General features: G+C 47.7%; 62 protein-coding genes and 1 pseudogene (2 of these 63 cut by a window edge). 23 read left to right on the forward strand and 40 right to left on the reverse strand.

Features of this window, described 5'->3' with window-relative positions; translation table 11 throughout:
• Window positions 1–543: the start of a hydrogenase formation protein HypD gene (gene hypD, locus P8O70_12330; protein ID MDG2197645.1), read on the reverse strand. Its footprint begins 600 nt before the window's first position; the window shows 543 of its 1,143 coding nt (coding positions 1–543); its start codon is at window positions 541–543; its stop codon lies off the left edge, out of view.
• A gap of 9 nt (window positions 544–552) precedes the next feature.
• A complete protein-coding gene (locus P8O70_12335; GenBank protein ID MDG2197646.1) occupies window positions 553–840 on the reverse strand; it encodes a HypC/HybG/HupF family hydrogenase formation chaperone in 288 nt (95 codons plus the stop codon).
• A gap of 318 nt (window positions 841–1,158) precedes the next feature.
• Between P8O70_12335 and P8O70_12340 the strand changes: the two genes are divergently transcribed.
• Window positions 1,159–1,764: a hypothetical protein gene (locus tag P8O70_12340; GenBank protein ID MDG2197647.1), complete on the forward strand. Its 606-nt coding sequence runs from the start codon at window positions 1,159–1,161 to the stop codon at window positions 1,762–1,764.
• Between the two features lie 134 nt (window positions 1,765–1,898).
• On the opposite strand, the gene P8O70_12345 is transcribed toward P8O70_12340, so the two are convergent.
• The 20 genes from P8O70_12345 to P8O70_12440 all read right to left on the reverse strand — a co-directional run bounded on the left by P8O70_12345 (window position 1,899) and on the right by P8O70_12440 (window position 17,059).
• Entirely contained in the window at window positions 1,899–2,645 is a 747-nt protein-coding gene (locus tag P8O70_12345; GenBank protein MDG2197648.1) for an ABC transporter ATP-binding protein, read from the reverse strand.
• A gap of 3 nt (window positions 2,646–2,648) precedes the next feature.
• Window positions 2,649–3,638, reverse strand: a complete 990-nt coding sequence (locus P8O70_12350; GenBank protein ID MDG2197649.1) for an iron ABC transporter permease — start codon at window positions 3,636–3,638, stop codon at window positions 2,649–2,651.
• Window positions 3,639–3,644: 6 nt separating this feature from the next.
• Window positions 3,645–4,670, reverse strand: a complete 1,026-nt coding sequence (locus P8O70_12355; protein ID MDG2197650.1) for an ABC transporter substrate-binding protein — start codon at window positions 4,668–4,670, stop codon at window positions 3,645–3,647.
• A gap of 23 nt (window positions 4,671–4,693) precedes the next feature.
• Window positions 4,694–5,248: a hypothetical protein gene (locus P8O70_12360; GenBank protein MDG2197651.1), complete on the reverse strand. Its 555-nt coding sequence runs from the start codon at window positions 5,246–5,248 to the stop codon at window positions 4,694–4,696.
• Window positions 5,249–5,250: 2 nt separating this feature from the next.
• Entirely contained in the window at window positions 5,251–5,685 is a 435-nt protein-coding gene (locus P8O70_12365) for a hypothetical protein (GenBank protein ID MDG2197652.1), read from the reverse strand.
• Window positions 5,686–6,027: an AAA family ATPase gene (locus P8O70_12370; GenBank protein ID MDG2197653.1), complete on the reverse strand. Its 342-nt coding sequence runs from the start codon at window positions 6,025–6,027 to the stop codon at window positions 5,686–5,688.
• Complete coding sequence (locus P8O70_12375) at window positions 6,024–6,509, reverse strand: hydrogenase maturation protease (protein MDG2197654.1); 486 nt, start codon at window positions 6,507–6,509, stop codon at window positions 6,024–6,026. Before P8O70_12375 ends, P8O70_12370 begins: the two co-directional genes overlap by 4 nt.
• A 43-nt stretch (window positions 6,510–6,552) precedes the next feature.
• A complete protein-coding gene (locus P8O70_12380; protein ID MDG2197655.1) occupies window positions 6,553–7,266 on the reverse strand; it encodes a hypothetical protein in 714 nt (237 codons plus the stop codon).
• Window positions 7,232–7,570 carry a hypothetical protein gene (locus P8O70_12385; GenBank protein MDG2197656.1) on the reverse strand — a complete coding sequence of 113 codons (339 nt, stop codon included), beginning with the start codon at window positions 7,568–7,570 and terminating at the stop codon, window positions 7,232–7,234. The genes P8O70_12380 and P8O70_12385 overlap by 35 nt, the downstream gene beginning before the upstream one ends.
• A complete protein-coding gene (locus P8O70_12390; GenBank protein MDG2197657.1) occupies window positions 7,571–8,209 on the reverse strand; it encodes a hypothetical protein in 639 nt (212 codons plus the stop codon).
• Window positions 8,210–8,213: 4 nt separating this feature from the next.
• The gene (locus P8O70_12395; protein ID MDG2197658.1) at window positions 8,214–10,094 is read right to left on the reverse strand and encodes a nickel-dependent hydrogenase large subunit; all 1,881 of its coding nucleotides are present in this window, start codon (window positions 10,092–10,094) and stop codon (window positions 8,214–8,216) included.
• 92 nt (window positions 10,095–10,186) lie between these two features.
• The gene (locus tag P8O70_12400; protein ID MDG2197659.1) at window positions 10,187–10,552 is read right to left on the reverse strand and encodes a hypothetical protein; all 366 of its coding nucleotides are present in this window, start codon (window positions 10,550–10,552) and stop codon (window positions 10,187–10,189) included.
• 2 nt (window positions 10,553–10,554) lie between these two features.
• Entirely contained in the window at window positions 10,555–10,830 is a 276-nt protein-coding gene (locus tag P8O70_12405; protein ID MDG2197660.1) for a hypothetical protein, read from the reverse strand.
• Window positions 10,823–11,107 carry a hypothetical protein gene (locus P8O70_12410; protein ID MDG2197661.1) on the reverse strand — a complete coding sequence of 95 codons (285 nt, stop codon included), beginning with the start codon at window positions 11,105–11,107 and terminating at the stop codon, window positions 10,823–10,825. The genes P8O70_12405 and P8O70_12410 overlap by 8 nt, the downstream gene beginning before the upstream one ends.
• A complete protein-coding gene (locus P8O70_12415; GenBank protein ID MDG2197662.1) occupies window positions 11,104–11,379 on the reverse strand; it encodes a hypothetical protein in 276 nt (91 codons plus the stop codon). Before P8O70_12415 ends, P8O70_12410 begins: the two co-directional genes overlap by 4 nt.
• Window positions 11,376–11,651 carry a hypothetical protein gene (locus P8O70_12420; protein ID MDG2197663.1) on the reverse strand — a complete coding sequence of 92 codons (276 nt, stop codon included), beginning with the start codon at window positions 11,649–11,651 and terminating at the stop codon, window positions 11,376–11,378. Before P8O70_12420 ends, P8O70_12415 begins: the two co-directional genes overlap by 4 nt.
• Window positions 11,648–12,895 carry a hydrogenase expression protein HypE gene (locus tag P8O70_12425; protein ID MDG2197664.1) on the reverse strand — a complete coding sequence of 416 codons (1,248 nt, stop codon included), beginning with the start codon at window positions 12,893–12,895 and terminating at the stop codon, window positions 11,648–11,650. The genes P8O70_12420 and P8O70_12425 overlap by 4 nt, the downstream gene beginning before the upstream one ends.
• 388 nt (window positions 12,896–13,283) lie before the next feature.
• The gene (gene hypF / locus P8O70_12430; GenBank protein ID MDG2197665.1) at window positions 13,284–15,716 is read right to left on the reverse strand and encodes a carbamoyltransferase HypF; all 2,433 of its coding nucleotides are present in this window, start codon (window positions 15,714–15,716) and stop codon (window positions 13,284–13,286) included.
• Window positions 15,703–16,044 (reverse strand): Rieske (2Fe-2S) protein, encoded by a 342-nt coding sequence (locus P8O70_12435; GenBank protein ID MDG2197666.1) that lies wholly within the window; start codon window positions 16,042–16,044, stop codon window positions 15,703–15,705. The genes hypF and P8O70_12435 overlap by 14 nt, the downstream gene beginning before the upstream one ends.
• Window positions 16,045–16,093: 49 nt before the next feature.
• Complete coding sequence (locus P8O70_12440) at window positions 16,094–17,059, reverse strand: phosphotransferase (protein ID MDG2197667.1); 966 nt, start codon at window positions 17,057–17,059, stop codon at window positions 16,094–16,096.
• A 203-nt stretch (window positions 17,060–17,262) separates the two neighbouring features.
• On the opposite strand from P8O70_12440, the gene P8O70_12445 reads away from it, so the two are divergent.
• Entirely contained in the window at window positions 17,263–17,832 is a 570-nt protein-coding gene (locus P8O70_12445) for an HD domain-containing protein (protein ID MDG2197668.1), read from the forward strand.
• Window positions 17,833–17,881: 49 nt separating this feature from the next.
• Here P8O70_12445 and P8O70_12450 read toward each other — a convergent pair whose 3' ends face one another.
• Together P8O70_12450 and P8O70_12455 are read right to left on the reverse strand one after the other, a co-directional pair.
• The gene (locus P8O70_12450) at window positions 17,882–19,324 is read right to left on the reverse strand and encodes an amidase family protein (GenBank protein ID MDG2197669.1); all 1,443 of its coding nucleotides are present in this window, start codon (window positions 19,322–19,324) and stop codon (window positions 17,882–17,884) included.
• 111 nt (window positions 19,325–19,435) lie between these two features.
• On the reverse strand, window positions 19,436–20,164 hold the full coding sequence (locus tag P8O70_12455) for a FadR/GntR family transcriptional regulator (GenBank protein ID MDG2197670.1): 729 nt from the start codon (window positions 20,162–20,164) through the stop codon (window positions 19,436–19,438).
• A gap of 371 nt (window positions 20,165–20,535) precedes the next feature.
• Between P8O70_12455 and P8O70_12460 the strand changes: the two genes are divergently transcribed.
• The 14 genes from P8O70_12460 (at window position 20,536) to P8O70_12525 (ending at window position 36,406) form a co-directional block, all read left to right on the forward strand.
• Window positions 20,536–21,705 carry a mandelate racemase/muconate lactonizing enzyme family protein gene (locus P8O70_12460; GenBank protein MDG2197671.1) on the forward strand — a complete coding sequence of 390 codons (1,170 nt, stop codon included), beginning with the start codon at window positions 20,536–20,538 and terminating at the stop codon, window positions 21,703–21,705.
• A 39-nt stretch (window positions 21,706–21,744) separates the two neighbouring features.
• A complete protein-coding gene (locus P8O70_12465) occupies window positions 21,745–22,803 on the forward strand; it encodes a substrate-binding domain-containing protein (GenBank protein MDG2197672.1) in 1,059 nt (352 codons plus the stop codon).
• Between the two features lie 42 nt (window positions 22,804–22,845).
• Window positions 22,846–23,628 carry an ATP-binding cassette domain-containing protein gene (locus tag P8O70_12470; protein ID MDG2197673.1) on the forward strand — a complete coding sequence of 261 codons (783 nt, stop codon included), beginning with the start codon at window positions 22,846–22,848 and terminating at the stop codon, window positions 23,626–23,628.
• On the forward strand, window positions 23,612–24,796 hold the full coding sequence (locus P8O70_12475; protein ID MDG2197674.1) for an ABC transporter permease: 1,185 nt from the start codon (window positions 23,612–23,614) through the stop codon (window positions 24,794–24,796). The genes P8O70_12470 and P8O70_12475 overlap by 17 nt, the downstream gene beginning before the upstream one ends.
• Window positions 24,797–24,839: 43 nt before the next feature.
• Window positions 24,840–25,328 (forward strand): gluconate 2-dehydrogenase subunit 3 family protein, encoded by a 489-nt coding sequence (locus tag P8O70_12480; protein ID MDG2197675.1) that lies wholly within the window; start codon window positions 24,840–24,842, stop codon window positions 25,326–25,328.
• Window positions 25,329–25,350: 22 nt separating this feature from the next.
• The gene (locus P8O70_12485) at window positions 25,351–26,964 is read left to right on the forward strand and encodes a GMC family oxidoreductase (GenBank protein MDG2197676.1); all 1,614 of its coding nucleotides are present in this window, start codon (window positions 25,351–25,353) and stop codon (window positions 26,962–26,964) included.
• 378 nt (window positions 26,965–27,342) lie between these two features.
• A complete protein-coding gene (locus P8O70_12490; protein ID MDG2197677.1) occupies window positions 27,343–29,100 on the forward strand; it encodes an ABC transporter substrate-binding protein in 1,758 nt (585 codons plus the stop codon).
• A 46-nt stretch (window positions 29,101–29,146) separates the two neighbouring features.
• Window positions 29,147–30,142, forward strand: a complete 996-nt coding sequence (locus P8O70_12495; protein ID MDG2197678.1) for an ABC transporter permease — start codon at window positions 29,147–29,149, stop codon at window positions 30,140–30,142.
• On the forward strand, window positions 30,139–30,981 hold the full coding sequence (locus P8O70_12500; protein ID MDG2197679.1) for an ABC transporter permease: 843 nt from the start codon (window positions 30,139–30,141) through the stop codon (window positions 30,979–30,981). Before P8O70_12495 ends, P8O70_12500 begins: the two co-directional genes overlap by 4 nt.
• Window positions 30,982–30,983: 2 nt before the next feature.
• On the forward strand, window positions 30,984–31,946 hold the full coding sequence (locus tag P8O70_12505; protein ID MDG2197680.1) for an ABC transporter ATP-binding protein: 963 nt from the start codon (window positions 30,984–30,986) through the stop codon (window positions 31,944–31,946).
• The gene (locus P8O70_12510) at window positions 31,943–32,935 is read left to right on the forward strand and encodes an ABC transporter ATP-binding protein (protein ID MDG2197681.1); all 993 of its coding nucleotides are present in this window, start codon (window positions 31,943–31,945) and stop codon (window positions 32,933–32,935) included. Before P8O70_12505 ends, P8O70_12510 begins: the two co-directional genes overlap by 4 nt.
• 16 nt (window positions 32,936–32,951) lie before the next feature.
• On the forward strand, window positions 32,952–33,767 hold the full coding sequence (locus P8O70_12515) for an NAD(P)-dependent oxidoreductase (GenBank protein ID MDG2197682.1): 816 nt from the start codon (window positions 32,952–32,954) through the stop codon (window positions 33,765–33,767).
• Window positions 33,768–33,954: 187 nt separating this feature from the next.
• Complete coding sequence (gene dgoD, locus P8O70_12520) at window positions 33,955–35,088, forward strand: galactonate dehydratase (GenBank protein MDG2197683.1); 1,134 nt, start codon at window positions 33,955–33,957, stop codon at window positions 35,086–35,088.
• Window positions 35,027–36,406, forward strand: a complete 1,380-nt coding sequence (locus P8O70_12525) for an enolase C-terminal domain-like protein (protein ID MDG2197684.1) — start codon at window positions 35,027–35,029, stop codon at window positions 36,404–36,406. Before dgoD ends, P8O70_12525 begins: the two co-directional genes overlap by 62 nt.
• Before the next feature lie 165 nt (window positions 36,407–36,571).
• Here the strand turns inward: P8O70_12525 and P8O70_12530 are convergent, their stop codons facing one another.
• From P8O70_12530 to P8O70_12540, 3 genes are read right to left on the reverse strand one after another with little or no spacing between them, the layout of a single operon-like run.
• Window positions 36,572–37,189 (reverse strand): LysE family translocator, encoded by a 618-nt coding sequence (locus P8O70_12530; GenBank protein MDG2197685.1) that lies wholly within the window; start codon window positions 37,187–37,189, stop codon window positions 36,572–36,574.
• A 9-nt stretch (window positions 37,190–37,198) separates the two neighbouring features.
• Window positions 37,199–37,858 (reverse strand): ThuA domain-containing protein, encoded by a 660-nt coding sequence (locus P8O70_12535; GenBank protein ID MDG2197686.1) that lies wholly within the window; start codon window positions 37,856–37,858, stop codon window positions 37,199–37,201.
• Window positions 37,859–37,904: 46 nt separating this feature from the next.
• Window positions 37,905–38,897, reverse strand: coding sequence for a hydroxyacid dehydrogenase (locus P8O70_12540; GenBank protein MDG2197687.1), 993 nt, complete (start codon window positions 38,895–38,897; stop codon window positions 37,905–37,907).
• 277 nt (window positions 38,898–39,174) lie between these two features.
• Here P8O70_12540 and P8O70_12545 point away from each other — a divergent pair.
• A pseudogene (locus P8O70_12545) lies at window positions 39,175–39,417 on the forward strand (DUF559 domain-containing protein).
• A 28-nt stretch (window positions 39,418–39,445) separates the two neighbouring features.
• On the opposite strand, the gene P8O70_12550 reads toward P8O70_12545, so the two are convergent.
• From P8O70_12550 to P8O70_12585, 8 genes are all read right to left on the reverse strand, one after another.
• A complete protein-coding gene (locus P8O70_12550) occupies window positions 39,446–39,658 on the reverse strand; it encodes an SDR family NAD(P)-dependent oxidoreductase (GenBank protein ID MDG2197688.1) in 213 nt (70 codons plus the stop codon).
• A gap of 100 nt (window positions 39,659–39,758) precedes the next feature.
• On the reverse strand, window positions 39,759–40,127 hold the full coding sequence (locus P8O70_12555; protein MDG2197689.1) for a hypothetical protein: 369 nt from the start codon (window positions 40,125–40,127) through the stop codon (window positions 39,759–39,761).
• A gap of 259 nt (window positions 40,128–40,386) precedes the next feature.
• Window positions 40,387–40,509: a hypothetical protein gene (locus P8O70_12560; GenBank protein MDG2197690.1), complete on the reverse strand. Its 123-nt coding sequence runs from the start codon at window positions 40,507–40,509 to the stop codon at window positions 40,387–40,389.
• An 88-nt stretch (window positions 40,510–40,597) separates the two neighbouring features.
• Window positions 40,598–41,572 (reverse strand): mannonate dehydratase, encoded by a 975-nt coding sequence (locus tag P8O70_12565; GenBank protein MDG2197691.1) that lies wholly within the window; start codon window positions 41,570–41,572, stop codon window positions 40,598–40,600.
• A gap of 1 nt (window position 41,573) precedes the next feature.
• Window positions 41,574–42,332, reverse strand: a complete 759-nt coding sequence (locus tag P8O70_12570; GenBank protein MDG2197692.1) for a ribonuclease activity regulator RraA — start codon at window positions 42,330–42,332, stop codon at window positions 41,574–41,576.
• 5 nt (window positions 42,333–42,337) lie between these two features.
• Complete coding sequence (locus P8O70_12575; GenBank protein ID MDG2197693.1) at window positions 42,338–43,594, reverse strand: mandelate racemase/muconate lactonizing enzyme family protein; 1,257 nt, start codon at window positions 43,592–43,594, stop codon at window positions 42,338–42,340.
• Between the two features lie 35 nt (window positions 43,595–43,629).
• Window positions 43,630–44,691: a D-TA family PLP-dependent enzyme gene (locus P8O70_12580; protein ID MDG2197694.1), complete on the reverse strand. Its 1,062-nt coding sequence runs from the start codon at window positions 44,689–44,691 to the stop codon at window positions 43,630–43,632.
• Between the two features lie 231 nt (window positions 44,692–44,922).
• Window positions 44,923–46,116: a mandelate racemase/muconate lactonizing enzyme family protein gene (locus P8O70_12585; GenBank protein ID MDG2197695.1), complete on the reverse strand. Its 1,194-nt coding sequence runs from the start codon at window positions 46,114–46,116 to the stop codon at window positions 44,923–44,925.
• A 400-nt stretch (window positions 46,117–46,516) separates the two neighbouring features.
• On the opposite strand from P8O70_12585, the gene P8O70_12590 reads away from it, so the two are divergent.
• From P8O70_12590 to P8O70_12610, 5 genes are all read left to right on the forward strand, one after another.
• Window positions 46,517–47,536, forward strand: a complete 1,020-nt coding sequence (locus tag P8O70_12590; protein MDG2197696.1) for a succinylglutamate desuccinylase/aspartoacylase family protein — start codon at window positions 46,517–46,519, stop codon at window positions 47,534–47,536.
• An 18-nt stretch (window positions 47,537–47,554) separates the two neighbouring features.
• Window positions 47,555–48,700 carry an amidohydrolase/deacetylase family metallohydrolase gene (locus P8O70_12595; protein MDG2197697.1) on the forward strand — a complete coding sequence of 382 codons (1,146 nt, stop codon included), beginning with the start codon at window positions 47,555–47,557 and terminating at the stop codon, window positions 48,698–48,700.
• A 14-nt stretch (window positions 48,701–48,714) separates the two neighbouring features.
• Entirely contained in the window at window positions 48,715–49,890 is a 1,176-nt protein-coding gene (locus tag P8O70_12600) for a hypothetical protein (protein MDG2197698.1), read from the forward strand.
• A 48-nt stretch (window positions 49,891–49,938) separates the two neighbouring features.
• The gene (locus P8O70_12605; GenBank protein ID MDG2197699.1) at window positions 49,939–50,724 is read left to right on the forward strand and encodes a glucose 1-dehydrogenase; all 786 of its coding nucleotides are present in this window, start codon (window positions 49,939–49,941) and stop codon (window positions 50,722–50,724) included.
• A 65-nt stretch (window positions 50,725–50,789) separates the two neighbouring features.
• A complete protein-coding gene (locus P8O70_12610; GenBank protein MDG2197700.1) occupies window positions 50,790–51,848 on the forward strand; it encodes a DUF2961 domain-containing protein in 1,059 nt (352 codons plus the stop codon).
• A gap of 172 nt (window positions 51,849–52,020) precedes the next feature.
• Here the strand turns inward: P8O70_12610 and P8O70_12615 are convergent, their stop codons facing one another.
• The 5 genes from P8O70_12615 to P8O70_12635 all read right to left on the reverse strand — a co-directional run bounded on the left by P8O70_12615 (window position 52,021) and on the right by P8O70_12635 (window position 55,955).
• Window positions 52,021–53,016: a Gfo/Idh/MocA family oxidoreductase gene (locus P8O70_12615; protein MDG2197701.1), complete on the reverse strand. Its 996-nt coding sequence runs from the start codon at window positions 53,014–53,016 to the stop codon at window positions 52,021–52,023.
• A 220-nt stretch (window positions 53,017–53,236) separates the two neighbouring features.
• Window positions 53,237–54,568, reverse strand: coding sequence for an MATE family efflux transporter (locus P8O70_12620; GenBank protein MDG2197702.1), 1,332 nt, complete (start codon window positions 54,566–54,568; stop codon window positions 53,237–53,239).
• Window positions 54,569–54,687: 119 nt separating this feature from the next.
• Window positions 54,688–55,035, reverse strand: a complete 348-nt coding sequence (locus P8O70_12625; protein ID MDG2197703.1) for a hypothetical protein — start codon at window positions 55,033–55,035, stop codon at window positions 54,688–54,690.
• Window positions 55,036–55,142: 107 nt separating this feature from the next.
• Window positions 55,143–55,439: an NAD-dependent epimerase/dehydratase family protein gene (locus P8O70_12630; protein ID MDG2197704.1), complete on the reverse strand. Its 297-nt coding sequence runs from the start codon at window positions 55,437–55,439 to the stop codon at window positions 55,143–55,145.
• Between the two features lie 54 nt (window positions 55,440–55,493).
• Window positions 55,494–55,955: a hypothetical protein gene (locus tag P8O70_12635; protein MDG2197705.1), complete on the reverse strand. Its 462-nt coding sequence runs from the start codon at window positions 55,953–55,955 to the stop codon at window positions 55,494–55,496.
• Here P8O70_12635 and P8O70_12640 point away from each other — a divergent pair.
• Window positions 55,874–56,277: the 5' portion of a TetR/AcrR family transcriptional regulator gene (locus P8O70_12640; protein MDG2197706.1), read on the forward strand. The gene runs 139 nt beyond the window's last position; 404 of the gene's 543 nt are visible here — the first part of the coding sequence; the start codon lies at window positions 55,874–55,876; its stop codon lies off the right edge, out of view. The genes P8O70_12635 and P8O70_12640 overlap by 82 nt on opposite strands.

The raw sequence follows: 56,277 nt of genomic DNA on the forward strand, positions 1-56,277 counted from the left end.
GGTTGGGATGATCGTGATGTGATTACAGAACAGGAAAAAGTTTGGGATCTGCTCTGCTTTAGCCTGTAGCACAGTAAAAGCGGTGCTAGGCATCGTTGTCTCGAAGCCGAGTCCAAAGAACACCACATTGTGCTCTGGATTGTTCCGTGCCAACTGAAGAGCATCCATTGGTGAATAGACCATCCGGATGTCCTGACCAGCAGCCTTGGCCTGCAGCAGGCTCTTGTGAGAACCAGGAACCCGCATTGCGTCACCGAAGGTCGTCAGAATCACATCTTCGCGTTCTGCAATCGACACACAGTCGTCAACGCGGTTCATTGGTAGCACACAGACGGGACAGCCTGGGCCATGAATCAGATCGATTCCCCTAGGCAGCAATTCTTCCAAGCCAAACTTGAAGATCGTGTGCGTATGACCGCCACACACCTCCATCAGGCGGATTGGTTTTTCAGCTGTGGCGTTGAGTTGTTGTGTCAGGTGTTCAATGCCTTGAAGGAGAAACTTTGCCTTTTCAGGATCACGAAATTCCTGAATGTATTTCATCGGACTCTCCTAGTTGACGGCTTGTAAAGAGGTCTGTGCTTCGTGCCATTCATCCTGCATTTCACCGAGTTTGGTGAGAAGTTCTAGGGTTCGCTGTGCTTCCTGTGGGTCAATGCGACTCATCGCAAAGCCCACGTGAATCAGGACCCAGTCGCCGATCAGTTCTTCCAAGTCATTCACGTCGTTTTGCAGGCAGGCGAGATTGACGGGTCGTCGGAGTCCACCCACACTGACTTCTCCAAGAAACTTGGACTTGTCGATAATTTTTTCAATTTGACCAGGGATTCCTAAACACATGAGTTTTCCTTAATATGCGTCTGGTTAGATTTTTTGAGCATTACTTTTGCTGATTGTCAGTAAGTGCTTTCAACCAATATTGTTAGTTCGTTGTGCGGTGGTTTGAACTTGCACACCCTGCTGCGCTTCGGGTAGTTGTTTCAGAGACTGAATTTCTAGTCAACAACAATAATTAAATCTATTGAAGATCTACAGGGGTCTCATTTTTTGGTAACTAACTATGAATGTTTGTATTGTTGCCAGAATGCGACGGACTCTGAAGTCAGTGTATTGCTGAAAACAACAAATATTCATCAAGTTCAGAGCGTGGAGAAACAAGTGTCAGAAAACAAGACAGGATTTTGGGTAGTTGATCAGCGTCCGATGCGAGTTGAGCAAATGATGTTCACAGATGAAATGAATTGGGAACTGGAAACTCTGAAAGATGATCAGGTGAAGAGAGTGGCGATTATTGGTTCTAGAGGAGTTGGAAAGACATTATTTGCTCAAGCCTTGGCTGGCTTCCAAAGCATAGTGTTCAAAGTCTCAGAACTCGGGAATGTACAGATTCCTAGTTCTGAAACAATTATTCTAAAAGGAGTAGATCAGCAATCTAAGGCAGAAGTTTTGAAAATATCAGAAAGAGAGCAGCAAACCATCTTGGTTGCTCAGGAAAACATCACGGAACACACCGGAGAATCAAATTCTTTTCGTCCAGTGAAATTAGAAGAGTTGATGCCGAAGAATCAGAAGTCTTTCGAGAAGATTAGGAATTACTTACTCAATGTTCTTGAGCAGAATCAGATTCAGCTTCAAGTCAGTGATCTACAGTTTCAGTTAAATATTGAAGAAATTTTCGATAAGCTGTGGCCGAACATGAGACAAATCATTCGGCAAACACAAATGAGATCCAAAACTGGAGAATGGGTATCGATACCTGTTTGACCAACCAGTTGAAATCAGGTCTGGTTTCAAGAGCATATGATTGAATTAATAAGCTTGGATTTGTTTACTTAAGCAAGTAATTGAACTATTTTTAGCGATAAATAAACTGATTCAAATTAGTATTTTGTTGAGGGTTATGTCTTAGGCACATGAACAAAGTATTTCAAATCACACTTGCTCCAGTAAAACTCCTCAAAGTTAACATTATAAATTTCTTGTAGAGAAATCACATTCATAATTTCTTTACATTGTCCATGCTGCTTTTGGCCAAAACCTAACATCATGAGTTGCTCACAGTGATGATAAGCTTGGTTTGGATCATGTGTAGAAAATACAAATGTTAGTGCGTTTGTTTCCTGTAGTTTCGTCAAAATTGCAAATAGTTTTTCTTGGTTCTGCAAATCCAAAGCAGAGCTAGGTTCATCCAAGATGAGCAAATTGCATTCGGAAGTGAGAGCTTGTGCAATCAACACGAACTGTTTTTGGCCTCCACTTAGTGTCATGAAAGAGGTTGTTGCCAGATGCCCGAGCGACATCATCTCTAACCATCTTTCTGCCTCTGCACGATCGATAGAATTTGGCTGCTGGTACCATTTGAGATATCGGGTCCGCCCCAGTAAAACCATCTCAAGAACATCTAGGTCGCTCTTAAGGTTTATATCTTGAGGCAAAAACGCAACTGTGCCCTCAACTGTTACACTTCCCGATGCAGGACGATCGAGTCCAGCCAGTATCCGAAGCAACGAGCTTTTGCCCACACCGTTGGGTCCAACAACTCCTAAACTAGAGCCTTTAGGAAGTTTGAAATCCAGGCTCTCGATCAGCTGCTTTTTCCCTCTTTGTACTGCTAAATCTGAAGCAGCTAGGATCGTCTGATTCATACCTTAGGATTCCAGCCTCCGCCGAAGTAGATACGCAAAAAAAGGAGCACCAATAAGTGCCGTGATTACTCCGAGAGGAATCTCCATTGAACTTAGCCCTCTGCAAAGATAATCAATGATCATCATGTAATAAGCTCCGATGAATGCAGAAACGATCAAGAGAGAGAAATGATTGGATTTTGAGAAGTTTCTTGCAATGTGAGGTACGACAAGCCCAACCCAGCCGACGACTCCAGCGACAGAAACTACGCCAGCACAAATGACTGTAACCAGGCCTAAAACTGACCAACGATTACGCTCTACATTCAAACCGAGTGATTTGGCATGATCATCACCGAGGTTTAGTACATCAATGCGATATCCCAGGATAATTAACGCGAGCAGTGCGATCAGTATGAGAGGGCCAACGAGTTGAATCTTGGCATAACTTGCTGTCGCAAAAGACCCCATTAACCAGTAAGTGATTGCGGGAAGCTTATCATCAGGATCTGCAATGAACTTTACCATGGAGACTAAGGCCAGGAAAAAGCTACTTGAGACAATTCCTGCTAGCACAAGTGTTAGTCGGCTTGTGTACCCTTGCACTCTTGCCACGACAAAGACCAAAATCATTGCGATCAACCCGAACAGAAAAGCAAGCGATAGTGTGAGGAAACTGTTCTCAGAGATGAGAATTCCAAGAGCTCCCCCAAACGCCGCACCAGAATATACCCCGATAATCTGAGGGCCAATCAGAGGATTAGCAAAGACTCCTTGCAGTGCACAACCACAAGCTGCTAACCCAGCTCCACAGATCATGGCTGTGAGTGCGCGTGGAATTCTAATGAGCAGTATTACCCGCTCAACAATCACGTCTAATTCGAACGTGGGATGGAAGAGGTTGACAAGAATTTTGCCAAGATCAGCAACGGAGGAATTGAGTTGACCTGATGTAATATATAGGACCGGGATAGTCACTGCGAGAAGAACTAATCCCAGTTTTTTCAGAACCAATTTCGATCACTTGAATAAGTTTGTATATCCTTTTGATCCAGCATTCATTTTCATTTTTAGAATCTCATTTAGATCCGAATCAGTAGCATCAGTCTCATAGAGCATCTTGTAAGAACGTTTTATCTCACCACGGAGTGGATAGCTGTGGTGCTCTGGATAGGTTAGCATCCCTAGCCACATCCATGTCAAAGGTGACTCCTGATTAGGAGGATCCCAACGATATCCTCCAAGTGGCATGGCGTAAACGGTCTTATTGATCGCTGCATCAGTTACTGAAAAGACAGGGTGTTCGATGTAATCTTTGGGAGAAAGTTTTGGTTCGAATCCATTCATCAGGACTATGTCTGGATTCCAAGCCACGACCTGCTCTGGGGTTGCATTGTAGAACCCTTTGTTTCCTGCAGCAGGATTGATCCCACCTATGAGATTGATATAGAAATCGTTATAGGTTCCTTTGCCAGCAACCTGTAAGTTGTTTTTGAATAGCCGAAAATAGAGAACATTTTTCTTCTCCTGGATCTTGGCTGAATTGGTTTTGACTTCTTTCAGGGTCTGTTCACGCCAATTCACCATTTTCAGCGCCTTGTCTTCCTTACCAAGTACGGTTGACATGATCCGAATCCACTCTCGTGCGTCTTGTTCATTCCGAATCTTAATAGCTGCCACATTTAAACCAGCGTTGGTCAAGGGATCGAAGATTTCATCTCCATAGTTTCCCCATTGAAAGACCAAATCTGGCTTCAATGCTAAAACTCCCTCAATGTTGGGCATAAAGTTGAATCCACCACCAACAAAATCACTGGGTAATTGAAGCACTTCTGGGAAAAGCCTACCGAGAAACCGACCTTTCATAGCAGTTTTGGTAAGCTGATGCACTCCCACTAATTTGTCAGCTGAACCGTCGATGGACATGAACATGGAGGGGGCTGGAATAGGGATGCTGACCACTCTCTCGACTGGATTTTCAAATCGGATTGTCCGGCCCTTTTGGTCGACTACTTCTAGAGCACTGGCTAAAGTGGCCCAAAACATACAAATTGTGATTAAGAAACTTCTCATAGCCCTATGTTGCAAATTTCGTTAGAAGGCGCTGGAAGGACACGTTGACACATCTCCCATTGTAAAACTCGGACCTCTGCAGGAGGAAGTTTACCAGCATTCCTGAGATGAACTGCTTCTAAAAATTCATCTCGTACAACACCTGGTTTGATACCTAGGTGGAAACGGGCTCCCGGACATGTAACCTCAAAGGCATAAATGCCAGAAGAGGCATTTGAACACTCAACAGATACTTCAGTCTCTGGATCAAAGGTAAACCCAGTTTCATGATCTGGTTGAAAAAGATAATTGAAGGCATCTCTCATCCCTTTTCCACCAAAGGCTCCTCGGATCTTAACCCCAGTTTTTGGAATTGCTCCGAGGCCTTGTTCCAAAAGGCATTGTGAGAGTTTGAAACCGAGTGAGAGTCCACACAAGGCCGATCCAGAATGATACTTTAGGAAGTCACCAAAGTGATATGGATATCCCCAGGTGATTTCTATGTTTTCGTTTAGTGGAAATTGGCTGGCCCACTCAACTAGGCCAGCCTGTGTTGGTGGTTTGGGAGTCAAGCTCATCCTTTAGCCAAAATCCAATCTGCAATTTGACCGATTGCCTGCATGGATGGGGCTGCTGGATTGAAGTCGATCGGTGCAATTGCTTTCCTTTCGGATTCAATCAAGTTTTCATCATGGGGAATAGTCGTGATGATTGGCATAGAATGTTGCTTACAGAATGTCTCGATGGCTTCCCGATCTGCTTCTGTCCTTACCTTGTTAGAGACAGCATAGAGATGAGGAATCTTTAGCTCGGTTGCCAGCTTAAATGTCCTCATTCCTGCTTCTAAAGAACGATAATAGGGCTCTACCACGATCAGCATCATATCCACATTCTTTGCGGTTCCTCGCTTGAGATGCTCCAAACCTGCTTCCATATCAGTGACTGTGTGTTTTCCGTAGCCAGTCAGTTCTACGATGAGGCCGCGCACCGCACGGTGAGATGCACACATTCAACCACTGCCAGCGGTTCCATCTGCAGGGTGACCCATGACGATCAGATCAATATTATCAGGTGCCTTTGAGCCGTATTGCTGAAATAGATCTGATTGAGAAAGTGTCATCTTCAGCACTCGTTCTCCAGCTTCGTCCTCTTCTAATTTCATGACTGTATGAGGGATGAAATTAATATTTCCGGCATCTTCTCGGCTAATTCCTAAGGTCAGTGCTAAATTAGGATTGGGGTCGCCATCAATAGCCAGAATTTTCTCCTGACGGCTAGCCAGCATTCTTGCTAACGTTCCAGCAAGAGTAGTTTTCCCAGAACCACCTTTACCAACAGTTGCGATTCTCATGTTGCTCCTGATTTTTGTTGATGGAAATGATCTTCAATCATTTGTTGGAGTAGCTGTACTGCCTCAGGAATAGCTCTTGAGACAACTTTTGAGAGTTCTAGTGTGCATGGTTCAAGACTGCTTGGCTCACAGGCTAAAATTCTTAGATAGGGAGGCAATTTACCTATATTTTTTAAAAATTGAAGAACCCTAGCTGGGGTAGCATAGTGTGTATCTGCGAAGTAATCACGCTGTTGCTGAACGTTCAAGGCCAAGTCTTCAACCACAGGCTCAAGTACTCTTAGTGTGCCAGGTGGAAACTTTTCTTCGAAAGCATCAACTAGAATCAAACCTTGGTAACTGAGCAGCATTTCCTGAATAATGTTGATGCCTCCAATCCCAGTTTCCATCAACTTTAGACCAGTCTGGGGAGTGTGGCTTTGTTGATAGCCTTGAACAACAAGTGGACCGAAGGCATCGTCAGAATTCAACATGTTGCCCACTCCTGCAACAAGCAACTGATGCTGTGCAATCAAGAGCAATCTTTCAGAAACTGGGGAGTTCAGGAATGAAGGGCATATCGAGGCCGATCAAGATTCGTGGGGATTCCTTCTTGACTGGATAGCAGCCAAGGTAGGCGTCACTACCTAATCGTGCTCCGTTACGGATATCATACAAGCAACCTTGGTGGTGAGGGCAAACCAGGGTATAGCCATCGATCTGAGCACCAAACATCAACTCATGGTTAACCATGCACTCTGCTGAAAATGCGTAGATTTTCCCCTCAACAAAACAGAGAAAAATGAAAACATCTTCGATCTGATCTGAATAGAGTAGGCCAGCTGATAGATTTTCTGCATTGTGACGGCTGGGAATCCACCGTGCCACCTTGCGAGAGTTGAGAGAGACACTTTGTGAGTCACCACCACTACAGCTTGATGCTGTAGGGAGTAGATCATATAGATCCATCAGTGTGCGAATAGGTGGATCTGTGATGACCTGCTCCATGACTCCGTCTTTGAATAAACGAACCAGACGAGTCAGAGATTCACGATGAATCTGATCGAGAACGTTCAACAATTCAAAAACTCGACGTCGTGCCGGATCGTCTTCGATTTGCTCTAGGGAGGAGACCAAGTAGTCAGCCCTAGCTAACAACTGATCCCATTCCTCATTGGTCATGAATCCACGCAGGGCTTGTGGCTCAAATTCCTGCGTATTCTGGTCAGTGATGTTTGCAGCGGCTATGGTCGTCTCCATCGCAACACCCGTCTACACATTCATAGTGTCCGGGTTGCTGCATCTCATTGAATGATTCGATAAATAGTTTCCCACCTTCCTTGGTACCTGCCTCTAAAAACTGATAGCTACCGCTAGGAGTCTGCTCCATTCGTCCTGTTCCGCACAGTTCCTGTAAAATCATCTCCACCTGGTCAGTAGGCTGATTCAAGAAAGGACTGAGTGTCTGTGCTGTAAATTCATTCCCAAATCCTTCCCCTTGGTACCAAAAGCAAATCTCGAGGATTTCCTCCTTATGCACCAATTCATCAAGTGCAGTGCTCATTCAATTTACATAGTTGAGATGTTGCTTGAATTCATACTTGGTAAATAGTTCTGAGTCTACGAGATCATTGACGGACTTATCCAGAATAGCTTCTCGGCCAGAAGCCCCATACTGTGCTACAGACCAGGCTAGATCAGCAACTTTTTTGCGGACAACATCGGGGTCGAAGCCAAGAATTTCCAGTAATTCTTCCTCTTTAGAGCCCATATTTTCAGCCATTACAATTTCTCCAAAAGCATCTCCGGGTAGATCTACCTCTACCGTAAAGACTTCCTTTGGCCACACTTTGAAGTAGTCCCCAATGACCAGTGTGTTGTCGAGTGAGACAACACCGGTAACTCCTTCGTACATCCGCTCCTGCAACTTCAATGTCGACATCTCTCCTCCGATCCACTTGTAGACAACAACATTACCAGGCCGCAGACAACCAGCTGAACTTCCAATGAGAACAGTGCGATCGTAAATGGTCTTATGGTCTTGTAGTCGTTGGGTGACGTGAATCGGACTCCAAGTCATGTTCTCAACTTCGATGATCGTGGATCCCCAATCTCTATCCTGTAAGTCCTGCATCAACAGCGGTCCAAGGGGATAGCGGTCGAGGATAGGAGAGTGGCCAACAATGCCGATCAATACTCGCATGGACTCAATTGATACCACATGCGCAGGTGGTTACCTCTCTGGTAAATACATGGTCCGAACCGTCCACCATAGTGTGAGTTGTACAAGGCATACAAGGGTCAAAACTACGAAGTGCTCGCAAGATATCAATGCCTTTGAACTCTTCGGAAGACTTAAAGTTACTTTCTAAAATTGGGGTATTCAGCACAGACTTCTCATAAGGTCCGGGCTCTCCCCAGGGTGTCTGAGGGCAGGCGTTGATGGTCGATGGAGTGATGATCTGGTAATTGGTTAGCAAACCGTTCTCAATCTCGCAGTGATGGGATAGAAAGCCTCTTCCAGCTCCCCAGAAGCCGGCGCCAATGAATTTACCTGTTTCAGGAATCTTGAACGGTGTCGCTACTTCACGCTCCCCTCGCTTCCAGAGATCCATTGCTCTGACCCAATTCTCCATATTGACCATGGCATTATAAGCTACTGCATAAGCTCGTGCTCGATTACGTTCGATCGCATTCCAAACGGGTGGGACTTTCCACTCGATTTTCATCTCTGGCAATTCTGCACCTTTACCGACATTCAAAACTAGGCTGTTGCCTGTAGATTCAAAAAATTCACTCTTCGGCAGCTTGTTGGCCAAGGCAGAAATATACATTCTAGCATAGGCACCAGCTTCAAATACCTTGCGGTCCCAGGTCGGCGTAGTTGACCAACTGTAGCGCTCTTTCCAATTTTGCTGACCAGGCCGTGGAATCGTTGTTTTGTTCCAGGGATGGTAAGGACTCAAGGGTGCACCGAGAGGATCCGTTTTGTAGGGATAGTCTTCCCACATCTCGTAGTAGGAGTGTTCAATGAACTCTTCAATGCCTACGTTCAGATCCTGTAGTCTTGTGGTAACTAATTTCCCATCAACCAATGCCCCCGGTGTAGACCAGCGCATTTCTCCCCAAGTGTTGCAGTTCTCGTAAGAGGCATCATAGTAGTCTTCGTGGTCCCACTGACCGAAATCAACCATGGTCGCATCTAGCTTACCCACTTCTTTGAACCGCTCATCACACTCATAGAAGAAGTCGTAAATGTCGTCCCAAATTCCCACACACTTTTTGGAATAGTCGAAGAATTCAGAGAAGCGAATGTAGAATTCATTGAACGTGGTGGTACTGAGGGTGGTAGTGACTCCACCTGGGATGATTGTCTCCGGATGCGGATACTTGCCCCCCAGTAGCACGTAGGCTTCTCGGGCAACTCTGGTCATCTGCAACGCCTCAAGATAAAGCTTACCCGTCAATGGATTGAGATCCGTCATGATCTCTGAAATTTTCCGATACCCATGAAGATGGCTGAAGCGGGTCGGTGTATTCTGTGCCTTTGCCCATATTTCAGGATTGGTCTCCCGAACGAGTTGTTCTGAATAATCCGGACCCGCAAGCACAAAGAGGTGGAGTGGGTTGTCGTAAAGATATTCACAACTCAGCAACAGATTTCGAATGACAATTCCCAGTGGTGGTGGTTTGATTCCCAAGGCCATCTCAATACTGAGGGCAGAGGCTGTGGCATGAACACCCCCACAAACACCGCAGGCACGAGAGCTAATGAATGCTGCATCTCGGGGATCACGACCCCGTAAAATCACCTCATAGCCCCGAAAAAGTGTAGCCATCGAATTTGTTTCTACGACTCGTCTATCATCGAGATTGACGGTGCTGTGGAAAGCCAAAGCACCTGCTACTCGTGTAACTGGATCAAAGTCTTTGTCAAACAATTGACCATTTTTTCGAGCTATTTCACGGAGCTTTTCTTCTCGTTCTGCTGGGGTTTTGACCTGATACTGATAAGGATTTGGTACGCCACTCTTTAGATGAGCATTGCCGGCGGAATCAAATTCGATAGGGAGATTTTCAAAACACATTGGTTGCCTTTTTTCTTTAGGGTTTGATCCCTGAGACTGGATAACGAGCTTGGATAGGCACTGCCTACCACAGAAAACTCAGCAATTCCTATTTAAGATTTTTTTGAAGGGGCCCAGTGCTTGGAACCTCCTGATATCTTCTGTGGTACTCCGGCTAGACTAGACACTGATTTGCGGTCTGATGTGGATGCATCATTTGATGATTTTGTTAACTGGACCAGGTTACTCAGAGCAGCCTTGAATTCTTCCAAGAGAACGGTTAGGCCAACATTGAGTTGCCCAATGCCCTCACCAAGTGGGGCTGTGTTTTGGTTAACCTGTACGAGCCCTCCAGCCAGTAACTCTAAGTTGTCTGCGGTCTTTTTGAGATTCAGATAGATTCCAATCAAATGATAAGCAACCACCAAGACGATGGCTCCAGCTAGAACCAATGAGATGCTGGTAAGAATAGTAGACATGATTAATCCCTCCCACGAGCGAGTTCAGTTGTTAACTGGTGTAGTCCTTTCGTCTGTCCAACAATTTCTGTTGCATGTTCGAGTGTTACCCCCAGTTGCTTTGTATGGGAAGTGTGATTGGCAATACCAAGTCCGCTTTGAAGCATTTCTCGGCTATACTCACAGATAGATTTCGTGTGAGACAGAGCTTGATTCAAAAGAGACCAAGCGACAGGAACAATGATGAAGGCAATGATTGCTAGGGTGATACCCCAGATCCAATATGCTGCTTCAGTCATTTTTCTCTCCTGTTGTTGATTTTGGAGTGAGATTGCCTGCCAAGACTGGCAGACCTCCTTTTATATTTGCCAAAACAGAGTTTGTCTGCTCCAGCAATGGTGGCAAGTGCGATGTTTGCTTCTCTATGGCCCGCAATCCCAACCGCAGTTTCGCCAGAAAACTTTCTGGAGTCCCTCCGATGGCAGCTAATTGATGGTTGATCTGTATCAGCGCCCAGGCCACGACTGCTAGGAATACTAGGGTGACAATGCAACTCAGTAAAACCATGAACGTCATTTGGACTCTCCACTCTTTGGTTTAGTGAGTTCAATGCAATTGACAGCATGGGTCAAGGCACGGTTTAAGTGACTGATTGACTGGCCCAAGATAGGAACATGAATTGTGTTGTTAGCGACCCTCTGGCCAGTATCCCAAATTTTTGAGACAGCCTGATGAATCGTCCGAGCGTTGCCTATAACGATTAGTAGCAGAATGGCAGCTACGCAAATCACCACAACTCCTAACCCCAAAGCAATCCACCAAAGTAAAATGTTTTCATCGACAGTCATGATGCCCTCTTTTCTTGGTCATCTTTAGCTAGTGGTCCCAGTAATTCTTCTAGTGCACCCATCCCATCAGCTACTTCTCGGGTATAGCGATTGGTCTGATTCAGTTGCCAGATGGGCATAGTGTTTTGCTCTATTTGTTCAACCTGCGCCAAGGCAGTCGTCGCCAGTTGAATGATTCTTCTGGTTTGGTAAATGATGCCAAGCAGTAACACCACAACAACGACGACAATCAATACAGCAACAGTGAATCCAATCAACCAAATGGCACTCATGCGACCTCTTCAGGTTGCTTGGTGTTTGCGTTGTGTTTCAAGAAAGAATGCCCACTTTCCTGAAGTTTTTGTTGAGTTTTGGAGTTTGGAGAAAATTTCGTTCCTGACTGTTGCAACTTGTTGTAGAAGAACCCTGAAATCTTCTCGACTACACTGTGCTTTTGATGGCCCCAGCCGCTGGGTACAGTTTCATTTTCTTTCCAGCGGGCCGTCCAGTTGCTCTTCCCCTGTGTTAACCGTCGTAGGGGGCGAATAAAGCTACCAACGGTACGGCTGGCCATTCCAGAGACAATGGTGCCTGGAGGGGATTTGTAGAATGGAGCAAAGGCGTCTGGGAAGCCTGGCATGGTGCAGCCAATACAGATTCCACCAGTATTCATGCAGCCCCCATTGTGACCCAAGGCTCCACGCGAGACCATATTGCATTGTACTACTGGACCCCAGCAACCCAACTCTACCAGACACTCTGTATCACCGTATTTTTTCGCAAACACGCCTTCTTCGTAGTTCCCTGCTCTCACACAACCCCGGTGAACCGTATCACGAAACAACCACGCTGGTCGTCCAAGCCCATCAAACTCAGGAAGTGGCCCTAAGCCCGCTAGGAACATTAACACTGCAGCAATTGTCTCGGTCAGGTTATCTCCAACAGGAGCACACCCTGGGATGTTAATGGGTGGTAAACCCAAGGCACTGAGGTAATCCTTCCCTAGAAAATCCATCACGGACATTGAATTTGTGACGTTTCCAGCTGCGGCAGGAATTCCACCCCAAGTTGCACACGTTCCTACGGCAACCACAGCTGCTGCACTTGGAGCCAGATCCCGCAGCCAATGGGCGGTAGGAATGGGCTTGTGGTAGCCATCCTCACTGTACTCCATACCCATTGCTGACCAATAACCTCCAAACTTTCCAGCAATGCTCTCATCTGCAACAGACCCTTCGTAAAGAACTACGTAAGGGGCTCCAAGCTCTCCATTTTTTGCCTTGTGATACGCTGCCATGAACTCATCACCAGCTGTTACCGAAAGTACGGGGTGATGGAGTATTATCTTGGGTAAGCCTGGAATAGCAGCACGAATGAGTTGGTCAACGGATGGGTTCTTAGCTCCCACCGCAGCAATGCTACAGCCATCACAACTCATTCCAGCTAGCCAGAACGCATGAACTTCTTCGATTGGTCCTTGTTCTAGTGTAATCCTACCGAAGCCACTTTTAGCATCTGGTGGTGTCGTTGTTTGCATGATGTTTATTCTTATCTAAAGGTTCAGGAAAGAATCCAAAATTTTTGGGAGTTTTAACTTTATGCCGGCTCATTGTCCAACAAAATTATGAAAGTCCTCAAATGATTCAACAATTAGCTATTTTATCCAAACCAAGAATAAATAGGTAAATATCTAATTTTAATATATTTTTAAATATTTTAGTTTATTTATTCAATCCGATCCAACTCCGCAATTGAAGGCCCTAACAATTGCTCTATTTCAATTTTGGAGAGATATGAAACTTTATATCTTCAACTTTTAAAGAAGGTGTATCATCCCCTGTTGGGGGGTGTGCCTAAGGCATACTTGTTCGTACACTAGCTTTTTGATGGATCAAGATAAATCCAGTGTTGATCATAGGGCACATTCAGGGGATCTGGGGATGGAGAATTCTAGCTGTGGCAATCATCGCCTGACCCAGACTGATACCACCATCGTTACAGGGGATTGCTGCAGGTCTAAGCACAGAGAGTCCCTGTGCCTTTAGTTGTCTTTCCAGCAATTGGGCCAATAGCTCATTTTGAAATACACCACCACTGAGGACAATCTGCTTCACGGATCTACAGTCTATTCGAATTGTTTGTAGATGTTGGACGATTTGCCACAGACCTTGGGCCAGACCACGGTGAAAACGTAAGGCAATCACTGCTTTAGGTGTTCCATCCACAAGGTCATTGAAGAGAGCCTGCCACATTGGTTGTGGTTCTAGGTAAGGCAATCCACTTGGCTTCCATTCTAGAATGGCAAAAGGGTAAGAGAAGTTATCGATGTCTTCTGCTGAATAAGCCTCTTCTGCTAGACCTTGAAGCTGCATAGCGGCTTGCCCTTCAAAAGAAACAGATTCCTGGCACAAGCCGATTGCCGCAGCCACTGCGTCAAAGAGTCGACCAGCTGAACTGGCAAGGGGTGCGTTTCGCTGCAGTTGAAGCATACTCTGGTAGGTAGAGACAGGCTGCTTCTCTAGAAATTCCGTTAGCTCCAGTTGTCCATAATTTCCCAAAAAGTGATCCCATCCGAGCGAGCTGAGCAGCTGGGCTAATGTATTGCGCCAGGGTTCCCGCATTGCTTTTTCACTTCCTAGCAGAGCTACAGGCTTCAGCATTCCCAGACGTTTTGCAGAACGGTAATCTCCAAGCAAAATTTCGCCTCCCCACAACTCATTATGAGGACCCATCCCCAGTCCGTCCAAGATGACTCCCAAAACTGGAGTTGTATCAAGCGGGACCAGGTGCTCTGCCAGGCAGGCGGCCAAGTGTGCATGATGATGTTGCAGACGCATCATAGGGAGTTGACGTTGCCGAGCGTACTCTTCACCGATACGGGTACAGGGGTAGTCAAAGTGCAGATCTACAGCGACATGACTAGTAGGTTGCGGATACAGATGTTCGAACAACTGTAGGCTTGCTTCAAAATCTGTGATAGCCCGAGCTTCGTGCAAGTCTCCGATGTGAGGCGAGAGAACAGCGTGATCATCGATGACTCGGCAGAAGGTATTTTTTAGTGAGGCCCCAAAGGCCCAAACTGAGGGAGCTCTTTCAAAACCTGCTGGTAGAGGAATAGGTTCGGGAGCCAATCCTCGAGCTCGCCTGAGTACTCGAACCGTTTTCCCTTCTACTCGTAGAATGGAGTCATCGACACGATTGACGATTGGACGTTCGTTCCAAAGCAGCCAATCTGCGATGCCATTCAGTCGTTGTCGAGCTTCCTCAGCAGTTTTGCACTGGGGCTCGTCAGAGAGGTTCCCGGATGTGAAGACCAACGGAACTCCCAGTTGTTCGAACAGCAGGTGGTGCAAGGGAGTATAAGGTAGCATCCAACCAAGTCGACGTTGATCAGGAGCAATTGCCTCCGGCAAAGACATCGTGGATTGCTGGCTTTTTTTAAGCAGGACAATTGGAGCGACGGGGCTACTCAGTTCACTCCATTCGAGCTCGTTGACAGAGCACCATTGCTCTAGCATCTTGCGGTTCTTCCCCATCAGGGCAAAGGGCTTAGCCTCACGAATTTTTCGTTGCCGTAGTCGCTGCACGACATCTGTGTTCGTTGCATCACAGGCCAGGTGGAAGCCCCCAATTCCTTGAATTGCGATGATTGCGCCTTGTTGGAGTAGACGAGCTGCAGCATCAACTTCATCCAGTGGAGAGAGCGCTTCTCGATCAAAGTACTGACCATCGAAGCGCTCTAGATTAGTTTGGGGTCCGCAGCGATGACAGGCGATTGGCTGGGCATGAAAGCGACGATCGTTTGGATTAGCGAACTCTGCTAAGCAGACGTCGCAGAGTGGAAAGCTGCGCATGCTGGTGTTGGCACGGTCATAGGGCAAGGCCTCAATGATCGAGTAGCGTGGTCCGCAGAGTGTGCAGTTGGTTAGTGGGTAGCGATAGCGGCCAAAAGTTGGCTGGGTGACTTCTTCTAAGCAAGCAGGACAGGTAGCTAGGTCGGGTAAGACTTGAAAAGCTGAACCATGCAGCGAACTCTCTTGGATCAGAAAATCAGTAGGAGGAGAGCCAGTCAAGGCCTCAGAATTTAGAGAGGTGATTTGGGCGATGGTCGGCAGGGCACTGGGCAGGAGTGACTGAAACTCCTGTAGCTGCGAGGGAATCCCCCAAATCTCTACGACAGCCCCAGAACGATCGTTAAAGACGCTCCCCGTCAGCCCTAATTCTTTTGCTAGTCGCCAAACAGTCGGTCGAAAACCCACTCCTTGCACACGACCCTGATAACGCAGAAGAATACCGATTCGCTCTGGCGAACCATTGGACTTCGAAAGACTGGAAGAGCCTTGATCAGTTAGGTCCATTTGGCCCCACTCTGTTCAATTGAACTTCTATGTATTGATCTCGTATACGGACCGGAAAGTGGCGCAAAGATAACTCAGGAGCAAAGGGACAGGTACCTGACAGTAGGTCAAACTCAAATCCATGGTGAGGACAGATCAATTGGCCTTTGTCAACAGCGTTCATTTCTAGTGGCCAGCCAAGATGAGGACAGACATTTTCAAAGCAGATTATCTGGTCTGCAATCCGGGTCAGTAGTAGCGAGTAGCCATCTTCTTCCCAGAGCAACAGTTTGCCTTTCGTGATCTCATCAAGTTTAGCGATGGGGGTCCAAGGATCAGAAGATTTCATTTGACTGAAATAGCGATTGATAAGTCGGCTGTAGTCTTTCTTCAATAGATCAAGAAAATCCTTTCAACTCTGAGAGCAACTGCTGAAAGATCTGATCTAGTTTTTGATGATTCTCCTGGCTAAAGAATCCTTCCTTGTTGAATGACATTCCATTCTCGCCCATAAACGAAACACAGTGAATGAGCGTGTAAAAATTGACTATGATCTGCTGCGTCTCTGTTGCAGAAAGCTGATCCAACCAAATTGCAACTAGATCATTGCTTTCATTGTTGGCCAGGAGTGCCATGTTCATCAGGGATATGTGAAACAACGGGTCCCCAAAAGCCATTTGATCCAAATCCACAAAGCCCGTGACAGAGTAATCAGATTTGGAAACGAGTAGATTTTTTGTGGTCAAATCGTGGAAAAAAGCTCTTGGCTGGACGGTGCTGAAATATCCTTTGAACTCATCCTGAAGCTGACAAACTTTCTCGACATAAGTTGGATCGACTTGGCCAACGGTCTGAATCCAACTCCTTGCTCGCTCCAGTGAGTTTTCGATGATCTGGTTCCATGAAGGAAGCAGCTGTGGGCAATTATAATGAAATCCCCAGCCAAAGCCGGAAGCTTCTGGAAGCGTATCAGCATTTCTTTGAAACTCGATCAATCGATCCACTACTTTTGCTTTTTGGTCTCCGCTCATCTGATCGACCAACTCGCCTAGGTCCACACCGTCGATGTACTCCAGAATCATGAAGCTGTACTTTTGTTCTTCAATACTGAGCTTGAAAATCTGGGGGATGGGCAGTGATAGTTTCTGGAGTTGAGTTGACCAGAACAGGTTGCCATTCAAGTGGGAAGTATTGTTAGGATGACAGATGCGGATAACAAATCGTTGCTGCTCCCCTTGAACATTGAAGACATAGTGACAGAGACCTGTGGGAAGGCGCTGAATGTTTAGCTCGCCCTGCCGAAGAAAAGAATTGGCAATTTGCTGTACATCATCAACTGTCGGAGGACTAAAGTGACTCGTCATGCGTTGTCAGGAAATTCTTGAAAAATGAACCAAATATCGAGTTGTACATCTTGAAAAGCGCTTATCTGAGTTGTACCCCTAATAGCAAATGTCTTTTTGCAGTAGAATTACCGTAACGTAGTTTATTAGTGTGAGTCAGGATCTATCATGACTTCCAATGGTCAATTCTATAAAACTCAAATTCCTTCATGAATGATTTGTCGATGCAAGAACGTCTTTCCCAAATCCTAACGTTTCTACGGGCATCTGAATCACTCAAAAGTACATTGCGGAGTGGTCATACTTCCTCCGGCAGACCAGAGAGTGTAGCAGAGCATACTTGGCGACTTTGCCTGTTGGTGATGGTACTGGCACCCGAGTTTCCTAAAGTAGATGCCCATCACTTGATGAAGATTTGTTTGGTCCATGATTTGGGGGAGGCGTTGCAGGGAGATATCCCAGCTCCGTTGCAGGATCCCAATGTCGATAAATCTCAAAGCGAGCGGGAAGATCTATTGGAATTATTGTCACCATTGCCGGAATTGCAGCGCAGTGAAATTCTGAAACTCTGGGAGGAATATGAGCAGGCAACTACCCCGGAAGCAAAATTGGCTAAGGCTTTCGATAAACTGGAGACGTTGCTCCAGCACACCCAAGGACAGAATCCTCCTGATTTTGACTATGCTTTCAATCTGGACTATGGACGAAAATATACGGAATTGAACGCCCAGACTCGTCAACTCCGAGCCTGGATTGATAAAGAAACAAGACGACTCGATACCGAACTAGGGTAGACTTCACAAAATATAGGAAGCTATCAAAGGATTGGTTGGGTTCATGAGATTAGGATGTGGAGCCTGGGATCTTTCGCTGGGGATATTTAGTCTCAACCGTGTAGGCCAGGTCCAGCAATTTCTGATCTGCCCAAGGCTCAGCAAGTAGTTCCAAGCCCACCGGTAATTCTCCATAAAAACCAGCTGGGACAGAGATGGCAGGTACCCCAGAACAGGCAGCCAAGCGACAATTTGTACCCATCTGATCCTCCCCAATCAGGGCGGCTACACGGCGAATCGGTGGATAGGCCAGAGCATCCAGATTGTTTTCGGCAAGCAGACGAAGTAGGGCTCTGCGTACGACTTTACGTTGTGCCATTTCCCGGTAATAGGTTGATTCATCTTCACTTCTCATGGCCATAGATTTCTGCGTTCTGAGATCCACTTTGGGATGATGTTTCCCAAGGGCGAGTAGTTCCTCTAGATCGCTGAAGCCCATCTCAGGATTGGCCTGCAGATAAGCGTTTACATCCTGCTTGAAGTCATACGCAGAGACAAAATAGCCTTCAAGTGGTCGATCCAGGGAATCCTCCAATTCTGCGGACTCCAGTTCCACAATTTCCCATCCAGCTTTTTTCGACATCGCTGTCAACGCCTCACGGATGACCTCGGCCACAGCTTCGTCCCCGACCTCCCGCACCAGCCACTCTTTCAGCAGTCCAATACGAGCCTTTTCTCGCAATTGAAGATGGTCAAGGAACCGAAAGGGATGCCCAAAACTCTCAGCAGTCTGAATATCTTCTGCATCATAGCCAATCATCTGATCGAGCATGATCGCCAAGTCTCGAACTGATCTGGCGAGTGGCCCCCCAATATCCTGGGTGGAAGAGAGAGGAAAGATCCCACGTCTACTCATCAATCCCTGAGTCCCCCGTAGACCAACGAGATTGTTCTGTGCAGCTGGAATGCGGATCGAACCGCAGGTGTCACTACCCAATCCAGTGACCGCAAAATTGGCAGCCACTGCGGCACTGGTACCACCGCTGGAACCACCTGGATTTCTGGTGGTATCGTAGGGATTTCTGGTAAAGCCGTGAATGGAGCCAACGTTCGTGATGCCATAGGCAAATTCCTGCATGTTGGTTTTTCCAAGCAAGAGAGCGCCAGCGTTTTTCAGCTTAGAGACGAGGTGAGCATCCCGATCAGGAGCAAAGCCTTTGAAGAGTACCGAGCCAACTGTGGTGGGCATTCTCTTGGTCTCATAGTTGTCTTTTACCAGAATGGGGATGCCATGAAGCATGGATCGGGCTCCCTGTCGACTACGCTCATCATCTAGTGCTGCGGCTTGTTGCAGCACATCATCATTGAGTACCCGGATGCTGTTGAGGGCTGGGCCTTGTTGATCGTAGGTAGCAATTCGATCTAGGTAGTACTGGGTCAGTTCGACTGCGGTCAAACTCCCGGAGTTCATTGCCTCTTGCAGGGTTTCAATAGATGCTTCTAGCAAGTTCATTGGGTTGGTCTCACACTTGGCTAATTATGATACTTGAAAAATTCATGCTTGCCTTATCCGATACAAGTAATCAGTTCTTGGAAATGTTACATAGGCCGAGCACAGTTAAACCTATACCTCCGCAGTTAGGCGAACTTTTGCGTCAGATAGTAGGTGAAACATCCTTTGCTCTGCTTCTTCTGGTTTCTTTGCGAAAATAGAGTTTGCTACATCCTGATGCAGAAAAAGTGAGGCTTCATTTTGCTTTGCATCTCGATTTGTAAGACGAATCGAACTAAGCAGTGATGTGAAAATGATACCATCCATTGCGCTAAGAAACTCGTTATCCGTGGCCAGCAAAATAAGTCTATGAAAATTAGCGTCTGCTTCTACGAAAGCTTCGGATGAATCGACAGTCTCTCTCATTTTATAAATCGCCTCCTCAATACTTTTGTAATCTTCCGACGTTCCGTTTCTCGCAGCTAGTAGGGCTGCTTTGGGTTCAATCACCAATCTGAATTCATGTAGCTGCATCAAGAATTTTCGATTTGGAGGTGCTGATTGATGCCAGGCTAGAACGTCATTGTCCAAAATTCCCCACTCCAGCCGATTTCTGACTTTGGTTCCTATTCCACGCCGTACTTCTAGTAACCCCTTTCCAACAAGAATTTTCACTGCGTCCCGTATCACGGAGCGACTTACCCGATATTTCTCTGCAAGAGTCATTTCATCTTCAAGACAGGTACCCTGCGGATAGAGTCCGGCAACGATTCTGCGTCCTAGTTCACGGGCAATTTGGGTTGCTAGACTGTGTGTCAGGCCATTTGTTTGAGTCAGGTTGTAGAAAAGTATTTCGTTCATTCATTCTCGATTGAAAGGAGTCCACTACTCAAAAAGTCTTAGTTTACAGGAATCATAGCGTGGTTTGAAGCCGCTTAGAAGACTTTGATTGTCTGTTTCATTGATAAGAGTTTCCCAATTTGCTGTGAAAATATTTTTTTGTGTTTGGTTGTTCATTTCAGAATCAATCAAATTGATACGTGAAACCAATTTCACTCTTTCGAACAGGAGGACCAGTCACCATTAAGCTATTTCAGAATTTTCATCACTTTTTATCATAAGTATTGTTTTATTAAACATCATATGTTTAATATGGCGAACAAAACAAGGTGATTGGCGATATGAACCACGTTTTGAAGCCAAGAACCTGAGCAGAGTAAGAGAGCTACTTCATGAAAATTACAGAAGTCAAGAGTCACATTCTCCAATATGACCTTAAGGAAGAGTTAGGTTATTCCCAGCAGTATTATCAGAAAAGGACTGGGCATCTAGTAGAGGTGGTTACTGACGAAGGGATAACGGGGTGGGGTGAGTGCTTTGGCCCGGGGAATGTGGCAATTGCCAATAAGGTGATTGTCGAGCGGGTGATTCAGCCAATGATCTTAGGGGAAGATCCGCTGAATCGTGATGTGCTCTGGCACAAGGTCTACAACCTCTTGCGGGATCATGGACAGAAAGGGATGCCAATCCAGGCTCTTTCTGGGGTGGATATTGCGCTGTGGGACATCTTAGGCAAGGTCACAGGACTGTCAATTTCTAGGTTAATCGGGGGAAGATTCCGAGAACAGGTGCCAGTTTATGGCTACGGGATGATGCTTCGGCGTGAGAAATTGCCAGCACTGCTGGATCGCTTCGTAGAGGAGGCTGCAGCAATCAAGTCAGCAGGCTTTGTCGCAACCAAGATGAAGGTGGGATTGGGCACCAAGCAGGATGTACAGCTCGCAGAAGCGGTTCGACGAGGTGTTGGTGATGATTTTCCGTTCATGGTCGATGCAAACCATTGTTACACAGTAGACCAAGCGCTCTACGTAGGTCGGGCATTGGAGGAACTGGAGGCATATTGGTTTGAGGAGCCTGTTGCCCCAGAGGATTTAGATGGTTACCGAGAGCTACGTTCCCAGTTGAAAATCAACATTGCTGGAGGTGAAGCAGAATTTACACGTTGGGGTTGGCGAAATCTCCTGGAGAAGCGTTGCCTAGATATCGCTCAACCGGAAGTGTGTGCACTTGGAGGAATTTCAGAGTATTTGCGAGTACTGGCTCTAGCCCAGGCACACTTCACACAGGTGATTAATCATGTATGGGGCTCAGCTGTCGCGATTGCAACAAATCTGCAGTTGTTGGCGGCTATTCCACCTCTTCCAGGTGGAATTCATCCGCAGGAACCGATGCTGGAGTTTGATACGACAGACAACAAGTTCCGCGATGACTTGCTGACCGAACCGCTGAATATTCAGCGCCAGGTCGCAAAAAATGGTGGTTATGTTCCGATTCCAGATGTTCCAGGGCATGGAGCAGAACCGAATCGTGAATTCTTGGAGCACTTCGCACTGGAAGTTTAGTCTGCCGGTGTGGTCAACAAACTAATCTCTGGAGGATCAATGTTTGGAATCAAGAAAGCAATTACTTGTGTTGCCTTGGCAATGATGTCCATGGCTCCAATAGCAGTAGCAGAAGATATGGTAGCGATGCTACTGCCTGAAAATGTGAACCCACGTTGGGAGAGCCAGGACGCTGCTTTTTTTGTAAAGCACATGAAAGATATGGCCCCAAATATTCAGGTAGAGGTGTTTAATGCAAACAACGATACTGCTGCACAACAAAGACAAGCCGAGCAAGCTCTTTCTCAAGGTGCAAAGGTACTGGTTGTCATTCCTATTGATGGAGAAGCAGCTGCGATCATAGCAGATATGGCTGCGGATGAAGGTGTGCCTACAATTGCTTACGACCGTATGGTGCAATCAACAAATACCAGCTTTTGGGTGCAGGCGGACCTGAGAGCTTCGGGTCGGGCCCAAGCCGCCCACATTGTAGCAAATACAGAGTTTGGGGACACCCTGGTAATGCTGAAAGGCTCCCCAACTGATCCTAACGCCCCAACTATTTACCATGGACAAATGGATGTCTTGGAATCCCTATTTGCCTCTGGTGAACGAGTTTTAGGATATGAAAATTGGACTCAGGGTTGGGATCCAGCGGTTGCTAGACGTTCCATGGATCAGGCTTTGACCAAGCTAAACAATAATGTGCAGGGAGTAGTTTCATCAAATGATGGTAATGCTGGTGCTGCTGTTGCTGCTTTAGCAGAGCAAGGAATGGCTGGCAACGTCCCAGTTAGTGGACTGGATTGCACAGTGCAAGCGCTTCAATTGATTCTGTTAGGCCAAATGACTCAGAGCGTTTGGAGAGATTTTGATATGATGGCGGAGGCTACAGCGAAGGCAACCGTCGCTTTAATCAACGAAGATTCCCTGGATGGTATTGTTATGGGGACATCGCCAGCAAATTCAGCTGGCAAGGAAGTACCTATGGTCCCTGTAGGTTTCTATAATGCTGTCGGTGAAGCTGGTGTTCAATATGTGATTGATAATGACCCTTCGATCACCAAGGCTGATGTATGCAAAGGTGAAGCTGCTGCAACTTCGTTTTGTAAGGGCTGAATCACACTTCTTATAAATTGCGATTTTCCTGTTCCTGTTCAGATGCAAGTACAATTACCTCATTTGGTAGTTAGAGAAGCCAGAAAACGCTTTGGTGGCCTGGAAGCTCTCCAGGGAGTCTCCTTTGAAGTGGAGCGCGGTGAAGTGATGGGACTGGTTGGTGATAACGGGGCAGGAAAATCTACTTTGATGAAGATTATTGCAGGTGCGGAGAGTTGTGACAGTGGTCAGTTTTTTCTTGATGGTAATGAGATTTTCATTTCAAGTCCTCAAGATGCGGTAGCTCAAGGCATTAGGATTGTCTACCAGGATCTGGCGCTATGCGAAAATCTGGATGTGGTTGCCAACCTTTTTCTAGGTCAAGAACCCGTACTCGGGGGTTGGGCTAAGTTCCTGCCAAGATTCATGAAACCATTGGATACTCTCTCCATGGAGTACCAGGCACAGAAGGCCATTCAACGATTGAAAGTCAGGACACTCCAATCAGTTCGTAGCCAAGTAGGTGGATTGTCAGGTGGTCAGCGGCAGGCAATTGCGATCGCCAGGGCGATAGGTGCAGATTCCACAGTTGTATTGCTAGATGAACCAACTGCAGCCTTAGGAGTAGCTCAGACGAGAGAGGTACTGGAGACAATTCGGCAGCTGCGTGATACTGGGCACGCAGTTGTCTATATTTCCCACAATTTGAGGGATGTCTTTGAAGTTTGTGACCGAATTACAGTACTGAGACAAGGAACAAATGTAGCAATTTACAAAGTATCCGAAGTTTCTCCTGAAGAAATTGTGTCTGCTATGACACGAGGAATGGATGTCGACGATGCCTGAACTCGGTACAATGAGTCTGAAAAAAATCAGTAGTTCCCGTCTGGGCTCTGCACTCCCTGTACTATTAGCTCTTGCTGCCATTTGGATCTATTTTGGTTTGACAGAGCCAGCTTTCTTGAGCCCACGCAATTTTTACTATCTCTTCATGCAGAGTTCTGTTGTCGGAACTTTGGCAGTGGGTATCACAATTGTTTTATTGATTGGGGATATTGATTTGTCTGTTGCTGCTACTTCAGGGGTTTGTGCAGCAATCTTGGCAGTCTTGACAACTAACCTAGGAATTCCAGCCCCAATTAGCTGTTTAGCTGCTTTGTCAGCCGGAGTTTGTGTGGGTATCTTCCAGGGGGTAATGTCAGCTTTGGTTGGTATCCCATCTTTTGTGGTTACTTTGGCAGGATTGTTAGGATTTCAAGGATTAATGCTAAAAATTCTAGGAATTCATGGTGCGATCAACGTCCGAGATCCGTTTGTCAGGGGCATCACTACTACTACATTGCCCACAGAATTGGGTTGGGCTGCAGCGGCCTTGTGTATCGCAACCTTCTCTTGGATGGTTTGGTACAATCGGCAAAAGCGCAGAAGACTCTCCTTAGAAAATAATCCTTGGGCCAGCGACCTCACTAAGGTGGGATTCTTTGTGGTGTTTGCCATATCGGTTGTTGCTACACTCAATTCTTACCGTGGGGTCCCTCTGGTTGTCGTTATTCTACTAGGACTAACGGCTCTGCTAGGTTGGCTCACTACCTCAACCCCATTTGGCAGATCTCTCTATGCAGTTGGAGGCAACGCCGAGTCAGCTCGTAGAGCTGGCATTTCATTGAAAGGTGTTAAGATTGCCGCTTTCGGAATCGTGGGATTTATGGCGGCAACAGGAGGAATTGTAGGTGCGTCCCGCTATGCCTCTGTATCTTTCAATGCCTTTGCAGGTGGACCTTTGCTGTTAGAAGCAATTGGAGCAGCGGTCATAGGTGGAACATCATTGTTTGGGGGTAGAGGTAGCGTCTGGAACGCCATCCTTGGAGCACTCGTGATTGGTTCCTTGGGTAATGGCTTGGACCTGTCTGGAGCTGGAGCGGCAGACAAACTGATGTTTTCAGGAGGAATTCTGCTGTTAGCTGTTTCCATTGATGCTCTGTCTCGTCAGGGAAGAATTCAAAGTAGAGCATAGTGGTGTTTTTTGCGCAGCGAACTGTCTCAAGGCGGGGTCTATCATGAAATCAACTTTTTCCACAACACACCTCTGGAATTCTGGGCAGTTAGTCCTACTTAATGGAATATTGGCACAACTGATTCCTTCAGGGGCTAATGGAAAGATACCTTCTGCAGCAGAATTTGGTGTTGCTGATTTCATTGCTCAGAAGATTTCTGACAACACTGAATTGCAGTTGTTGTTTGCACAAGGTCTTGAATACTTGGAAACTTTACTGCAGCGGTCTGAGAAAACAGCAGCAGAACTATCAAATAAAGAATGGATTGCCCTCGTTAGCCAGCTTGAAAAAAGCCAACCAAGCTTCTTTGAAATGCTCCTCCGAGCTACCTACATGGGTTACTATAGTGAATCAGCAATTCGACCACTTTTTGGTTTGTCTGCGGGTCCCACTCAACCAGAAGGATATTTGGTGCCGGCAGACGATCCAATGGAGCTCGATCGGATGCTAGAACCTGTTCGTCAAAGAGGTGCTTGCTATCGAGAATGCTAAACTTCTGTATGAATAAGGAATCATGGGCCAGGATGCAGTTGATGTATTGATTGTTGGAGCAGGAGCTTCGAGTGCTGCAGTGGCATATTCGCTTGCCGATATGGGTTTGAAGATCCTTTGTCTGGAACAGGGAGATTGGGTTGACCGATCCAACTTGCCGAGTACCCGGAAAGATTATGAACTGCATCGATATGACAAGTTCAGTTGCGATCCAAATGTCCGTAAGCTTCCTCAAGACTACCCAATCAATTCTGAAAACTCTGCAATCACTCCTGTCAACTACAATGCGGTCGGTGGGTCCACAATCAATTATTTAGGGCACTGGCCCAGATTTCACCCTTCTGACTTCCGAGTGAAGACTTTAGATGGTGTTGCTGACGACTGGCCGATTGACTACGACACACTGGCTCCCTATTACGATCTCAATAGCAAAATTATGGGAATTTCCGGGCTTTCAGGGAATCCCTCTTATCCGCCTTACGATGTTCCACTACCCCCGATCCCTTTAGGCAAATTGGGCAAAACCCTCGCAAAAGGATTCAATCAGCTTGGCTGGCACTGGTGGCCTTCCGATACCTCAATCCTGAGTCGTGATTACCAAGGGCGAAACCGATGTGTCAATGCAGGGACCTGTGATCTAGGATGTGCCTCTGGTGCCAAAGCCAGTGTAGATCTGACGTACTGGCCTTTATTGCTTGAAAAGAGAATTCAACTACGGACAAATTGCCGTGTCCGAGAAATTACGCTCCAATCTAATGGCAAAGCAGGAGGTGTCCTCTATTACGATGCAGATGGAAATCTACAGGAGCAAAACGCAGAGCTAGTGATTATGGCCTGCAACGGGGTAGGAACACCCAGGATCATGCTCAACTCGAAGTCCAAGGAATTTCCAGATGGCATTGCTAATCGCAGTGGAAAGCTGGGAAAAAATCTGATGTTTCATCCACTTTCCGGAGTGGTTGGTCGATTTGCAGAACCAATGGAAGGATTTAAGGGGCCGATGGCCTGTAGCATCATCAGCCAAGAGTTTTACGAGACTGATCTAAGCCGGGATTTTGTTCGAGGTTATGGTTTACACGGAGGGCGTTTCACCACCCCTATGACTTTTGCTTTGGGTGGTTATGGGGTAGACAATTTGATGCCCTGGGGTGCGGAGCACCGGCGGCAATTCGACGAAACTTATCCTTATTGTGCCGGATTGACAATTGTTACAGAAGATCTTCCTCTGGAAAGCAATGCCGTGACGCTAGATCCTGAACTTACAGATGGCGATGGTATTCCAGCACCTAAAATCAATTACCAGGTTGATGAAAATACCCAGAGAATGTTTGCCCATGGTGCGGCGAGAGCTGAAGAGGTACTTTTAGCTGCTGGAGCCAAGAGTATTGTTGCCTCGGGAGGTGACGCTTGGTGGCGAGCTGGATGGCATTTGATGGGTACTGCCCGGATGGGAACAGATCCAGAAAACTCTGTAGTCAATGATTGGGGGCAGTGCCATGATGTGAAGAATCTCTTTATTGTCGATGGGAGCATCTTTGTCACCTCAGCTGCGGTTAATCCAACCCCCACGATCCAAGCACTCGCACTCTACATTGGAGACAGCATCAAAAAGAATCAGAATTCTCTTTTTTGCTAGGAGTTCTAAAGTCCATCCAATGACAAACTGAATATTCAACAGAAAATTACCTATAAAAAGGGCTACGTCGAAATCCCTGACTGTCCTGGTCATGGAGCAGAACCAAATCGTGAGTTTTTGAAGAAGTTTGCAATTTAATTCGAAGGCAGACTGTTCCTCGCTGAATGGATCATTCTGATTCCTTTCGCCTTGACAAAAAAACTCCATCTCCGCAATTTGTGGCCCAATAGAAAGCAAAGCTGTTGGTGTCCCTCAGCTTTGCTTCCACAACGAGGCTGTGCCTTGTGAACTCTGATAACCCCTAGCCAGGAGGAAACCAACCCCAACGCACCCCTTGTGTCAAAACGACTCAATGAATTCAATGCTACAGAGGAGTACATGAAGATTTCCAAACTATCGATTGCTTTGCTGGCAGTTACGACTGCCTTTTCGATGATGACAACTTCGCTATTGGCAGGTGGCCACTCGCTAGCCAAGGTGCCACGAGAGCAAACCCTGGTACTAGGGTGGAGCATCACTTCACCGATTGGAGTGACTAATCCCTTTGCATCCACTGGATACACTCATCAGGAAGCCAACAACCTGATGTGGGAGGGTCTGTCCTATTTTGGTATTTTCAACGATGAAGAGATTCCTTGGTTGGCTGACAGCATGGAGTACACCAAGAGTGACTACACGCAGTTGACCATCAAGCTCAACGCAATGGCTCAGTGGAGTGATGGAACGCCTGTCACCTCCAAGGATGTGGTCTTCACCTTCGAGAGCCAAAGGAATAACAACAAACTTCCCTATCACGCTAATTTCAAGCAGTTTGTTGACAAGGTCACTGCCGTAGATGACAAGACCGTAGTTGTTGATTTCAAGATGCCAGCACCTCGATTTAAGTTTCAGGTACTGACGCTGAAGTTCGACACAGGAATCCCGATTGTTCCAGCGCACGTCCTCTCCAAGGTAGATAACGTCAACGAATACGAAGGTGGCAATGACATGCCCCACTCTGGCCCCTATAACCTTGTGTTGTGGGATGCGAATCAGAAAATCTTTGATGTGAATCCAGATTGGTGGGCAGTCAAGGCCGGCCGCATTAGCATGCCAGAAGTCAAGCGTGTGGTGATGTTCAATATTGGTGGCCAGGTTGGCCAGGGAATGGACGTAGTTGCCCAGCGTGTGGTGAACAACGAATTTGATGCCACCCTGGATATGCGCAGTTCTGTGATTGGAAACATCCTGCGTCAGAACTCCAAGGTGACTACCCACTCGGCAGACAAGCCTCCCTACGGATACCTTGATTGGTGGCCAAATTCTCTCTGGGTCAACACCCAACTTGAGCCCTACAGCGATGCAAGAGTCCGTCGTGCGATGAGCTTATTGATCAACCGCGAGCTGATCAATGAAATCATTTACGAAGGAGCTGGCATTGCGACGATTTACCCCTTTCCCCTTTACCCAGGACTTGAGAAGTTTGCTAACAGCCCAGCTGTTAAGAAACTGGAAGCTGAGCTTCAGCCAGGGCTCTATGATCCAGATCAGAGCGCTGAATTGATGAAGGCTGCTGGGTTCACTATGAACGATGATGATATGTGGGAGAAAGACGGCAAGACGGTGAGTGCTGTGATCAACGGATTTGAGGGTATCCACAGTGACATTGTTCCGATCTTAGTGGAAATGTTGCGTAATGGCGGAATTGATGCGGATATCAACTTTGGTACAGATGCCTACCAAAATATGGCTGATGGCAAAGCCGGACTCTACATGTTTGGTCACGGAGCCAGCCTGAAGGATCCTTACACCGCTTTGGAACTCTTTCACAGCCGCTACAGTGCAGCCATAGGTACGACAGCAGGCTCTAACCGGTTCTCCCGCTACGCTAATCCAGAGTATGACAAGTTACTTGATGAGATGGCTCCTTTAGGGGGTGATGATCCAAGATTCCAGGAATTGGCAGCGCAAGCAATGGGAATTTACTGGAGAGATCAGATTGACATCCCTGTCATTCAGTGGCTCCACCGGATCCCCTACAACCAAACCTACTGGGGGAATTGGCCAACGATCGCCAATCCTAGTTTGGGTATGAATGGAGCCTTCTGGGCTCACACTGGCATGTTGGTTGTCTCTACCCTGAAATCTGCTAAATAATCACTTTCCACGCGCCCCTGTTCTGGGGGCGTATCTGAGTTCCCCCATGTTTGTTCTCAAAAGACTTCTGTTCGTCATCCTAGTGGTTTGGTCTGCTTCCACCATTACCTTTTTTATTCCCAGGATTTCAGACATCAATCCAATTCGTGAGCGCTTTGCAGAGCTAGCCCGATTAGGTGGATTCTCTGCAGGTGAGTTGGAGACGATCGTTGCCTCCTATTCCAAGGCCTTTGGTCTAGACAAACCTCTGATGCAGCAATATTTCGATTACATCGGAGGAGTGATGACTCTTGACTTTGGGGTCTCACTGAACAAGTTTCCTAAGACTGTTCTCATGTTGATTGCCGAGTCCTTACCATGGACGATCGGCCTGATCCTTGTTACTACGATTCTTTCTTTTGTGATTGGGAATCTCGTTGGAGCCTTGGCTGCTTGGCCACTTTCTCCCAGATGGGTTCGTGGTATTTCTACCAGCTTTATCTTGTTTCAAGGGGTCCCTCCAGTCCTGCTAGCTATTCTATTGATTTTTTTTGTAGCTTTTAAACTCAATATTCTGCCGATCGCAGGTGCATATTCGATCGGGACTATCCCTGATTTCACCTTCGAGTTTATTTTGGATGTGTTGAGGCATCAGATCTTGCCCGGCATCGCTCTCATCTTTGGGTCCCTTGGAACGTGGGTGCTCTCGATGAGGGGAATGGGAATCACAATTCAGGGGGAGGACTATGTGGTCTTTGCGGAGCACAAGGGATTAAGTTCTTACACTATCTTTAAGGACTACTACCTGAGAAACGCCCTTTTGCCACAGGTCACAGCATTCGCCCTGGCACTTGGAAATGTAATTACCTCTGCAATCGTTGTGGAGACCATCTTTGGGCTTCCGGGTCTCGGATTTGTGCTGATCACAGCGATTCGCTCCAACGACTTTTTAGTGATTTATGGGATTGTCCTGTTTATCACGATTACCGTAGCTGTGCTGATGGCCCTAGTTGAGTTACTTTACCCCTTGCTGGATCCTCGTGTGCGACAAGGGCAAGAATGATTAATTACCTCAAGCGTAACGTCAGCCTAACAATTGGCCTCGGATTGCTGATTTTCTTAATTCTCTTCACGGTGCATGGACTGCTGACGATTGAATTCAAGCAGGCCTATCCACTGGCAGTAAGGCCCAAGCAACCACCTAGTCTGAAATACTTATTTGGGACTGATTTCTTCGGGCGGGACCTCTACACCGCAATGGTGGTGGGAGTTTGGCAAACCGCCATCATCGGTTTGGTAGCAGGAGCTGCGGGAACGATCATCGGTATCGTACTGGGGTTTATTTCTGCATACTTTTCAGGACTGATTGATTTGGTTATCAAGTTTATCTGTCAGATCCTCACACCAATTCCAGCCTTTCTAATCCAGGTTGTGATTGCCAGTTCAATTGACAAGCGGGACGTTACGATCATCACGATGGCAATTGTTGTCTTTCTACTCTCCTGGATGGCACCAACATTGGTGATCCGATCACAGGTGCTCTCGATGCGGGAACGTCAGTTCGTGGCGGTCGCCAAGCTCTCTGGAATGAACTCTCTGGAAATTATCTTCAAGGAAATCTTTCCGAATCTCTTGCCATTCATTGCTGCTGCTTTTGTTGCCCAGGTCTTCCAGGCGGTTTTTGCTTCTTTCTACCTCGCTGTGATTGGTCTCGGTCCCTTACGTGAACCCTTACTAGGTAACACGATCTGGGCGGCGCAGAGTCAATCTGCCTTCTTCAATGGTTGGTGGTGGTGGCCTGTTGGGCCGTCCCTAGCCATGATCCTGATTTTGGGCTCACTGGCGTTGATCAATATGGGCTTGGATGAGATGGCAAATCCCCGCATCCGCAATAAGGAATAACGTTGAAACATTTGTTGGATATCACAGGCCTAACCGTCAGCTACTACACTGACATTGGTCGGGCTATTGCTCTGAACCAGGTGGATCTGAAGCTCAAACAAGGTGAGAAACTTGGTTTGGTAGGTGAATCTGGATCTGGGAAGAGCACGATGGGCTTAGCCATGATGCGGATGATCAAGCCACCTGGGAAGGTCGAAGGTGGTTCCGTTGCAATTGGTGGGGTAGAAATGTTGCAACTCAGCGATAAGGAAATGCTCAAGAAGCGACTCAGCACGATCTCCTACATTCCCCAGGGAGCGATGAATTCGCTCAATCCTGTGCTAAAGATCAAACGCCAGATGATTGATGCCTACAAGGCACACTATCCGAACCACAAGCTAGATCAGGTCCTCCAGTTGGCTCACGAGGCCATGACCTCCGTGGAGTTGCCAGAACATGTGCTGGAGATGTATCCTCACGAACTATCTGGAGGCATGAAGCAGCGAGTTTGTATCGCTATTGGAATCCTGCTGCGACCCCAGATCATCATTGCCGATGAACCAACCAGTGCGCTTGATGTAGTGACTCAGCGTCAGGTGATCGAGACGCTCAACCGGGTGCAACAAAAGATTGGTTCTGCATTGATTTTGATTGGTCATGATATGGGCCTGATGGCTCAGTCGATGGACAAGGTAGCGGTAATGTATGCTGGAGAAATCGTGGAAATCAATGATGTACAGACTATTTTTACCAATCCCAAGCATCCCTACACGAAGGCGCTGATTAGCAGCTTACCCAGACTACAGAATCGAGGAGAGTTTCGTGGAATTCCTGGAATGGCACCTTCGCTCTACCGTCTCCCAAACGGTTGTCGCTTCCATCCACGCTGCAACCAACAGCAACCTCAGTGTCAAACGACCTCTCCGCACAAGAGTGTTTTTGAAGACGAAAAGTATGTGACCTGCCATCTCTACGAGGCCTCATGAATATGGCCACACTGGAGCTAAAAAATGTCTCTAAGCTCTATCGGGTGGGCAAGAAGGCTGTTCACGCCCTCAATCCGATCAGCTTTGATCTGTTGGGAGATCCAGCCCGCATCATCACTGTGGCTGGAGAGAGTGGTAGTGGAAAGACAACCCTGGCCTCCATCATGTTGGGCTTGTTAGGGCCAACTACGGGCCAAGTGTTCTATGAAGGCAAGGATGTCAGTAAATTAAGTGGTGGACAGTACCGGGATTTTCGCAAGAATGTGCAGGCGGTTTTTCAGGATCCCTTTGCGGTCTTCAATCCCTTCTACCAGGTGGACCATCTGCTGGAAGTGCCAATCCGTAAGTTCAATCCTGGGCTCTCAAAAGTTGCTCGCCGCAAGGCAATGGAAGAAGCTCTGGAGGCGGTTGGCCTGCAGCCCAGTGAGATCCTGGGACGCTATCCCCACCAGCTGAGTGGAGGACAGCGACAACGAATCAACGTGGCCCGGGCGATCGTCATCAAGCCCAAGATCCTGGTCGCAGATGAGCCAGTCTCGATGGTCGATGCCTCCTTGCGAGCCAACATTCTCGAAGCGTTAGTGTCCCTGCGCGAGAACTACAAGGTCAACATTCTCTATATCACCCACGACCTGACAACCGCCTACCATGTCTCTGATTCCATCATCGTTCTCTATCGGGGGAGCGTAATGGAGGCCGGAGATATCACCAAGGTGGTGGAGTCTCCACAGCATCCCTACACACAGCTGTTGATCAACTCGATCCCCTGGCCAGATCTGGAGCGCAAGTGGGACAACCAGCGATACGCCAATCCTGATATTCAGGAAATTTCGGGAGCAGGTTGCAAGTTCTACAGTCGCTGTCCAAACCGCCAACCTGGTTGTCAGGTGACTCCCCAACTGGTTCCCCTGTTCCCGAGACACTTGGCCAGCTGCCTGTTACACCAACCCCAGGCTAACCTGGATTCCAACCTAACGCAGAACTTGTAAATCTTAGAAAACATCCATGCAAAAGATCGCAGTCACCGGTGCTAATGGTCACTTTGGGAAAATTCTAGTTCAGTTTCTGAGAGAACAGCATTTTACGGTGAAGCCCTCAGATCTCTTCTCTGGGCGTCCCGAAGAAGGAGCGGTCAATTGTGATGTTCGTGATTTGGGCCACCTGGTCAGTGTTTTTCAAGGCTGTGATGCCGTTGTTCATCTTGCGGCTTTCCCGAGCCCCTGGATGCAGCCAGATGCCAAGGTTTACCAAGACAACACCGTGGGCAGCTACAACGTGCTGCTGGCTTGTGAGCTTTTGGGCATCAAGAAGATCTGCCTCGCTTCGAGTATCAACGCAATCGGTGGGGTTTATTCCCGCCTGCCAACCTATGACTACTTCCCCGTAGATGAGGAGCATTCGACCTACAGCGAGGATCCTTACAGCCTCTCCAAGTGGGTTCTGGAAATCCAGGCAGACTGCTTTGCTCGGAGGCGTGAAGACATTTCCATCAGCAGCATGCGCTTTCACTGGTTGCAGTATCGGGATTTTGTGGAACCCCGTACGACCAACGGGATCTCCTTCAAGCATCTCTGGGCCTACACCGATCCGATTGCGGCTGCCAAGGCCTGTTTGGCTAGTCTAAAAGTAACCTGGACCGGACATGAGGCGTTCTTTATTGTTGCCCCTGAAACCGCTAGTCCTACCGACTCCAAAGAACTCATCCGTGAGCACTATCCACAGGTTCGTGTGAATCAGCCAATGCCCGGCAAGCATGGGTTTTATAGTTGTGCCAAGGCTCAGCGACTGCTGGGTTGGGTGCATGAAGATCACCAACACTGAGCAAATCAGAAGAAAATCTCCCAAAGCTTATCCAAATTCTGCAGAATCCTGTATTTCAAGCATTGACTTCCTCAGTGAATTGCGATTACACATCTGAAAGATGGACGGATCGCTTTCCTCGGTGACCTCCCATCTGCCTGCGCTGAAATCAGACAGGCTCATCTCAAGTCTTAACAACAAAACTCCCATGGCATACAAAGACCTCAAAATCACACGCCTTGAGCTCCTGATGGTCAAGCCCCGCTTCATGTTCCTGAAGATGCACACCAACCAGGACCTTGTTGGTTATGGTGAACCTATCCTTGAAGGCCAGACCCATGCAGTTGCAGGGGCGGTACGGGCAATGGAGAACTATCTGCTGGGCAAGGATCCTCGACAGATCGAGCACCACTGGCAGGCTCTCTACAAGGGGAGCTTCTATCGGGGAGGGCCAATTCTGACGAGCGCACTCTCGGGGATTGAACAGGCGATGTGGGACATCCTCGGTAAGTCGTTGGGTGTGCCGGTGTATCAACTTTTGGGTGGATCAGTTCGAGAGCGGATTCGGATCTACGCCCATGCTCACGGAGCAGACAAGGAACAACTCTGCAAGCGAGCCCGTGACCTGGTTGACATGGGCTTCAACTTCCTGAAGACAGGTTTTGAAGCGCCCGTCGCCTTCGTCGAGAACCAACAGTTCCTGCGGAATTGTGTGGAGCGCTTTGCTGCGCTACGTGCGGAGGTGGGCCCAGAGGTGGACCTTGCACTGGATTTCCATGGACGCTTCTCACCAACGATGTCCAAGCGCCTGATCAAGGAGTTGGAGCCGCTCTATCCCTACTTTGTGGAGGAACCCTGTCTGCCCGGCAACACGGCAGCGCTGGTGGAGTTGAAAAACTCAACGACGGTTCCGTTGGCCACTGGAGAACGTATCTTCACCAAGTGGGGCTTCCGAGACCTGATTGAACAAAGAGCGGTCGATATCCTGCAACCGGATCTCTGCCATGCAGGGGGCATCATGGAGGTCAAGAAGATCTCAGCAATGGCCGAAGCCAGTGACCTAGCCGTGGCTCCCCACAACCCACTGGGGCCGATCTCGCTGGCGGCCTGCCTGCAACTGGATGCCTGTACCTTGAACGCGGTGGCCCAGGAACAGGTGACCCTAGGGGATGGTTACCTCGTCAAGCCTTTCGAGATGCAGAACGGCTACATCGATCTGCCAACCGAGCCCGGGTTAGGGTTCGAGTTGGATGAAGAGAAGGTGCGGGCGCTGGAATACGATGGAAATTGGGAAACTCCACGGGTCATCGACCAACGCGATGGCTCCGTGGCTGAGTGGTAAAGACAACGAACAGGAAACTATGAACTCTCCGAAGATCAAGGACATTCGGGTCATCATGACCGAGCCCGATGGCATTCGACTGGTGGTGGTTAAAATTCTTACCGATCAGGATGGACTCTATGGGGTTGGCTGTGCGACCTTCACCCAACGACCACTGCCGGTGGTCAAGGCGATCACAGACTACCTGCGTCCCTTCCTGATTGGACGCTCTGTCGTGGATATCGAGGACATCTGGCAATCCTCCTACGTCTCGTCCTATTGGCGTAACGGACCAGTGTTGAATAATGCGCTGAGTGGGGTGGATCAAGCCTTGTGGGACATCAAGGGCAAGATGGCCAATATGCCCTTGTACGATCTGCTGGGTGGAAAGGCGCGAGAAGCGGCGGCAGTCTATGTCCACGCTTCAGGAAGCTCTGCTGAGGAGGTTGGTGACAAAATGCAGGCATTCATGGAGCGCGGCTTTCACCACATCCGAGTGCAGGTCTCCACTCCAGGCTACTCAACCTATGGCAATAAGTCAGCGAAAAGTGGCACGGACACCAGTTCCAATCGGGATATCAGCCAGGGGCCGATCCCAATCACAACCCGCTTGCGAGAGTATGATCCCGCCAAACGCTACGCTCATCCGGGAGGTGTATTTGAGCCCAAGCCCTACCTGCGCTCGGCTTTGAACTTGTTTGAATACATCCGTGATCGTTTCGGCTATGGCGTGGAGATCCTGCATGATGTGCATGAGCGGATTCCTCCGATCCTCGGTGTTTGGTTCGCCAAGGAAGTTGAACACTTCCAGCTATTCTTCCTCGAGGATCTCTTCAGTCCCGAAGACAACGAATACTTCCGAATGGTGCGGGCCCAGTGTGCCACGCCGATCGCGATGGGCGAACTCTACTCCTCTCCTCACGAGATCATCCCGATGATCAAGGATCGGCTGCTGGACTTCATCCGGATTCACATCTCTGATATGGGCGGAATCACACCCTGCCGCAAGCTTGCTGCGATGGGTGAACTATTCTCTGTGCGTACGGCTTGGCATGGACCTGGTGACACCTCACCGATTGGTCATGCGGCCAACCTGGCGCTGGATCTCAACTGCTCCAACTTTGGCATTCAGGAATATGCGATCTTTGGTGAGCGGACCCAGGAGGTCTTTCCGGGATGTCCCGAGGTGCGGGAAGGGATGATGTGGCCCAACGGTAAGCCGGGCCTGGGGATTGACATCAACGAGAAACTGGCAGCGAAGTTCCCTTACAACGAGTACGAGTTTGGTGGAGCCTGGGACACTGTCCGGCGTGCAGATGGTTCAGTAGTGAAGCCGTAGTTGAAGCAAATTAGCCCCACCCTTTGTTCAAAATGTTTGGGGCTATTGCACTGAATTCTACCATTTATCACTTTCTAACATCAGTGTTGCAGCCCTTTCATGTTTAGCTTTGCAGGATCTCTATGTCAGGAACTAGTTGCCATCTAGCGTAATTACTGCCCAACCCTATCTCTCTTCCAACGCTAACCGCACCCCAAGACCAATCAACATCACTCCCGAGATTCGGGATAGCCAGATTTGTGCATCCCACTTTTCGATCCAGCGCTTGCCCTGACCAATCACCACGACCAACCCACCGAGCCAGATTAGGCTGAGTAGATTGTGAATTCCTGCGAGCAACAGGGATTTGGCCACCACAGGATCATCAGGAGAGATAAACTGTGGTAGGAAGGCGAGATAGAAAATAGCCACCTTGGGATTCAGTAGATTGGTGATCAGTCCCTCTTTGAAAGCAGCCAAGATTGCCAGTTTTGTCAGCTTCTCATCGGTCCGTGGTTCGGGAAGCTGGCGGAGTGCCTGCAGACCTAACCAGACCAAGTAAAGAGCCCCGAGCAGCTTGATGAATTGAAAGAGAGTTGCTGACTGTGCCAGAACAATTGAAAGTCCGAGGGCCGAGATCAACGCATGCAGCAGAGTGCCTCCCAGGACCCCAAAGGTGGTGGCCCAGCCTGCGGGACTACCGGACCGAATGCCATTCTTGACTACCAGCATGGTGTCAGCCCCGGGGGTAAAGGCCAACACTGTGACCACCAAGGTGAAGGTGAGTACCTGCGAGTCAAACAATGTGTGATCCTAGGTGGGAGTGATCAGATACTCGATAATGCTTCGGCAGTTGGTGACGTTGCCAGGGTGCCGAACAGCTTCGGGGGCGTGGCCTGGGAGGTAGGAGACGATCTTTCCACCCCACGGCGTGATCGTCTCGTAGGCCATGGGAAAGGTTCCTTCCTCTATCGTGGTTGTCATCAAGGTAGTCGCTGGACAGCTTTGCTCCAGGTTGATATATATCTCGTCGGAAGGTTGTGCGACGTCTTGTAAGTGTTGACACAAAGGATGCCGGCTTTTGGCTACTTCAACCAAGTAGGGACGGATTGGGTGCGAGCTCGGAGCAAACCCATCGGGATCATCTTTACGCACCCAACGAAAGCCAACAAGCGAGCGCCACCACGCACAATGCCAGAAGGCAGCACTAGAACCATGCAGCAGAAACATGGGCTTGCCCACCTGTAAGTACTCCTTCACGTGCTGCTCAGCTACAGGACCGGGAGCCAGAATGTCACAGGTGCCTCCAATCAGGTGGAACATCAACAAATCGTAGTTTTCCACTAGATTCTCCTCCATCAAACAACGCCAGTCGTCTTCATGAAAATGGATCTCATGGTGCGGACGTAGGCACTCGAAGAGGCTTTTTCCTGTGTGGGTGCCGTAGTGATTGTCTGCTGCAAAAAGAATCATCGCTACTCCAAGTAGTGGCCATTGCCATCAAAAAAAATACGTTGAATCAAGCCATGGACGCCAGCATCCCGAGCGTCGCTTCATAGCGCAAGGGCTTCCCATTCTGCCAGGCCAGAAACTCCTCGATCACCGTGTCCGCCATCCTGTTCACTTCCCCACCAATCGACCCAGCGATATGGCTGCTCAAGAACACATTCGGTAGTCTGTAAAAAGCAGAGTCCGCAAGTGGTGGCTCTGGATCGGTGACATCCAGCAGCGCAGTCAAGTCTGGTCGCTGCTCCAGCACGGTCACAAGGTCGGATTCTATAACGGTTGCCCCTCTGCCCGTGTTGAGAAAGACCCCATTTTCGGGCAAGGCTTGAAAATGAAGGGCACGGAGTAGTCCCTTCGTTTCGGGCACATTTGCCAGATGGTTTGAGACGACATGCCCACGTGCAAACGCCTCCTCTAGGGTCACTTTCTCAATACCCAACTTTGCAGCATCTTCCACCGAAAGAAATGGGTCGGATACTAGCACGTTCAAGTGAAAGGGTGCCAGCCGTTCAATCACTTTTCGACCGATCATCCCGGCCCCGAGTAAGGCGATAGTTGTCCCGTAGTTCCCAACTCCAACGAAGGGATTTTTACGTCCTTGCGGCGTGGTGCAGTCACGAATGTTTCGAAAATAGCCCTTGGTCGCCAGTAGGATCTGTGAAACTGTGAACTCAGCAACAGGAATGGCGTTGGCAGCCCAAGCACTGATCACAAGTACCTGTTTTCTCAAAAAAGGTTCTGCAAAGAACTTTACGGAACCAGCTGCATAGAACACCGCTTTGAGTGAAGGTAGTTTGGCAAGCTGTTTTGCCTTCAGCGTAGGCATGCCCCAGGTGGAGAAGATCACCTCGATTGAGTGGAGATTTTGCACATGGGCGTCAAATTTTTCAGCAGAGATAATCACAGGGTACAGATCACAGAACTCAGCCAAACGATCTTTGCGCCCATTTCCGTAGACCATGTCGAGGGATGCTGGTTGATTACTGAAAAATGCTGCTTTTGTCATCACATCCAGACCTCAATCTCAGGTTCCAAGCAGGAATAAAGGGGCAAACTATGGTAGGGAATTACCAGAGTGATACTCTTTGAAGAGGTGTCTGACCTAGCTTGTTGGTGATCTTCTTCCTGATGGAGAAAGAAAGAGCTTCATTCTCTGGAAAACTCTCACCCAGTTGCAAGCGGCTTTGGTTTGTAAAAAATCTAAGAACCCTCGCCCAGTTGGGAGAGGAGTGACCACGCAAGTGGTGGGTGAGGGGCCTCCAATGACAACTGAAATAGCAAAGATGAATCAAACAAAATCGCCTAAAACAACGAAAGAGTTCGCACGTCAGCTACGAAGTGAACAAACCGAAGCAGAACAGAAAATCTGGAGTGTCCTGAGAGACCGACGACTCCAATGAGTCAAATTCCCCCGATAACATCCAATGCCACCGTATGTGCTGGATTTCTATTGTCATGCAGCCAAGTTGGCGATTGAAATGGATGGCAGGCAACACATTGAACAGGAATCCTATGATCAACAGCGTACAGAATTTCTGAATCAGCAGGGAATCCTCATGTTGCGCTTTTGGAATCAAGACTGGCTTCGTATTCAAGATAGATGGTGTTTTCATCAACCCCCAATTCAGCCTGAAGTTCATCTAGCTTCTTTTTATCTCTTCCCAACAGCGCCAGTTTTGCTCCATTCTTCTTGAACAACTTTGCGGTTTCTTTACCGATGCTTCCTGTCGCTCCTGTAATTAGAATGCTCTTGTCTGCCAGTCTCATTAGCCCTGTGTCGTCGTAGATAAGTAAATATGATTTGGCTCATGACCATTAAATTGCTGGTTGGCCGAACCAAAGAAGTCGTCTCTGTAGCCAACTGTCTTCAGAAACTCCTCATGATCCCAATTCCAAAGTGGAATTTTGGTTCTTTTTGCTGGAACTGTTTGTCTTGGTCATTAGCGAATTCAAGTAGCCGAATGCTCGCTTCCTGATCATTGATCTCTCCACTCTTTACAGAGTCTACAAGCTTATCTCCAACGAACACATACTCTGAAATATATTTTTCTGTTCGGGTGTCATTATCATTATAGATCGATTCTACCTTGGATTTGATGCAGTTCCATTCCTTCATGAAGCTTGGGGAAGAACACTCGTTGATTTGAATTGCTTGAACTGTGGGTCTGGTGGTGGTGCATCCGTAAAATAGAAACAGAAGAGCAGACCAACAACAAATTCTGATCATTAAGTTCATTCAAATGTTTTCTCTAAAATGTTTGAGCAATATGGAGGTGAGATCGTACTATTGGACAGTGTTTTTAACAGGAAGAACAGAAGTGAAAGTTAGAGTTCTGTTAACCTTGACATGATTGGTCCCATAAACTCTTCAACCAATACTATATTATTATCAGCGTTGCTTTTTCTCACTTCAATTGTCTTTTGGTCAGCTCTTCCTCTGCAATTTTCTCTGAAGGATAGATGATGAGAGATTGATGATGGTTCTCATCGATTTTCTACCAGATGACGTCTTCAGCAGCGGTGTCTCCACTAACAGCCTTATTCATGTTTGCCTGAAATTCTGCAGGAATCAGAACACCATTTTTCCAATACCACTTCGTATAAACTGCAAATTTCATAGGTAGTCTCTCTATCTGTTTAATCAGTAGTCTCTTAAAAAAATCTATCTGTAAGTCAATTGACAGAGAATTGCTAGATTGAGTTGGCTCATGCATAGACTGCTTGCCGGAGGCCCTTGAGATAGCCGATCGCGAAAAGCCTACCGATTTCAGAGTAACCAAAATGTTGGTTGCTGTCTTCCCCCATCGTGGGAACGTGGTCGGGACGACAGATGCCATCGTAGCCCACTTCCTTGTAAGCCTGCATACAAGCAACCATATCGGTCTTGCCGTCATCGTGGAAGGTCTCAACAAAATCCGTGGCTTGTCCCTGTACATCTCGGAAGTGCACAAAGAAGATCTTCTGCTGCTTGCCAAATTTACGGATCACTCCGGGTAGATCATCTGTCATTAGTGTGAAGTTGCCCTGACATAGGGCGATACCACTCATCTCACTGGGATGCAGGTCCAGCAGTCGCTGGAAGTTGTCGATACTGTACATGATCCGGGGGGTTCCCTTGACCAAAGGAATTGGAGGGTCGTCCGGGTGCATGGCAAGCTTGACTCCAGCAGACTCAGCTTCGGGAACCACGGCATTCAGGAAGTACTTTAGGTTGTCCCAGAGCTTCTCTTCAGTGAGGCCATATTCGTTCTCGTAGGGATCTGTAACATCCGCTAGCCGAAACTTGGTCACCAGCGCCCCTCCCCGTGAGGGTAGGTTGGTGGTAGTACGAATCCAGTTGAAGATCGGCATCCACTCGTAGCACCAGACAGGAATCTCCAGTTTCCCCATGTTGCCGATCAACTCGATCACCTGCTCAATCTCCTGGTCTCGTCCTTCAATGCCGAGCTTGACCTTCTCCATTGGTGGTCGGTTTTCCAGGGCGGCTAGATAGAATCCAGTCTCCTCGTAGCGTTTCTTCTGGGCAGCTAGCTTATCCAGACTCCAAGGCAGTTGCTCCTTCGGCACCTCCAGCCCTTCGCTCCAGTCCATTGATCCCACGACATCAGTCACCCCACACTGCTTGACAAGCTGGATCAGGCTCTCCTGGTCGGGCTGAAAAAATTCGGCAATTCTGATCATTTCAAACTCCACTTTTATGAGTTTTTTTCCACTCTTCGAATTCCTGCTGGGCTTCTTCGGTCAGCGGATAGTACTTACGGAGATCTCCACCCTCAGAGAGTCTCAGCTTGGAGAAGACCTCCCAATCCTTGTGCGTACCTGCATGAGCAATGATGTCATCAACAAGTTGTAGGGGGACAACAGCAACACCATCGTCATCCGCAATAATGATATCTCCTGGGAAAACCAGTCGACCTCCACAGGCAATCGGACAGTTGACCGAGAAGGGAAAGATGCCGGTCTGAATATGATAGTTGGGCGTAAAGCCACGAACCCACATGCCCAGTCCGGTCTCCAGTGCCGGTTGGGAGTCACGAATCACTCCATCGACAACGATACCTTCTCCTCCCTTGCCTTGGAGATAGGTCAGCATCATCTCGCCAAAGACCCCGCTCTGCATATCTTCACGGGCATCAACCACCACCACATCTCCGGCTTCTGCAAGGTAGAGAGCGTGTCGGTGAAGTTGTTTTTCTACTTCCTGATATTCTGATTTGTCATCGTAGTAGTCTTCGCGAATGGGCATGAACTGGAGTGTAATCGCCGAACCTCCAATGACTCGTCCTTTCTCTTGGGTCACGGGTCCGACAATGTGGGAATTGCGGATGCCTGCTTTATGTTTGAGTTCAGCACTGAGCGTCGCGCTACCGATCTCCTTGAGTTGTTCGATCTTGGCACGTTCAGGTCGTTGAAATCGGACTGGGTGGACTTGGGTTTCCATAAGATTTAGCTCCAAAGTCGGTCGTGGGAGTCCAGAACATTCCAGCTGTCAGTTGATTCAAAGAAGCCGCTGAGTTCCGGAGTGGGAGGGTTGAGGTGCGTCTGCACCACTTCTTCGTTTAATTCGATACCGAGGCCTGAGGCTTCCGGAACCTGGATGTGGCCATCTTCAACCAGAGCCTTGCCTTCAAAAGTCACCAGATCTTCCCACCAGGGAAGATCGACGGAGTGCATTTCCAAGGCGACGAAGTTCTCGGTTGCTGCGGCACAGTGGACGTTGGCCATCGCGACGATGGGAGAGCCAGCCTGGTGCAATACCATTGGCACCCCGTACTCCTGAGCTAGATCACCGATGCGCTTGGTCTCAAGGATACCACCAGAAGTGGCCAGATCTGGGTGAACATAGGAGACACAGTCTTCGTCGAGCAGAGCCTTGAATTCCTGGCGTAAATAGATGTCTTCTCCAGTACAGACTGGGGTCTCAACTGCGTCCTTGATGGCTTTCATCTGCTTGGGGAACTGCCATGGCAGCATGTCTTCATACCAGGCGAAGGTGAAGCGATCCAGCGCACGACCAAGCCGAATGCAGCTGTCGAGTCCAATGTGACCAAAGTGGTCAATGGCAATTGGGATGGTATTACCAAGCTGATCACGAATCACCCGAGCATATTCAGTCAGATGTTCGATACCTTTCTGAGTAATTTGTGTAGCCGTGAAAGGATGCATCAGGTTGGGATTAGCGGCAACAGTTGGATCCTGAATCAGGGTGCCTTCGATGCCACGCAGCAGGTTGATGCCCACATCCATCTTGAGGAATTGGTAACCCCTGTCGATGCGAGTCTGCATGCGAACCGCCATCTGTTTCGGGTCCTGTTCTGAAGGAGTGTCGGCATAGACCTTGACCCGGTCACGATACTTTCCACCAGCGAGCATGTAGGAAGGTACCCCGTAGGCCTTTCCAGCCAGGTCCATCAGCGCCATCTCTACACCACAGACACCTCCTCCCTGTCGTCCATGAAACCCAAACTGCTGGATTTTGCGGAAGACTCTCTCCACGTTGCAGGGGTTTTCTCCAAGCAAGCGGCTTTTGAGCATCAGCGCGTAACGGACACTGGCACCGTCTCGTACCTCCCCGAGTCCTGTGATGCCTTGATTGGTATAGATCCGCAGCAAGGGCCAACGCCAGTTGTCATGACCCACGATGGCAAAGCGGAGGTCGGTAATTTTCAGTTCAGAAGGCTGTGAGTGGGTTTGGATGCTCATATGTGTCCGATGAACAAGAAAAAGAGAATGGAAGTTTAGCTGACCATGCCTCGTGCGTTGACGGGAACGGTGGCTTCCAACTGATTCTGCCGAATCAGGTTGACTTGGTCAAAGAGATTGGAGACCAGACAGACGTGGTTTGGGATGATCCGAACCTTTTCTCCAATGGCAGGTTTGTTTGCACAGGCTGAAAGATCGATCGTGCCGTGTTCTTCATTGAGGGTCGTGATGATCGCGTCTGGATATTCCACCAGGTGACCCATTCCTGGTGCGTCACAACGATCTGAACCGAGGGACTTGGAGCCAGTATCGACCACAGCTCGATTCTCGGTGGGGCGACTGACCACGGTTGCCAGAACAGTTAGCGCACAGTCGTCCAGCGTGCCGAAACCATAGCTGGCCATCATGCGGTCACAGTAGATGTAAGTCCCTGGCCGATGCTCGGTCACAGCCTTGACTTCCGCAGCTTGGTAGTAGTTGGGAGTTCCTCCGCTGGAAATAACCTCTGGGGCCAGATGATTCTCCGTCAACAGCTTGCGAGCAACTTCCAGCCATTGATCAACTTCGGCCACACGATTTCGTGGGGGATAGGTCATCAAGCCAAGGAAGTGCAGTCCGGGTTGTCCTGCAATGAAGCGGGCTAGCTTCAGTGCTTCCTCTGGAGTCTGGACCCCGCAGCGACCTGCACCCGTGTCACATTCAACCAACACTCGCAGTCGGTGCTTAGGATTCTGGAACTTGTTGGCGTAGCCTTGGGCTACAGTTTCATTGTCAGTGACCACGCCCACCTGGATGCTCTCGTGTAGCTTGGCCAGTCGCTCCAGCTTGGCTTCTCCCACCAGATTGTAGGTAATCAGGATGTCTTGGATTCCTCCTGCTGACATGCTCTCGGCTTCTCCCACCTTTTGACAAGTGATTCCACAGGCGCCGAATTCAACCTGCAAATTTGCGAAGCGATGGAGCTTGTGGGTTTTGATGTGGGGTCGCAGTGTCAGACCGTGGGCGTCCGCATAACCTTGAACACGCAGTAGATTGGCAGAGACTTTTTCCAGATCGATCAACACGGCAGGGGTGTCGACATCACTCCAGTTGGGCATTGGAAATCCTGGCTGAGAGTTGTTGGAACAGGTCGAAGGCAGGGAGCACCGGAGATTGCTTGGTATTCTCTTGATCTCCTGTGAACAGTAACATTGAAAAAGCTACAGGAGGCGTTGACCCTACATTCTGATGGATGACTTGAAATCCGGAAGCTAGAGAAAAGACTCTGGATTTGCAAGCTTCGCAAGCACAGCCCTTTCTAAAATAAACAGCAACTTGGTCCTCAGTGGTCAGTCAAAGAAGCTCGCATCTTCTGGAGCCAGATATTGCGCTGCCGCTTCTGGAATCAGGTCAACTCCCATGCCTGGTCGCTCGATCACGTCAATCATCGAGTTCTTTACGATGGGATTGGGCAAGCCCTCCACGATCTCATACCACCAGGGATCATGTCCTGTTGGGTATTCAAAGGCGATGAAGTTGGCGGGCAAGGTGGCGCAGACTTGAATCAGGGCTGCCAGCCCCAAGACACCGTTGCCTGTCCCGTGAGGTGCCATCAGGATGCCGTGCAGGTAGGCGTATTCGGCAATCCACTTCAACTCAGCGATTCCACCCACATCTGCTGGATCGGGTCCCACGACATTGACAGCGTGTCTTTCGATCAGATCCTTGAAGTTCTGGCGTAGATAGATCTGTTCACCTGTGTGGATTGGGGTGGAAGTGGAGTGGGTCAAGTCTCGATAGACATCTGCGTTCACATAGGGAACGTAATCCCCTGTGAGCATATCTTCCACCCACATCAGGTTGTAGGGTTCGACCGCTCGGGCAAAGCGTAGCGCATCTGCAGGCATCCATCCGGGACCGCAGTCGAGGGCGAGTCCTACTTCATCCCCCAGCACTTCTTTCATGGCAGCTACGCAATCGATTAGTAGTGCAAGTCCACGTTCCGTCAAGGACCCCTGATCCATTTGTCCATGGAAGGGACTTTGTGCTGGTTGTCCATAGAAGAAACGATCGAGCTTCTTCATTGGTGAATGGAAGGCGATTCCCTGCTTGACGATATCAAAGCCCTCGGGCAGGGATTTCATCCACTGACAGTTCTCTGCCATCGCGTCCGGGGTCCACTCCCCCATCGGTCGGCGAATCGAACCATTGTAGGTGCGGACATGATCCCGAACTTTGCCACCGAGCAATTTATAGACAGGCACCCCTGCCGCTTTTCCAGCAATATCCCAGAGCGCATGCTCAATGATCGAGACTGGTGCACCATAGGGTTTGAATGAACCACGTTGTCGGATCTTGAGCATGCACCACTCAACATCAGTTGGATCTTCTCCAATCAGTGCTTCCCGAAACTGTAGGACCCATGGTTTGAGATAAGGCTTGTATTGCTCGGCTTCTCCATAACCAGAAAGACCTTCATCCGTGACAATCCGGACAACGGGATTTTTTCCAATCAGTGCACACTTTAGATCTGTGATTTTCATTCCGTTCCCTTTCCCTGAATGCTTTTGGAAAAACGACTAAAACTAATTTTTTCGATGAGCTTCAACAAACAGCAAAGACCTGGAAAATCGTCGGGATGGATCATCCCTTTTTAAGGGTGAACCGAACGATTGAGATACATTCGACTGTAGGATGATTTTTGTAATCATTTCTAGACTAATTCAGTACTTTTTTTACATTAGCCATCTATTGATTTTTCAGCAATTGTCTGATTCATCTTCAACTCAGTAAAAAAAGAATCATATTGATACAGCATAAAATTGAGTAAAAAATTGAACCAAAAATCTTGCAAACGCAGCGGATAAAGAAAATGGTACGCAGATTCGAGAAGATGAGTAGTAAAACTAAGGTTAGGATTCTTGTCAATTTTTGGGGAACCACATGAACACGCAGTCAGCTCGTCGCTCCGCTGCCTTCCTCACGGTGGATCTGGAGAAAGACGGCAAACAGTTTGGGCACATCAATATCCCACAGTCACCGAACAATGATGCCTGGGGAGTTCAGCAGGTGCCGATTGCTGTGATTAAAAATGGTAGTGGCCCTACCCTGATCCTGACCGGAGGTAATCACGGAGACGAGTACGAAGGTCCCGTCACCATCTCGGAGCTGGCAAGAGATCTGGATCCAGTTCGTATTTCAGGCAGATTGATCCTGATCCCAACCCTGAACAACTCTGCGACTCAGGCAGGACAACGAGTTTCGCCCCTGGATGGGCTGAACCTGAATCGTACCTTTCCCGGCGATCCTTATGGGTCGATCACTGAGCAGATCTCTTTCTATCTGAACGATCACCTCTTCCCTGTCGCAGATGCTTACGCAGACCTCCACTCTGGAGGAAGTTCTCTGCATCTGCTGCCCAGTGCGATTGTTGAACCGGCGCTGGATAAAGAGCACATGGAGCGCAATATTGCGCTGGCCAAGGCCTTTGCGGCTCCTTACACAGTCGTGATCGATAATCTTGGAGATCCGAGAACTGCCGGTGCTGCAGCAGTCCGAGCTGGACTGACCATGGTTGGTACTGAGATGGCCGGTGGAGGAATTGTACACAGCGATGCACTCTCCACCTGCAAGCATGGAGTGCAGAACCTGATGAGTCATCTTGGAATTTTACCAGAGAATCATCAGGCATCGACGGTTGTAGAGGAGAAGATTTTGAGGCTGCCCGGTGCCAAGGGCTTTGTCTTTGCGCCAATGGAAGGTGTGTTTGAACCCTTTCATGAACTGGGGCAGCAGGTCTCTGCCGGTCAGGAAGCAGGACTGGTGCACAGCCTGGTCAATCCTTTCGAACCACCAAGAGTGGTGTGCTACGAAACGGATGGGATTCTCTACGGGCTACGAATGATTGGAAAAGTGGTGAAGGGCAATTGCTGTGCGGTGATTGCCGTGGAATTTGAAGGTTAATTTCAAGCGAGAAAATGAATGACAGGCAAAGTAGATCTTCTCCTCAAAGGGGGACGAGTGGTGGACCCCAGTGTGGGTTTGGATGCACAGAAAGATGTTGCTTTTACAGACGGCAAGATCTCTGCGATTCTGGATAGCAATAGTCTAGTTGAGGCTAAGGAGGTGCAAGATGTCTCAGGCTACATCGTGTGTCCAGGCCTGATCGATCTACACACTCATGTCTACTGGGGTGCCACTGGTCTCGGGGTGAACGCGGAGGACATTGCCGGGCGCAGCGCTACAACGACTTTCATCGATGCAGGCAGTGCCGGGGCTGGAAACTTTGGTGGACTCAAGCACTTCATCGCTGACAACACCGATCTTCGGATTCTGGGATTCATCAACATCTCCTTTGCGGGTATCTGTGGTTTCAGCAAGAAGAAAGCGAATCTCTTTCCGGAGTGTGAAGATATCCGTTTACTTGATACCGACGAGTGCATGGAAGCGATTGAGAAGTATCGGGATAGCATCGTTGGGATCAAGGTGCGGATTGGCCGTTACGCAAGCGGCAGCGCAGGCATGACGCCACTCCAAATTGCCCGCGAGGTTGGCGAAGAGACAGGTCTGCCATTGATGACCCACGTGGATTTCCCACCACCGGACCGAGATGACGTACTGAATTACCTGCGCCCTGGAGACGTGCTGACGCACTGTTTCCGACCATTCCCCAATGCACCTCTATATGGCAATGGCAGTATTCGGGAAGCCGTCGCGCGCGCGCGCGAACGCGGGATCATCTTTGACTTGGGCCACGGTGGAGGATCACTCTCTTTTCAGGTCAGCCGGAAGATGCTGGAGCAGGATTTCCTTCCGGATACGATCAGCAGCGATGTGCACTTGATGAGTGTTGATGGTCCAGCCTTTGATATCTTGGTCACCATGTCCAAGTTCCTCTGCCTGGGAATGCCCCTGATGGATGTAATTCGGGCTTCGACTACTCGTCCTGCTGAAGTGATTCAACGACCAGACCTGGGTAACTTACAAGTGGGTAGTCCTGGGGATGCAGCGGTGCTCAGGATTGAGGAAGGACGCTTTGAGTACTATGACGTCAAGCAGGAACTGTTGCTTGGTGACAAGCGTCTGATCGCAGAAAAAATGGTGGTCAAAGGAAAAATCTGGGGATAACCAAGGAGTTGAGGATGGAGAAAGGTTTTTTTGTCTATGCTTGGGATCTGGCAGAGGAAGGCCCTCAGGCAGCACTGGAAAAGATCCAAGGGCTTGGGGCCAATACGGTCTGCCTGGCCTCCAGCTATCACGCTGGTAAGTTTACCCGTCCCCGGGCCAAGCAGAAAATCTACTTTCCTGTGGATGGGACGGTCTATTTTGAACCGAATCGGCAACTCTACGGAAGCATTCAGCCTAAGAGGAATCCGGTCTTGGATCAGTATGATTTCTTTCGGGACTGGTCAAAATACAACAAGGACTTGCAACTCAAGGCCTGGACCGTTTGCACCCATAACAGTCCACAGGGATTGGAGCATCCAGAACTTTGTGTAAGGAATGCTTTCGGGGATCCCTACATCTACAATCTCTGCCCAGCGAATGACGAGGTGCAGCACTATGTGCAGGCGCTGTGTCAGGACCTTGCATCGATCGAGAGTGTGGAGTGCATTACCCTTGAGACTCCAGGCTATCTACCTTTCTGGCATGGCTATCACCATGAGTTTGGTTTTGTTCCACTGGATTTTCAGGCTCAGGCCCTGTTGGCGCTTTGCTTCTCGGCTGATACTAAGCGTAAGTCAATTTCCTTCGGAGTGAATGCTGACAGTCTGCAGAATTGGGTTGTAAGGCGCCTGAATCAGTTCTTTGCTTCTGGAGTCTACCCGAAGGATTCGATGGCGATGCACTGGTTCCTTGCAGACTTGATTCAGGAACCTGATCTGATGGCCTATCTCCGAGCTCAGGAGCAGATTGTTTCTGAATTGATCAAGTCGGTTCGAGATGTGTTGCCAAAGCATGTACGCCTGAACCTGATCCCCACAGTACAACGTCCCACAGCGGGTTGCTGGGTGGAGGGAACTGGATTGACGAAACTATCAGAGCTCTTTGATGGAGTCGATTCCTGTGCGTATCAGAATGGAGCAGATGAAATCTTCATGGACTCCTGGGATGTGCGACGCCGCGTGGGCGATGAGGTTCCACTAAACTTCGTCCTGCGTCCTGCTCCTCCCGATTTGGACAGCAAGACCCAGTTGCTCAGCGCAGTGGAGCAACTCAAATCCCTTCATCCCAGTGGAATCAGCTTTTACAATTATGGTTTTCTGCCAGAACCCAACCTACTCTGGGCCAAGGAAGCCTTTGCCTTGTTGGATTGACTCATCTCGATGAAATATTGATTCACCCATCGACAAGAAAGGGAAAGTATGCAGCGTTACGCAGGAAAGAACGTGCTTATCAGTGGAGGAGGTTCTGGGATTGGCCACACCATCTGTCTGAGGTTGGCCGCTGAGGGAGCCAACATCATCCTGATTGACAAGGACCTCAAGGGTGGCCAGGCAGTTGAGCAAGAACTGAAGCTACAGAACACCAAGGTGCTCTTCGTTCAGGCTGATATAACCAGTGAAGCCGATGTTGAGAAAGTTCACAAGGAAGCAACCCTGTTCTTTGGTACCATTGACGTACTGGTCAATAATGCTGGAGCGGCCTTTGCTGAGAACTACGCGATGACTACGCTGGAAAACTGGAACCAAGATATTGCCCTGAATCTGACCGGACATTACATGTTGACCCGTCTCTTCCTGCCAGATATGGAAGCCCAAGGCAAAGGTGTGATTACCAACATTTCTTCTGTCAATGGTGCGCAGTCTTTTGGAAATCCTGCCTACAGTGCGGCCAAGGCTGGGGTAATTTCTTTCACGCAGACTTTGGCAATTGAATACGGTCCAAAGGGCATTCGTGCTAATGTGGTGCTGCCAGGAACTATTGAAACACCGGTTTGGCAATCGCGGAAGGATTTGCGACCAGAGGTTTTTGAGTTGGTTAAGGGATGGTATCCGGTTGGTCGAGTTGGACGACCTGAAGACATCGCTGCTGCGGTCGCTTTTCTCAGTGCGGATGAAGCAAGCTTCATCAACGGGGCTTCCCTGAATGTCGATGGTGGTTTGACCGCTGGGAATTTCCGGATGATCAAAGACATCACTGGAGAGTAGCAGCAACGGTTCCAGGCAGATGTAAGACGTGAGTGTGAGGAGCTTCAATCAGATGAAGGATATTTATGAATCTAAATAATCTGAGTGTTCTCGATAGTTCAAAATCAAGATCAATCAGTCCGGAGAACTTTACCGGTGGGAAGGGTCAGGGTGGACGTGCCACCACAGGTACAGGTGAGGACTGTGCGAGGGACCTGGGCCCAGGCTGGAAAATATCTCCGTCTGTCAAGATCCAAAGTGGGCAGACCTTTGAGTTGGCTATGATTGACGGGCCGGGGACGATCGAGCAGATCTGGATGACTCCCACGGGCAACTGGCGCTTTAGCATCCTACGTTTTTATTGGGATGATCAGGAGTATCCAGCTGTGGAGTGTCCAGTCGGAGATTTCTTTGCGTGTGGCTGGGGAAAGTTTGCGCCGGTTTCCTCACTGGCGGTTTGTGTGAATCCGGGGAGTGCCTTCAACTGCTACTGGCCAATGCCTTTTGCCAAGCGTTGTCGTATCACGCTGGAAAACATTGGGGACAAGGAAATGACACTGTACCATCAGATCAACTACTCTCTCGGTGAGATAAGTCCACAGGCTGGGTATTTCCATGCACAGTTTCGCCGGGTCAATCCGTTGCCCTACAAAACCGACTACACGATTCTGGATGGTGTGCAGGGAAAGGGACGCTATGTAGGTACTTACATGGCCTGGGGAGTTAACAACTCGGGCTGGTGGGGTGAAGGCGAGATCAAATTTTTTCTTGATGGAGATGAGGAGTTCCCCACCATTTGTGGAACAGGGACTGAGGACTACTTTTGTGGATCCTATAATTTTGAAAACAAGGAGACGAAACAGTACCAGGAGTTTTCCACCGCCTATGCTGGGTTGCCCCAGATTTTACGGTCCGACGGAGTGTATCATTCCCAAACTCGCTTTGGCATGTACCGCTGGCACATCACAGATCCCATACGTTTTGACGAAGATCTACGAGTAACCATACAGGCTCTTGGTTGGCGCAATGACCGTCGCTACCTGCCGCTACAGGATGACATCGCCTCAGTTGCCTACTGGTATCAAACCCTACCAAGCCAACAATTTTGTAAGATGCTAGAAAAGGATTTTCTGGAGATAATTTAAGTGTTGAACGCGGTCTTGTGTCTTCTTTCCTAGGCAGAGAAAGTGACTTTATGCTCCTAGGAGCGCTTCTGGTGCAATTTGGTTGTTTGTGAATCAACAGCAACGAATTCATCTACACACAAGCACTAGAATCAATTATCGTATAGTTTCCATTATGCTCCAAGCAGATAACCTAGTTCGTAACTGTGATCAAATTCTCGTTCGAAAGTATACACAGATCAATGGCCTTTAGAATTTCTAAATTTGCCTGAGCCTCAGCATGAAAAGTAAAAGGTGAATCAATATTCGTGTACCAATCTTTTAAGAATTCATACCATACATCAGAATTTGAATTATCATCGTAATTTTGAATTACTTTGAAAGCTTCACCTACTGGTGCAAAAGAAAGTGCACCCTGATTTACTGACATGTGTAATCCATCAAATTTTAATGTTCCTTTATTACCCTCAATCCGAATAGAATAATACGGAGATTGTGAAGAATAAGCTGCATGATAATTACAGATTATATTATTTTCAAACTGGATTACTGCATCAATTACTGAATTAGATCTATAATTTGACCACGATGGATTTGTCCCACAACAATAAACTGATGATACTTTGAAACCTTTGAGGAAAGAAGAAATGATGTCGAAATGGTGACATGTCATTTCATAAAGTACAGGATGATGAAAGCCACTTAGATTGCCAACTTCTGGGCGATTTTTAGAGTTATGGAAAATTATTGATTCAATCTTGCCAACTAATCCTTCACTAATTAATTGAGTAATATGTTGGATATGTTCATGGTAGCGCATTTGGTGGGCCACTGACAGTACTACATTTCTAAGTTTGACTAAAGAAGCAATTTCACAACTTTTCTTGTAGCTATCTGTCAGTGGCTTTGCTACTAAAATCTGACTTGTTGTAGACAGAGAATGAAATATGTGCTCGTAATGAAGATGTGATGGAGTGTTAATCCAGACAGAGTCATATGATGAAGAAGATGATGCTTCATCAATACTTGTGAATTTCCGAAATATAAGATTTGGAAAATGAGCTCTTAGGTGTTCTATACTTTTATTCTTTGGATCTACTATTGAAGGCTCTTTAAACCAAGAAAATTTTAATGCTGATTTGATCATTGAACAAGTAACTGATCCAGCACCAATAATTAGTATGCGCATATATTTGTATGGTGCAATTCGTTCAAGAACGAGATATACAATTAGGAAATAAATTAATTTTCAAAAATAAAATATGATGTAAATTTAAAAATAGAAAATTTTCTTTAGAATTTATTCTGATTTGGGAACACTAAAATTTCTTCAATACAAAAAATTTAAAATCTCAAATTTAATGTAATATGTTTCTGTATACTTACTTTGAATCTTTATCAATCAACAATTAGGATAATTCTTTCAAAGTTCTATTAAGATAGAACCAGGTGATCAGCGCTCCACTTACTGTTGTAAGGAAGATCCCTGCCCAGATGCCATTCAAGCCATAGCCAAGTATCTCAGAGAAGACCCAAAAGAAGATGACAGGTGCAACAATGAGCCTGTAGATACTAAGGATCATGCCAAACATCGGCTTCTTGAGACCCTGTAAGACGGAAGTTCCTAGAAAAATGGTGGTGTATGCCGTGAGTAATACCGCCTCAACTCGAAGCAGAGTCGGTCCCACTTCGATAATCTCTTCACTGTCAGTAAATAATCTCAGCAAAAATTCTGGAAAGCTGAAGAGAAGGATGCCTCCAAAAGCTGTCAGTAGTAATGAGTAGTGGAAGCAAGTTCTCCATGTTTGATTGACTCGTTCAAGATTATTGGCACCAAAGTTAAATCCAGTCAAGGACAACGCAGCTGTATTTAAACCAATGGATGGTAAAAGCATTACTTGAACAATTCTCGTAGATACACCATAAGCTGCAACTGAAGTTTTTCCAAAATCAGAAATAAAATGTAAAATCACATAAAAATTTAGGGAGATGAATAAGATGTTTAAACTTGCCGGAAATCCCTGTCTCACTAAATCAGAAATAATTTTTATGTGTGGTAAAAATTTTCTAATAAATAATTTTCCCCCCAATTTAGAAGAGAGTAACTTTATAGATAAATAAGTGACTACCCCAAATTCAATAAGGATTGTTGAAATAGCAATTCCTTCCAGTCCAAGAGCAGGAAAAGGACCCCATCCGAACAAAAATAATGGATCAAGCATTACATTGGCAAAAAATCCACAAATCAACGCGTTGCGATATGATTTTGTGTCCCCCTGAGCATTAAGTCCGCTATTGATCACGAACGCAAAGATGAATGTTCCACTGCCGTAAATCAGCCAGTTCATGTAGTCCAGAGAAAGCTCAAGATACTCACCACTGGCACCCATCCCACGGTACAAAAATGGGGTAACGACAAGCCCAATAACAACGATCACTGCAGAAACTGCGAATGCCAATGCCAGTGCTTGAGCCATCAAGCGACTGGCTTGATCATTGTCTTCGGCTCCCAGTGAGTTAGAGATGAGTGCACTGGCTCCTTGCCCCAATCCGATGCCAATCGCTAATAATCCAATAAATGGGATGAGTGATAAAGAGAGGGCTGCAAGCGCTTCAGGAGACAAGTGACCTGCCCAAAAAGTGTCCACAACATTATACATGGTATTGAAGAACATACCCACACTTGCGGGGATAGCGATTTGGCGAACTAGTTTTGGAATGTGTTCGTTACCTAAATCCATTTAATCTCAAAAAATAGAGTTAATTATATCTTTCATGGACTCTTCCCAAGAATTAAAAAATTGAATTTAATTTTCTAAATTACTCAGTAGATAGTTGATTCATTGACTAAAATTAGCATTCAATTAAGGAGTTTTTTCACAACAGACGTACTTTTCAATATAGATTTTTCAAATGGGATTGGATCCCAATCTAATATTTTAAATGTCATCGAATTGTTAGCACAGACTGAGCTGCCCAATAATCCTAGAAAACCTTTTGCATCTCGGCTAAAGATTGACATGATTCTAATCAAAAAATCTGCTGCTATTAATATGCTTGGCCCTTTGTATTGGGCATTTTTCAAAATTCTAGTACTATTTGCAAAGCTTTGCAGGGTAGTACCTAATAAGATGAAGTGATTATTAGCTACGTCTGGGTGTGTGAGTGCTTGAACGTGTATTTTGGCAACGTCACGCACATCAACCATCGTTAGGGCTGCATCTGAAAAAAAGCTGTTTCCCGCTCAACATTTGGGCCAGAACTGCAAGTGACTGTCCTTCAATATTCTTCACAAGAGGAGGTCCAAAAACGCCTCTAGGCGTATAGCACAAGAAGTTCAAATTTGTTTTGATCCGTTCGGTGCTTCACGAAATCCCACATATTTCCTTTTGCCAAAGTCTTGCTTTTAGCATATGTGCTGACATCTTTTGCATTAACGTCTGTCCAGTCCTCAGGTGTGAAAGTCTCACTCTTTTTGTCTCCCATCATTGCTACAATTGAACTGGTCAAAACAACTTTTTGGATGTCCGCTTGATTCAAAGCTTTTAGAACCCGCAAAGTACCTTGGACTGCAGGTTCCATCATTTCAATTTCTGACTTGGGATTGTCAATCGTGAAGGGAGAAGCAACGTGTATTAAATAATCATATTTAGAGGTAGCATCGAACTACCCAGTTTCAGAGGTTAAATCCACTCTAACCATTTCGAGATTTGAAATGTCCATTGATGAGGATGTAAGAGTTTCACCAACTTCTGCGCGCTTTGCTGCATTGCGTATTGTTCCCCTCACTGAAAATCCTTCTTTCGGAAGCTCACTTGCACAGTGAAAACCGATGTACCCCGAAATGCCTGTCAACAACACTTTTTTCATTTGAAATCTTTTATAGATAAGATTACGTACCGGTTTGCACTTATTTGATAAAGTTAGCTCTTTCTTAAAAGCTTTCAATATAAAAAACCAGTTAGTACAAAATGAATGATAAGCTTTCAAAGCCCTTGAGAGGGCGCCCAAAAAAGGTTGATCACCAAAATGTTGTTGAGATTGCCATGCACCTTTACTGGGCGAAAGGAGTTCAGAATGTCTCGCTGAACGAAATATGCAGACAAGCCAACATCGCAAAAACTTCATTTTATCGTGAGTTTGATAGTGAAGATAAATTGATAGGATTAGCGATTAAAATGTATTTTGATTGGTTCAATTGCCTGCTGGCCAAATTAAACCTAGAGGACAAGTCAAGTGTAGAAGTTTTTGGGATGCTAATGAATATGATTCTAGATGATCGGAATGAAGATATTCCACCCGGTTGTATGTTAGTAAAAATGAGGGATGTTCAGGGAGACAAACTAGGTCCAAAAGCTTTAGCACAGCTTCATTTCTGCCAGCAACAGCAAATGAAAATGATGGAGCATTTTGTCATTTGTGGTCAACAGCGTGGTGACTTTACGAAAGA

The sequence above is a fragment of the SAR324 cluster bacterium genome (assembly GCA_029245725.1).
GTDB lineage: Bacteria > SAR324 > SAR324 > SAR324 > NAC60-12 > JCVI-SCAAA005.

What these genes read in the sequence shown, in the direction of transcription:
- P8O70_12335 (MDG2197646.1), bottom strand. Translation starts at nt 840, where the DNA reads ATGTGTTTAGGAATCCCTGGTCAAATTGAAAAAATTATCGACAAGTCC.
- P8O70_12345 (MDG2197648.1), bottom strand. Translation starts at nt 2,645, where the DNA reads ATGAATCAGACGATCCTAGCTGCTTCAGATTTAGCAGTACAAAGAGGG.
- P8O70_12355 (MDG2197650.1), bottom strand. Translation starts at nt 4,670, where the DNA reads ATGTTTTGGGCCACTTTAGCCAGTGCTCTAGAAGTAGTCGACCAAAAG.
- P8O70_12365 (MDG2197652.1), bottom strand. Translation starts at nt 5,685, where the DNA reads ATGTGTGCATCTCACCGTGCGGTGCGCGGCCTCATCGTAGAACTGACT.
- P8O70_12370 (MDG2197653.1), bottom strand. Translation starts at nt 6,027, where the DNA reads ATGAGAATCGCAACTGTTGGTAAAGGTGGTTCTGGGAAAACTACTCTT.
- P8O70_12380 (MDG2197655.1), bottom strand. Translation starts at nt 7,266, where the DNA reads ATGGAGACGACCATAGCCGCTGCAAACATCACTGACCAGAATACGCAG.
- P8O70_12385 (MDG2197656.1), bottom strand. Translation starts at nt 7,570, where the DNA reads ATGAGCACTGCACTTGATGAATTGGTGCATAAGGAGGAAATCCTCGAG.
- P8O70_12390 (MDG2197657.1), bottom strand. Translation starts at nt 8,209, where the DNA reads ATGCGAGTATTGATCGGCATTGTTGGCCACTCTCCTATCCTCGACCGC.
- P8O70_12395 (MDG2197658.1), bottom strand. Translation starts at nt 10,094, where the DNA reads ATGTGTTTTGAAAATCTCCCTATCGAATTTGATTCCGCCGGCAATGCT.
- P8O70_12400 (MDG2197659.1), bottom strand. Translation starts at nt 10,552, where the DNA reads ATGTCTACTATTCTTACCAGCATCTCATTGGTTCTAGCTGGAGCCATC.
- P8O70_12405 (MDG2197660.1), bottom strand. Translation starts at nt 10,830, where the DNA reads ATGACTGAAGCAGCATATTGGATCTGGGGTATCACCCTAGCAATCATT.
- P8O70_12410 (MDG2197661.1), bottom strand. Translation starts at nt 11,107, where the DNA reads ATGACGTTCATGGTTTTACTGAGTTGCATTGTCACCCTAGTATTCCTA.
- P8O70_12415 (MDG2197662.1), bottom strand. Translation starts at nt 11,379, where the DNA reads ATGACTGTCGATGAAAACATTTTACTTTGGTGGATTGCTTTGGGGTTA.
- P8O70_12420 (MDG2197663.1), bottom strand. Translation starts at nt 11,651, where the DNA reads ATGAGTGCCATTTGGTTGATTGGATTCACTGTTGCTGTATTGATTGTC.
- P8O70_12425 (MDG2197664.1), bottom strand. Translation starts at nt 12,895, where the DNA reads ATGCAAACAACGACACCACCAGATGCTAAAAGTGGCTTCGGTAGGATT.
- hypF (MDG2197665.1), bottom strand. Translation starts at nt 15,716, where the DNA reads ATGGACCTAACTGATCAAGGCTCTTCCAGTCTTTCGAAGTCCAATGGT.
- P8O70_12435 (MDG2197666.1), bottom strand. Translation starts at nt 16,044, where the DNA reads ATGAAATCTTCTGATCCTTGGACCCCCATCGCTAAACTTGATGAGATC.
- P8O70_12440 (MDG2197667.1), bottom strand. Translation starts at nt 17,059, where the DNA reads ATGACGAGTCACTTTAGTCCTCCGACAGTTGATGATGTACAGCAAATT.
- P8O70_12445 (MDG2197668.1), top strand. Translation starts at nt 17,263, where the DNA reads ATGCAAGAACGTCTTTCCCAAATCCTAACGTTTCTACGGGCATCTGAA.
- P8O70_12450 (MDG2197669.1), bottom strand. Translation starts at nt 19,324, where the DNA reads ATGAACTTGCTAGAAGCATCTATTGAAACCCTGCAAGAGGCAATGAAC.
- P8O70_12455 (MDG2197670.1), bottom strand. Translation starts at nt 20,164, where the DNA reads ATGAACGAAATACTTTTCTACAACCTGACTCAAACAAATGGCCTGACA.
- P8O70_12460 (MDG2197671.1), top strand. Translation starts at nt 20,536, where the DNA reads ATGAAAATTACAGAAGTCAAGAGTCACATTCTCCAATATGACCTTAAG.
- P8O70_12465 (MDG2197672.1), top strand. Translation starts at nt 21,745, where the DNA reads ATGTTTGGAATCAAGAAAGCAATTACTTGTGTTGCCTTGGCAATGATG.
- P8O70_12470 (MDG2197673.1), top strand. Translation starts at nt 22,846, where the DNA reads ATGCAAGTACAATTACCTCATTTGGTAGTTAGAGAAGCCAGAAAACGC.
- P8O70_12475 (MDG2197674.1), top strand. Translation starts at nt 23,612, where the DNA reads ATGTCGACGATGCCTGAACTCGGTACAATGAGTCTGAAAAAAATCAGT.
- P8O70_12480 (MDG2197675.1), top strand. Translation starts at nt 24,840, where the DNA reads ATGAAATCAACTTTTTCCACAACACACCTCTGGAATTCTGGGCAGTTA.
- P8O70_12485 (MDG2197676.1), top strand. Translation starts at nt 25,351, where the DNA reads ATGGGCCAGGATGCAGTTGATGTATTGATTGTTGGAGCAGGAGCTTCG.
- P8O70_12490 (MDG2197677.1), top strand. Translation starts at nt 27,343, where the DNA reads ATGAAGATTTCCAAACTATCGATTGCTTTGCTGGCAGTTACGACTGCC.
- P8O70_12495 (MDG2197678.1), top strand. Translation starts at nt 29,147, where the DNA reads ATGTTTGTTCTCAAAAGACTTCTGTTCGTCATCCTAGTGGTTTGGTCT.
- P8O70_12500 (MDG2197679.1), top strand. Translation starts at nt 30,139, where the DNA reads ATGATTAATTACCTCAAGCGTAACGTCAGCCTAACAATTGGCCTCGGA.
- P8O70_12510 (MDG2197681.1), top strand. Translation starts at nt 31,943, where the DNA reads ATGAATATGGCCACACTGGAGCTAAAAAATGTCTCTAAGCTCTATCGG.
- P8O70_12515 (MDG2197682.1), top strand. Translation starts at nt 32,952, where the DNA reads ATGCAAAAGATCGCAGTCACCGGTGCTAATGGTCACTTTGGGAAAATT.
- dgoD (MDG2197683.1), top strand. Translation starts at nt 33,955, where the DNA reads ATGGCATACAAAGACCTCAAAATCACACGCCTTGAGCTCCTGATGGTC.
- P8O70_12525 (MDG2197684.1), top strand. Translation starts at nt 35,027, where the DNA reads ATGGAAATTGGGAAACTCCACGGGTCATCGACCAACGCGATGGCTCCG.
- P8O70_12535 (MDG2197686.1), bottom strand. Translation starts at nt 37,858, where the DNA reads ATGATTCTTTTTGCAGCAGACAATCACTACGGCACCCACACAGGAAAA.
- P8O70_12540 (MDG2197687.1), bottom strand. Translation starts at nt 38,897, where the DNA reads ATGACAAAAGCAGCATTTTTCAGTAATCAACCAGCATCCCTCGACATG.
- P8O70_12550 (MDG2197688.1), bottom strand. Translation starts at nt 39,658, where the DNA reads ATGAGACTGGCAGACAAGAGCATTCTAATTACAGGAGCGACAGGAAGC.
- P8O70_12555 (MDG2197689.1), bottom strand. Translation starts at nt 40,127, where the DNA reads ATGAACTTAATGATCAGAATTTGTTGTTGGTCTGCTCTTCTGTTTCTA.
- P8O70_12560 (MDG2197690.1), bottom strand. Translation starts at nt 40,509, where the DNA reads ATGAAATTTGCAGTTTATACGAAGTGGTATTGGAAAAATGGTGTTCTG.
- P8O70_12565 (MDG2197691.1), bottom strand. Translation starts at nt 41,572, where the DNA reads ATGATCAGAATTGCCGAATTTTTTCAGCCCGACCAGGAGAGCCTGATC.
- P8O70_12570 (MDG2197692.1), bottom strand. Translation starts at nt 42,332, where the DNA reads ATGGAAACCCAAGTCCACCCAGTCCGATTTCAACGACCTGAACGTGCC.
- P8O70_12575 (MDG2197693.1), bottom strand. Translation starts at nt 43,594, where the DNA reads ATGAGCATCCAAACCCACTCACAGCCTTCTGAACTGAAAATTACCGAC.
- P8O70_12580 (MDG2197694.1), bottom strand. Translation starts at nt 44,691, where the DNA reads ATGCCCAACTGGAGTGATGTCGACACCCCTGCCGTGTTGATCGATCTG.
- P8O70_12585 (MDG2197695.1), bottom strand. Translation starts at nt 46,116, where the DNA reads ATGAAAATCACAGATCTAAAGTGTGCACTGATTGGAAAAAATCCCGTT.
- P8O70_12590 (MDG2197696.1), top strand. Translation starts at nt 46,517, where the DNA reads ATGAACACGCAGTCAGCTCGTCGCTCCGCTGCCTTCCTCACGGTGGAT.
- P8O70_12595 (MDG2197697.1), top strand. Translation starts at nt 47,555, where the DNA reads ATGACAGGCAAAGTAGATCTTCTCCTCAAAGGGGGACGAGTGGTGGAC.
- P8O70_12600 (MDG2197698.1), top strand. Translation starts at nt 48,715, where the DNA reads ATGGAGAAAGGTTTTTTTGTCTATGCTTGGGATCTGGCAGAGGAAGGC.
- P8O70_12605 (MDG2197699.1), top strand. Translation starts at nt 49,939, where the DNA reads ATGCAGCGTTACGCAGGAAAGAACGTGCTTATCAGTGGAGGAGGTTCT.
- P8O70_12610 (MDG2197700.1), top strand. Translation starts at nt 50,790, where the DNA reads ATGAATCTAAATAATCTGAGTGTTCTCGATAGTTCAAAATCAAGATCA.
- P8O70_12615 (MDG2197701.1), bottom strand. Translation starts at nt 53,016, where the DNA reads ATGCGCATACTAATTATTGGTGCTGGATCAGTTACTTGTTCAATGATC.
- P8O70_12620 (MDG2197702.1), bottom strand. Translation starts at nt 54,568, where the DNA reads ATGGATTTAGGTAACGAACACATTCCAAAACTAGTTCGCCAAATCGCT.
- P8O70_12625 (MDG2197703.1), bottom strand. Translation starts at nt 55,035, where the DNA reads ATGGTTGATGTGCGTGACGTTGCCAAAATACACGTTCAAGCACTCACA.
- P8O70_12635 (MDG2197705.1), bottom strand. Translation starts at nt 55,955, where the DNA reads ATGAAGTTTTTGCGATGTTGGCTTGTCTGCATATTTCGTTCAGCGAGA.